Raw genomic sequence first — 57671 nt, 5'->3', positions numbered from 1 at the left:
TTCATCGCGCGTCCCGCGGAAACGGCGGCGGCCTCCTTCCGTCGCATCGCCCGCCGATTCCCGCCTTTCCGCGACGTAACCGGCGCTGTAGGAATGTGTCCGCGCACCGCAAAACCGTTGCGCGCGACTGCGCAAGATGCAATATTCGCGTGGCCCGCCCCTTTGACAACCCTCGAACGACAATCCCCACGCAATGAACAGGAAGGAAGCCAAAACAAGAATCGCGGTTCTGCTATCCGCGGGAACGAGGAAGGCCGACGCGCTGGCCGAACTGTCCGGACAGGGGCTCAAGGATCGCGTGCTCGCGCACCTGATCGCGTCGCGCCCGGATCCCGAACGCTGCCGCAAGAACAAGGTGCACATCCGGATCCTGATCGGCCTCGGCGTCGCCCAGTTGGTCATCAGCCTGATGCTTGCGTACTACTTCTTCGCGTCCGGCGCCGGCGGCGTGCTCGTCACCGTCTTCCTTGCGTTGACCGTGCCGCTGTCGTTGCTGTTCATCTGGGGATTTGCGACCCATCGTGTCGGCGCGTATCACGCGTTCATCCTGCTGTCGCTGCTGCAGATGCCGAAGACCGTTGCCGATCTCGGGCGCGATCCGGCGTCCGCGCTGCCGAGCCTCGCGATCACGGTCGTGCTCGTCGGTTACGTGTGGTTCGTCCGCAACCGGCTGTTCCCCGACTACGGCTGGTTCACGCCGCGCAAGGTCGAAGGCCGCTACGCGTTCGTGGAACGCGCCTGACGCCACCGACGTCGCGTCGGGCGCAAAAAAGGCGCCGGGCCTTCCCGCCATCGCGGAAAGGCCCGGCGCCTTCTGCATTCCGGAACCGATCGGCTTACTTCGCCTTTTCAGCCGAATCGCTGATCGCCTGGCCACCCTTCGAAATGTCCTGGCCCATGCCTGCGACCGTGTTGCAACCGGCGAGCGCGGCGGTCACCACCAGCAGCATTGCAGCAATCGTACGCGTCATTCTCATTCTCCTTCGAATCAACAAGCCCGACCGGGCGAATCGTTTGTGGCATGGCGCCCGGCACGCTGCCGGCACGGGGCCTGACCTGATTATACGGAGACGCGCGCCGGTGCGGCCTCGCCGAGTGTCCTGCGCGCCACACCCCGCGCGCTCGCAGATTTTTCTTGACTTCATCGCGGCACCAACTAATATACGCATCGCGTATATTTTCCGCCAGGAGCCGCCGATGACCGTTCCCCAGCAAGCCTTCCTCCGCGACGCGATGCGCCGCCTCAACATGACCCGCGAGGCATTCGCGAATCGCATCGGCGTCAGCCGGCGCGCACTGGATACCTGGCTGCTTCCGGACGATTCGCAGGAATCGCGCGGCATGCCGGAGATCGTCGAGCGTTTCGTGTCGGAAATCGTCGAACGCTCGGCGCCCGACGGCGAGAACTATACGCAAAGCGTAGACAAACAAGGGCTCGCGAAGCAATTCCTGTTCGAAGGCAAGCCGCAATTGATCTCGGTCGACCAGTTCTCGCGGGATTCGGTCGAGGCGCTGTTCCGCGTGGCCGATGTCATGCAGCCCATCGCGCGACGCCACAAGATTTCGCGCGTGCTCGAAGGCGCCGTGCTCGGCAACCTGTTCTTCGAAGCCAGCACGCGCACGCGCGTGTCGTTCGGCGCGGCCTTCTGCCGGCTCGGCGGCTCGGTGTGCGATACGACGGGCTTCACGTTCTCGTCGATGGCCAAGGGCGAATCGATCTACGACACGAGCCGCGTGATGGCCGGCTACGTCGACGCGCTCGTGATCCGCCATCCGGAAAAAGGCTCGGTGGCCGAATTCGCGCGTGCGACCAACCTGCCGGTGATCAACGGCGGCGACGGCCCCGGCGAGCACCCGAGCCAGGCGCTGCTCGACCTCTATACGATCCAGCGCGAGTTTTCGCGGCTCGGCAAGATCGTCGACGGCGCGCACATCGCGCTGGTCGGCGACCTGAAGTACGGCCGCACCGTGCACTCGCTCGTCAAGTTGCTCGCGCTGTACCGCGGGCTGAAGTTCACGCTCGTGTCGCCGCCGACACTCGAAATGCCGGCGTACATCGTCGACCAGATCTCGACGAATGGCCATGTGGTCGAGCAGACGACCGACCTCGCGGCCGGCCTGCGCGGCGCGGATGTCGTCTATGCGACGCGGATCCAGAAGGAGCGCTTCACCGACGAGTCGTTCGAAGGCTACACGCCGGATTTCCAGATCAACCAGGCGCTCGTCGACTCGGTGTGCAAGCCCGACACGCTGATCATGCACCCGCTGCCGCGCGACAGCCGGCCGGGCGCGAACGACCTGTCGGTCGACCTGAACCGCGACCCGCGTCTCGCGATCTTCCGGCAGACCGACAACGGCATTCCGGTGCGAATGGCGATCTTCGCGGTATTGCTCGGCGTCGAGAATCTCGTCCAGCATTCGATGCGCGACGCGACGTGGCGCCCGCCGGCATACCTCGGGCCGGAGGATGCGGTGTTTCACGGAATCGACTGACGCCGCACCGGAGTGTCGTGCCCGCCTGCCATTGCCTGGGGCAGCGGGCACGCTTGCCCGATTCGACACGCGCCGCATTGCACGGCGCGTTTTTCATTTCGGCGCGATTTATGGAGGCTGCAACCGGACGCTGCCGCACCCACGGATCGATCGCTCGAAGCCCCGCCGCGGCGAACGGCGCGACGTCTCGCGTGGCGACGATCGGGCCGTTCGCGTGGGCTGATCGGTCGTTTCCCGCCGGCCAACCGCCGCCATCCCTCCGCAACATTCGTCAACCATTCCCTTACAAACGCTAACAAGAACGCTTCTCATTCAAACAAAAATTACATAGAATGCCGCCTGAAAACAAATCGTAATAATTCCCGGCGGCATGCACATTTCCGCAGTGCCGGGGCCATACCGCGAGGTCGAAGCGCACCATGAAGTCCCGTCCCGACGAGCTGAAGCTCGGTAAATTCACCACCCTGTGCAGCGTGCTCGCCGCGAGCCCCGCGTTTGCCGACGGCACGCCGCCCGCGGCGCCCGCCAGCACCGAAAGCCACCTCGCGCCGATCGAGATCCAGGGCAAGACCGAGCACAGCTACAAGGCCGACTTTTCCGCTTCCGCGAAATTCACCGCGCCGCTCGTCGACACGCCGAAATCCGTCACCGTGATCCCGCAGGAACTGATCCAGAGCAGCGGCGCGGCAACGCTGACCGAAGCGCTGCGCACGGTGCCGGGCATCACGTTCGGCGCCGGCGAAGGCGGCAACCCGCTCGGCGACCGTCCGTTCATCCGCGGCTACGACACGCAGGGCAGCATGTTCGTCGACGGCATGCGCGACACGGGCGCCACCACGCGCGAGATCTTCAACACCGAGCGCGTCGAGATCACCAAGGGTTCCGATGGCGCATACGGCGGCCGCGGCGGCGCCGGCGGCAGCATCAACCTGATCACGAAGGCCCCGCATCTCGGCACGACGGCCGCCGCGAGCGCGGGCCTCGGCACCGACCGCTATCGCCGCTTCACCGCCGACGGCAACTGGCAGTTCGCCGATCACGCCGCGTTCCGCCTGAATCTGATGAGCCACAACAACGACGTCGCCGGCCGCGACGCCGTCAACAACGAGCGCTGGGGTGTCGCGCCGTCGATCGCGTTCGGCCTCGGCACGCCGACGCGCGTGACCGCGAGCTACTACCACCTGCAGACGGACGACATGCCCGACGGCGGGATCCCGTACTTCTACACGACGTCGAACAAGCCCGCGAACGTCGGCACGATCTATCCGGCGCCGGTCGATCGCCACAACTTCTACGGCCTGGTCGACCGCGACTTCCGCAAGACCACGTCGGACATCAGCACGATCAAGATCGAGCACGACATCACGCCGAACCTCACGGTGCGCAACACCACGCGCTACACGGAATCGACGCAGGACTACATCTGGACGCAGCCGGACGACAGCCAGGGCAACGTGGTGAACGGCAAGGTCTGGCGCCGCAACAACAACCGCAACAGCTCGATCAACAGCCTCGCGAACCTGACCGAACTGTTCGGCGAATTCCGTACCGGCCCGTTCAAGCACAGCTTCACGACGGGTATCGAGCTGTCGCGCGAATGGGGCAAGCGCGATTCGTACACGGTCGCGACCGACAAGGGCACGATCTGCCAGAAAGGCATCGGCGCGCCGTCGGGCTACAACTGCACGAGCCTCTGGTCGCCGAATCCGAACGACCCGTGGGCCGGTTCGATCACGCGCAACAACGACTACGCGCATGCGCGCACGACGACGAAGTCGATCTACGGCTTCGACACGATCGAGCTCACGCCGCGCTGGCAGGTGAACGCCGGCGTACGCGTCGACGACTACTCGACCCGCTTCACCGATACCAAGGCCAACGGCGGCAAGACCTATACGCGCGACGACACGCTGTTCAACTGGCAGGCCGGCCTCGTATTCAAGCCGGCGCGGAACGGCAGTATCTACGCGTCGTATGCGACGTCGTCGACGCCCGCCGGCATGCTGCTCGGCGAAGGCAGCGAAACGCAGTCGCTCACGCCGGGCCGCGGCGGCGTCGGGCCGAACGCCGACCAGATGGCGCCCGAGAAGAACCGCAGTATCGAGTTCGGCACGAAGTGGAACGTGCTGAACGACAAGCTGTCGCTGACGGCCGCGCTGTTCCAGATCGATACGACGAACGCACGCGTGACGCTGCCGAACAATCAGTACGCGATGGTCGGCAACAAGCGCGTGCAGGGCCTCGAGCTCGGCCTCGCCGGCCAGATCACGAAGCAGTGGCAGGTGTTCGGCGGCTATACGTACATGAAGAGCGCGCTGCGCGACAACGGCAAGGACGCCGCGAACAACGGCAACCGCTTCCCGAACACGCCGAAGCACAGCCTCACGATGTGGTCGAACTACGACGTCACGCCGAAGTTCACGGTCGGCGGCGGCGCGTTCTACATGTCGGAAGTGTTCGGCGATCCCGCGAACCTGCGCGCCGTGCCGTCGTACTGGCGCTTCGACGCGATGGCGCAGTACCGGATCAACAAGAAGCTCGACCTGCAACTGAACGTGAACAACCTGTTCAACCGCACCTACTTCGATCAGGCGTATCCGGCGCACTATGCGTCGATCGCCCCGGGCCGCTCGGCGTTCGTCACGCTGAACGCGCGCTACTGATCGATGCAAGCCGTATCGATGAAGGCGCTCGCGTCGGTATCGCCGCGCGCGTTCGCCGACATCCTGGCCGGTCCGCCCGAGCGCGCCGCCGCGTGGGTCGCGGCAGCGGCCGACCACGGCATCGTCGACGCGCAGGCCGTCTACGGGCAATACCTGCTCGACGGGCACGGCGTCGCACGCGATCCGGCCGCCGCATTCAGCTGGTTCCGGCACGCGGCGCGAGCCGGCCACCCGATGGCGATGAACATGCTCGGGCGCTGCTACGAGTTCGGCTGGGGCACGGCCGCGTGCGCGCCGGTCGCCGTGTACTGGTACCGGCTCGCCGCGCACGCGGGCCTCGACTGGGGCATGTACAACTACGCGACTGCCCTTGCGCTCGGCAACGGCGTCGACGAGAACCGCGCCGACGCGCTCGACTGGTTCCGCCGCGCGGCCGCGCTCGGCCATGCGAAATCGATCAACCTGATCGGCGGCTTCTACGAGGACGGCTGGGTCGTACCCGTCGACACCGACGCCGCGTTCGACCACTATCGCCGCGCCGCCGTTGCCGGCGACTTCCGCGGCCAGTTCAACTATGCGCGGCTGCTCGCCGAGCGCGGGCGCGTCGACGAAGCGCTCGTCTGGCTCGCGCGCGTGCCGGCCACCGCGACACCCGCGTTCATCGCGAAGATGCGTGCGTATCTCGTTTCGTCGCCGGTCGACGCTTTTCGTGCGGCGGCCATGCAACTGGCGCCGCACGAAATGGAATCCACATCATGATGCTTCATATCCCCGGCGTACTGACTCGAGCGCAAGTCGCGCAATGCCGCGACCTGCTCGATGCCGCCGAATGGGTCGACGGCAACGCGACGTCCGGCGCGCAGTCGGCGCTCGCGAAACGCAACCGGCAATTGCCGGAAGGCTCGCCGGCCGCGCGCGCGGTGGGCGACGCGATCCAGGACGCGCTCGCGCGCCATCCGCTGTTCTTTTCGGCGGCGCTGCCGCTCAAGGTGTTTCCGCCGCTGTTCAATCGCTATGAAGGCGGCGAAGCGTTCGGCACGCACGTGGACAACGCGATCCGGCTGCTGCGCGGCACGGATTTCCGCGTGCGCAGCGACCTGTCGGCGACGCTGTTTCTCGAGGAGCCCGAAGCGTACGACGGCGGCGAGCTGTGCGTGGAAGACACGTACGGCGTGCATCGCGCGAAGCTGCCGGCGGGCGATCTCGTGCTGTATCCGGCGTCGAGCCTGCATCACGTGACGCCGGTGACGCGAGGTGAACGCGTCGCGTCGTTCTTCTGGATCCAGAGCATGGTGCGCGACGATGGCGACCGCACGCTGCTGTTTCAGCTCGATACGCAGATTCAGGCGCTTTCCGCCGAAAAAGGGGCGAAGGATCCGGTGGTCATTTCATTGACCGGGATTTATCACAACCTGTTGAGGAAGTGGGCGGACGCGTAGCGCGAGCCGGTCACGCCCCGGCGCTTGCGCCGCGTCGAAAAGCAGGTCTAAAATGACCATCGTCAAATGACCATGCTCATATCATGATGCCGCACGCTCCCGTATCGAAATCCGAATTCAAGGCTCGCGCACTCGAATACTTCCGGCTCGTCGAGGCGTCGGGCGAGAGCCTGATCGTCACCGACCACGGCAAACCGACGCTCGAGATCCGGCCGTATCGCTCGCGCGAAACTCAACCGTTGGACATATTGCGCGGTTCGGTCATGCGCTACGACAATCCTCTCGATCCGATTGCGGAAGATGATTGGGAGGCGTCGCGGTGATCGTGCTGGATACACATGCATTGGTGTGGTGGGTAGCGGGCGACCCGGCGCTCAGCAGGAAGGCGCGAAGCGCGATCGATCGTGCACGGAGCGAAGGCGCGCTCGCCGCATCCGCCATCTCCGCGTGGGAAATTGCGATGCTGGTGCGCAACGACCGCCTCGCACTGACGATGGATGTCGACGCATGGCTCGCCACCGTCGCGCAGATCGACGGCATGCGCTTCGTGCCGGTCGATGCCGACATCGCCGCGAAATCCACCGATCTACCCGGCACGTTCCACAAGGATCCGGCCGATCGCATGATCGTCGCGACCGCGCGGCGGCTCGGCGCGCCGCTCGTCACCCGCGACGAAAAAATCCGCGCGTACGCGCACGTCAAGACGCTCTGGTGAGCGTTGCCCGCCCGCGGGTCGAACCGCGGCGCACCTTCCGCCAGACTCCAGCATATTGGCGATTCGTCTGACCAAACGACCGCGGCCGCCCCTCTCGATATCGGTGCGTGGCCCGCAACCGTCCTCGTGCCATTGGCCCGCTACCGTGATACCGCTCTCCGATGCCGCCGTCCGGTCGATCGCCCTGCGGGAGTCGCACGAACGGTTCGTCGATCTCTCGTTCGGCGATCGTCATTGGGCCGTCATGCAGAACGAATCGCACGCAATTTACGGTCCTGTCGACGAACGCATGCTCGACGTATCGTCGCGATGACGGTTTTCCCGATCCGACACGCGTGACCCGGTAACATCCTCACTTGCCGATCCGCGTGTGCTCCCGCACAATCGCAGCACCTGCCTCACTCCCCTCGCGCCGATGTCCTATGCGTCACTCGCCACCGGCGTCCTGCTCGCCGGCGGCCTTGGTCAACGCTTCGACCCGAGCGGCCTGCACAGCAAGCTGCTCGCTCGGCTTCCCGACGGCACGCCGGTGGCGGTCGCCGCCGCCCGCCGTCTCGCGGCCGCCACCGCCGACGTGATCGCCGTCGTGCGTCCCGGCGCCGAAAAGCTTGCGATTTTGCTGAACGAAGCCGGCTGCCAGGTCGTTTATGCACCCGACGCGTTGCGCGGCATGGGCGCGAGCCTCGCGGCCGGCGTCCGCACCACGCCCGACGCGAGCGGCTGGCTCGTCGCGCTCGGCGACATGCCATGGATCGCGGCGTCCACTTACGAAACGGTCGCACGCGCGCTCGAAGCCGACCACGCGTCGATCGTCGCGCCCGCGCATCGCGGCGTGCGCGGCCATCCGGTCGGTTTCGCCGCGCACCATTTCGATGCGCTCGCCGCCCTCGACGGCGACACGGGCGCCCGCGCGCTGCTCGCCAGTGCACCGGTGACACTGCTCGACGTCGACGACCCCGGCATCCTGCGCGACGTCGATACACCCGCGGATTTGCGCTGACGTCGATTGCGCAGGCCCGCACGTTCCCGCACGAACCCCGCCGATCGGCGGATTTCCGCGACGATCGACCACCCGCCGCAAGAATCCCGCTGCAAACCCGCGCCCGATTGGCTATAACGGAGACGAGGCGCGTCCGCCGCGCCACCGCCGTCACGCACCGCGCGAGTTCTCCATGAGCGATCACACGACCCCGACGCCCGAGCCACCGGCCGACCCGAACCGCGATCCGGAAAACGATCCGTTCTCGTCGCCGCCCGGTCATCACGACAACCCGCAGCAGCCGGACGAACCGCCGAGCAAGGATCCGGTCTAGCGCGCCGGCCGCTTTGCGAACGCGACCCGCTCCTCGCGCGACTGCGGTCTAGCGTGCCGTATAGCCGCCGTCGATCGGCAGCGACACGCCGCTGATCATCGACGCCGCATCGCTCAGCAAAAACAGGATCGGTTCGACGACTTCGTCCGGCTCCGCGAATCGGCCGAGCGGAATCGCGGCCAGCATCGGCGCGCGCTTCTCCGGGTCGCTCCATGCGAACTGCGCCATCGGCGTGAGCGTGACGGTGGGGTTCACGCTGTTCACACGAATGCCGTGCGGCCCGAGCTCGATGCACAGCACGCGCGTGATCGCGTCCATCGCCGCCTTCGACGCGCAATAGCTCAGATGCGCGGGCAGGCCGACGAGCGCGGCCTGACTCGACACGTTGACGATGCTGCCCCGGGCGTGCGCCGCGCCGCGTGCGTCGCGCTCGATCATCTTTCGGGCCACGGCCCGCGCGACGAGCGCCGCGCCGCGCGCATTGACGGCCATCACGCGATCGAAATGCGCGGCGCCGACATCGAGCGCCGGTTCGAGCGACGCGATCCCCGCGCAATTGACCAGGCCGTCGAACGCGTCGTATGCAGCGAGTGCGGCATCGATCGCGCGTTCGTCCTCGCCGACATCCATGCGCAACGTCTCGCACGCAATCTCGCCGGCGAGCATATCGAGCGCGGCCATGTCGCGCCCCGCCGCGACGACGCGCGCGCCGGCGTGCGCCAGCGCGACTGCGCACGCGCGGCCGATTCCGCTCGATGCGCCCGTGACGAGCACCGTTGACCCGCCGAAATCGAATCGTGTGTTCATGATGGTGTGCCCAGCCCGTGCATGATCGGCTTGAGTGCCGGATACAGCGCCGTGTACAGCGAAAAACGCGCGTCGTACGTTTTCGCGCGGTCGGCATCGGGCCGTGCGCGCTCGACGAGCGTGACCCAGCCGCCCTGCGCGTCGTCGCGCGACACGAGCCCTGCTCCGACACCCGCAAGCAGCGCAGCCCCCATCGCGGCTTCGACGTCCTGCTCGATCGTCCATACCGGGAAACCCGTCACGTCCGCGATGATCTGCATCCACAGCGCCGAATGCGCGGCGCCGCCGACGACGATCAATCGATCGTCCAGCGTCACCGCGCCACGGCGGCCGGCCTCGATGTTGTGGCGCAACGCGAACGCGACCCCTTCGAGCACCGCACGATAAAGATGCGCACGCGTATGCGCGAGACTCAGCCCGACGAACGCGCCGCTCGCCTTCGCATCCCACACCGGGCTGCGCTCGCCCATCAGATACGGCAGGAACAGCACGCCGTCGGCGCCGGCCGGCACACATTCGGCCGCTTCCTCGAGCAGCGCATGCGGATCGCCGTGCGGCAGCAGGCGCGCCGCATCGACTTCCGCATGGCAGAACTGATCGCGAAACCACGCCACCGACGCGCCGGCCGCGATCGCACCGCCGAACACGTACAGGTCGCGCTGCCCGTCGAACACGTGCGGCATGCTGACGAGGCCATGCCGCGCATCGACGTGCCGGTTCACGTAGCCCCAGCACATGCTGGTGCCGATCATCGCGACGTGCTGCCCGGCACGCGTCGCGCCGGCCGCGAAGGTCGCCACCGCCGCATCGACGCCGCCCGCGACGACGGGCGTGCCGGCCGGCAGCCCGAGTTGCGCGGTCCATTGCGACAGCAGACCGCCGACGATGTCCGTCGAATCGACCAGCCGTTCCGGCATCATCGTCGCCGGAATGCCGAGCATGTCGAGCGCGTCGTCGGACCATTCGCGGCGTGCGACGTCGTACACGCCGCCGATATTGCCGGCCGAACTGTGATCGACCGCCACTTCGCCGGTCAGCAGGTAGATCACGTACGCGTTCGGCGGCAGGAAGTAGCGCACGTTCGCCCATACGTCCGGCCGCCGGTCGCGCAACCACAGCATCTTGGTGAACCCGTAGTAGCTGTCGACGCCGTTGCCGGTGATCACGCGCAGCCGCTCGACATTCACGTGCTCGTTGACCCAGTCGACTTCCGCGGTCGCGCGCCGGTCCATCCAGATCAGGCACGGATGCAACGGCCGCATGTCGATGTCGACCGGGATGCCCGAGCCGCCGTACAGGCTGCTCACGCACACCGCACGGATCGCATCGGCCGGCACGCCCTGCGCACGCGCATCGCTCACGCAGCCGGCGATGCAGTCGAGCACCGCGTCGAACCACACCTGCGGCCACTGCTCGGCCCACAGCGGGCGCGGCGTATCGGGCTGGTAGCCGGCCGAGCGCCGCGCGACGATCGTGCCGTGCCGGTCGACCAGCAGCGCCTTGGTGCTCTGCGTGCCGATGTCGACGCCTATGACGTATTCCATGATGTCTCCGGTGAGGCGCGCGCCGGCCGTCAGCGGGCCGGCTTCAGCAGCACCTTGATCGATTCGGGCGATTTCGCGACGCGGATCGCATCGTCCCAGTCCTCGAGCGCGAAGCCGTGCGTGACGATGCCCTTCGACGTGACGAGCCCGCGCGCGAGCAGATCGATCGCGACCGGATAGCAGTATGGCCCGAGATGCGCGCCGCGCACGTCGAGCTCCTTGCGGTCGCCGATGATCGACCAGTCGACGGTCGCATCCTCGCCGAACACGCTGAATTCGACGAAGCGGCCGAGCTTGCGGATCAGGTCGAGCCCCTGGTTCACGCCGACCGGCGCGCCGGTCGTCTCGATGTAGACGTCGCAACCGTAGCCGTCGGTAAGGGCACGGACGATCTCGCGCGCATCGTCGCGCCGCGGGTTGATCGTCACGTCGGCGCCGTACTGCCGCGCGAGTTCGAGCCGTTCGTCGATCAGGTCGATCACGACGAGCTTCTTCGGCGTCTTCAGGTGCGCGACCTGCGTCATCATCAGCCCGAGCGGGCCCGCGCCCGCGATCACGACGACGTCGTCGAGCTGGACGTCGCCGCGGTTCACGGTATGGATCGCGCACGACAGCGGCTCGATGATCGCCGCATCCTCGAGCGATACGCCAAGCGGGATCTTGTGGACGATCGCGGTCGGCGGAATGCGCATGTACTCGGCCATTCCGCCGTCGGCGACTTCACGCTGGAAGCCGAAGATGTTGTGCACCTCGCACATCCAGTACTGGCCCGACTTGCAATAGCGACACTTGCCGCACGGCACGATCTGCTCGGCGATCACGCGATCGCCCATCGCCACGCCGAAATGCTCGGCCGCGCCGTCGCCGAGCGCTTCGACATGGCCGAAGAATTCGTGGCCGGGGATCACCGGCGCCTTCACCCACGGGCTCGGTCCGCCCCAGAACATCTTGGCGCCGGTATAGCACTTGCAGTCGCTCGCGCAGATGCCGCACGCGGCGATGCGGATCACGAGCTCGTTCGTCCCGGGGTGCGGCTTCGCGACCTGTTCGACGCGATAGTCCTCGGGGCCGTGGCAGACGACCGCGGTCATGCGCGGCTGGGCTTCGGGTGTCGTCATGAGTTGTCTCTTTTTCAATTGATTTGGATAACCGATGGATCGATCGTTACCGCGATCGCTCGCGGCTGATGTAGATCGCGAGCAGGATGATTCCGCCCTTGATCACGTTCTGCACGTACGGGTTCACGCCGATCATGTTGAGCCCGTTGTTGAGCACGCCGAGCAGCAGCGCCCCGACGAGCGTGCCGAGGATCGCGCCGCGCCCGCCGGAGATCGACGTGCCGCCCATCACGACGGCCGCGATCGCGTCGAGCTCGAAGCCCACGCCGGCGTTCGGCTGCCCGCTCATCAGACGCCCGGTCAGCACGATCGCGGCGAGCGCCGACGTGACGCCGGCCAGCGTGTAGACGATCAGCTTCACGCGCGCGACCCGCACGCCGGTGAGCCGCGTCGCCTGCTCGTTGCCGCCGATCGCGTACACGTAGCGGCCGAACGGCATCCGGTCGAGCAACAGCCACGCGATCGCATAGATCGCCAGCATGATCAGCACCGGCGTCTGGATGCCGAGCACCTTGCCGCTGCCGAAGAACGCGACCCAGTCGGGCAGCCCGTCGATCGGATAGCCGCCCGTGTAGATCAGCGCGAGGCCGCGCGCGATGCCCATCGTCGCGAGCGTGACGATGATCGGCGGCATCCCCGCGAACGCGACGAACACGCCGTTCAGGAAGCCGAAGCCCAGGCCGACCGCGATGCCGATCGCCAGCGCGGCGGCCGCGTTGACGCCCGCGACCATCAGCCCGGCCGCGAGCGTGCCGGACAGCGCCATCACCGAGCCGACCGACAAGTCGATGCCGCCCGTCAGGATCACGCAGGTCATGCCGACCGCGATGATCGCGTTGATCGAGACCTGGCGCAGCACGTTTTCGAGGTTCGCGGCGGACAGGAAGCTCGGGCTCGCGACCATCATCGCGATGCACACGACGACGAGGCCCACGAGCGGATAGAACAGCGTCGAGCGGCGCAACCGGGCCCACATCGCGCGGGGCGGCGGCGCATCGGCGGCCGTGGCCGCGAGCGTCGTGGAAGGCGTGGAAGAGGAATCAGGCAGGTTCATGGGTCGCTCCTCGCGTGCCGGCCGTGGCATAGGTCATGACCGTGTCGGGATCGATCTCGTCGCCGGCGAGCGTCGCCTCGATGCGGCCCTGCCGGAACACGGCGACGCGATCGCACATGCCGACGATTTCCGGCAATTCGGACGAGATCATGATGATGGCGTAGCCGCGCGCGGTGAGTTCGCGCATCAGCCCGTAGATTTCGGCTTTCGCGCCGACGTCGATGCCGCGCGTCGGCTCGTCGAAGATCAGCACCGACGTGTGATGGTTCAGCCAGCGCGCGATCACGACCTTCTGCTGATTGCCGCCGGACAGCGTCGCGACCTCGGTGTGGATCGACGGCGCCTTCACGCCGACGCGCCGCATCACGTCGTGCGTCGTACGCGCCTCGCCGCGCCGGTCGATCAGCCAGCGCATCGACCGGTACTTGCCGAGATTGTTCAGCGAGATGTTGTCGCGAATCGAGAACGACGTGACGAGCCCTTCCGTCTTGCGGCTTTCCGGCAGGAGGCCGATGCCCGCGCGCAGTGCGTCGGCCGGATCGGCGAGCTTCGCCGCCGCGCCGCGTACGCGCAGTTCCTTGCGATGCGCGCGCGTCGCGCCGATCACCGCGAGCGCGGTTTCCGTGCGGCCCGAGCCAACCAGCCCCGCGAAGCCGAGGATCTCGCCGGCGCGAAGCGCGAAGCTGTTCACCGGGCCGTCGCGCTCGATCTGCAGCGCATGGACGTCGAGCACGACCGGCGCGTCGGCCGGCAGCGCCGGCTTCGGCGGAAAGCTGCTTTCGATCCGGCGGCCGACCATCATCCGCACCAGTTGCTCGACATCGGTGCGCGCGACGTCGGTCGTCGCGACGTACTGGCCGTCGCGCAGCACCGTGATGCGGTCGCACACCGCGAAAATTTCGTCGAGATGATGCGAGATGAAGATCATCGCGACGCCCTGCCGCTTCAGCTCGCGCATGATCGCGAACAGGTGCTCGGCCTCGGCCGGCGTGAGCGTCGCGGTCGGTTCGTCGAGGATCAGGATGCGCGCGTCGAGCGACAGCGCCTTGCCGATCTCGACGAACTGCTGCTGCGCGACCGACAGCGCACGGATCGGCGCATCGAGATCGATCGCCACGCCGAGCCGCGCGAAGATGGCCGCCGCCGCCGCGCGCATCCGCTTGCGATCGCGCGCCCCCCAGCGCGTGCGCAACTCGCGGCCGAGGAACAGGTTGTCGACGGCATCGAGGTGCGGAATCAGGCTGAATTCCTGAAACACGATGCCGACGCCGGCCGCGACCGCGTCGTGATAGTCCGCGAAATGGCGCGCGGCGCCGTCGATCTCGATCGTGCCGGCATCCGGCTGGTGGATGCCGCACAGGATCTTCATCAGCGTCGATTTTCCGGCGCCGTTCTCGCCGAGCAGCGCATGGATCTCGCCGCGCGCGATCTCCAGATCGATGTCGGACAGCGCCTTCACACCGGGAAAGCTTTTCGTGATGTGGCCGAGCCTGAGTATCGTATCCATCGGCTTCTCCGTGCGAAGGGCGTCGGCCACGCCGCCGCCCTTCGCGTCGCGCGTCGTTCACCAGCTGAAACCCTTCGCGTTGCCGCGATCGACGACCTTCACGTCGACAGGAATCGCCTTCGGCACCGTCGCGCCCCACTTGCGCGCGATCGCGATGCCGAGCGCGATGCGCACCTGGTCGGCCGGGAACTGCGCGGTCGTCTCGACGAACTTCGAGTTCGGCTTCTGGATCGCGGCGATCGCCTCGGGCGCGCCATCGACGCTCGTCAGCTTGATGTCCTTGCCGGACCCCTCGATCGCGGCGAGCGCGCCCATCGAGCCGCCGTCGTTCACGCTGAAGATGCCCTTCAGGTTCGGATGCGCGGAAATCATGTTTTCGGTGACCGACAGCGCGGTCGCGCGCTCCTGCTTGCCGTTCTGCGTGTCGACGAGTTTCACGTTCGGGAATTTCGCGAGCCCGGCCTTGCAGCCGCGCACGCGCTCGAGAATCGGCACGACCGGAATGCCGTCGAGGATCGCGACCTCGCCGCTGCCGCCGATCGCCTTCGCAAGGTATTCGCACGACATCACGCCCGCGTCGTAATTCTTCGAACCGACGAACGAATCGACCGGGCCGTTCGCGTTCGCATCGACGGCCACGACCACCGCGCCCGCCTTCTTCGCTTGCGCGATCGCCGACTGGATGCCGGTCGAATCGGTCGGGTTCACGAGCAGGATGTCGATCTTCTTCTGCAGCATGTCCTCGACGTCGCTCACCTGCTTGCTGACGTCGTGATGCGCGTCGGTGACGACGACCTGCGCGCCGATCGACGCGGCCGCGTCGTTCAGCGCCTTCTGCATCGTCACGAAATACGGGTTGTTCAGCTCCTGGAACGTCATGCCGATCCGCAGCGGCGCGGCGTGGGCGGCGGCGGGCAGCAGGGCCGCGACGGCGAGCGCGGCAACGGCCGCCAGGCGGGCGGCGCGACGGGAGGATGAAGCGGGCGATGCGTGCGTCATGACGGTGTCTCCTGAATTGTGTGCGGCTTTTTCGTGGATGAATGCGCCCCTCGCGACGTGAGCGACGCGATCGGCTGGGTAAAACGACGGAGCAAACTCGGGCGGGCGGCGGCCCGGCGATCATCCGGGCTGCGGCGCGAGCTCGGGTGCGCCGGGCGTCAGCACGCGCGGCGGCAGCGGGTTACCGGTGGGCGCCGCATGCAGCGCCAGCTCGCGGCTGCGCGCGTTCAGGCGCTGCAGCGCACGGAATTCGGACGGCGCCATCCCCTTCACCGCGCGGAACTGGCGGTTGAAGTTCGACACGTTGTTGAAGCCGGCCTGGAAACAGACGTCGGTGATGCTCGCGTCGTCGGCGAGCAGCATCTGGCATGCGGATTCGATCCGCAGGCGATTCACGTACTGGACGAACGGCATGCCCGTGTGGCGATGGAACGCGCGCGAGAACGCGCTGACGCTCTGCCCGGTCAGTTGCGCGAGATCGGATTCGCGCAGCTCGGATGCGAGGTTCTTGCCGATATACGACAGCGCGTGACTGAGCCGCGTCGGCGTGACGTCGGTCTGGTCGTATGCGGGGCTCGCGAGCAGCGTGCGCTCGGCCGCGCCGCACAGCCGCTCGAGGATCGTCATGAACAGCGCGATGCGGTGCATGCCGCGCGCGGTCAGCAACGCGTCGAACAGCGGGGCGATCGCGGCGCTCGTCGCCGCGTCGAAGCCGACCCCGCGCCGCGCATCGTCGAGCAGCGTCTGCGCGTCGCGGCATTCGGGAAACGCGTCCATGCAGCGGCGCACGAAAGACGGATCGAACTGGATCACGAGATTGCGCCGCTCGACGGTTTCGCCTTCGGCCATGTCGCTGACCCAGTTGTGCGGCAGGTTCGGGCCGAGCAGCACGAGATGGCCGGGGCCGAACGAGCCGATGTGATCGCCGACGAAATACTTGCCGTGCGTCGCGACGATCAGGTGCAGCTCGAATTCGGGATGGAAATGCCAGCGGATCGTGCGATACGGATAGCCGTGCGACCAGACCTTGAACGACTCGTCGCGTCGCACTTCGACCACTTCGAGATCGGGGTGCATCATGTTGGCGTCTCCATTCCCATGTATCGCTGGCCGGCCTGTTCGGCTCGTTCGCGTGTCCGCCGGCGGTTTCGCGCGGCGATGCGGACCGGTCGCATGGGAAGCAATGTAGGTCGATCGAGCGCGCGGCTCCACCAACTTTACGCCTGATTTCCGATACTTTTTTGCACGATCCGGCCGCAAACGGCGCCGGACGGCAAATTTGTTGCGGCGCGGAATCGCGCGGACGGCCGCCCGCGCTGGCCGCCCGCGCCGGCTTACGCCGCCGCGTGCTCGCGCGCCGTGCGCGCCTCGTACGTCTTCAGGTGGTTGTACGCGATCCGCAGCAGCGACAACGCATCGGCCGCCTGCGGGTCGCGCCGCGCGAGCAGGTCGCCGATCACGTGATCGGCTTCGACGCGCGCATGATTCTCGACATCGCGCAGCATCGACGCGGTCAGCGGCGACGGCGTCAGCACCATCCGCTGCATCCGCTCGCTGGCCGACGAGTCGGGCCGGTGGCCGTTGTGTTCGGCGATCGCGCTGCATTCGGCGAGCATCGTTTCGAGCAGGCGGCGGCCGTCCGGCGCCGCGAGAATGTCGCCGATCGAACCGCGAAACAGCGACGTGCTCGCGGCGAGCGTCGCGAGGAACACCCACTTCTCCCACATCCGCGCGGCGATATCGTCGCTGAGCGTCGCGTCGAAGCCCGCGCCGCCGAGCACGTCGGCCACCGCGCGCACGCGCGGCGATTCGCCGCCGGCAAGCTCGCCGAACGTCACGCCGTGCGTGTCGTTCAGGTGTACGATGCGCTGCTCGCGATCGAGCGTCGCCGCGATCACGCACAGCCCGCCGAGCACCTGCGCGGCGCCGAAGCGCTCGCGCAGCACGTCGAGGTGGCGCATCCCGTTGAGCATCGGCAGGATCAGCGTCTGCGGGCCGACAAACGGCGCGAACGACGCAATCGCGTCGTCGAGGCTGTACGCCTTGCAGCTCAACAGCACGAGGTCGAACGGCGCGACGCCGGCGCCCGCATCGCCCGCGCGCACCGTCTGCACGTTCGCGAGCGTCAGGTCGCCGCGCGGGCTCCGGATCAGCAGCCCGTCGCGTGCAAGCGCAGCCGCGCGGCCGTCGCGCACCAGGAACGTCACGTCGCGCCCCGCCGCGGCCAGCCGGCCGCCGAAGTATCCGCCGACCGCGCCGGCCCCTACTACCAGAATCCGCATCGTTGCCTCCTTTCGGTTTGGTTCGGTGTCGCACCGCGGCCCGTGCGGGCGTGGCGCATACACCATCGCCCGACAGTATAGCGGCCACTTTTATGCATATGCATAGATGCCCGCGCCCGCGTCGCGGGCATCGGGAAACGAGCCGCTTCTAAGGGATTTCCCGCCTACAGCGCCGCACATCGCGCGCCGTCAAGACACTTACCCCGTCACGCCGTCCCGGCGAGCTTCCTCGACTGACCGACCTCATACCATGCGCAATCTTTCCCTGAATCAGAAACTCGCCTCGATGATCGTCATCCTGTGGCTCGGCCTGCTCGTGATCGCCGGGCTGGGCGCATGGCAGACCCGCGCGTCGATGATCGCCGACCGCCGCGACCAGCTTGCATCGCTGGTCGCACAGGCCGCGAGCGTGACCGACCATTACTACAAGCTGTCGCAGCAGAACGCGATGCCGGAAACCGATGCGAAGCAGAAGGCGCTCGAGGCGATTGCCGCGATGCGCTACGGCGCCGACGGCTATATCTCGGTCAACGATTCGAAGCCGGTGATCGTGATGCATCCGATCAAGGCCGAGCTCAACGGCAAGGACGTGTCGAATTTCACCGATCCGAACGGCAAGCACCTGTTCGTCGAGATCGTGAAGGCCGGCAACGCGGAAGGCGGCAAGGGCTTCGTCGAATATCTGTGGCCGAAACCGGGTGCGGACAAGCCGCAGGAGAAGACCAGCGCCGTGCAGCGCTTCGCGCCGTGGGACTGGTATCTGGTGACCGGCATGTACATGAACGACGTGCGCTCGGCGGTGCTTGCGAGCATCGGCCGCTGGCTCGCGATGACGGCCGTGCTCGGCGCGATCGCGACGGCCGTGATGGTACTGGTGCTGAAAAGCGTGCGCGCGAGCCTCGGCGGGGAGCTGGAAGCGGCGCTCGACGCCGCTCGGCGCATCGCGCAGGGCGACCTGACTGCCCGCGTGAGCGTGAAGCACGACGATCGCGGCAGCCTGCTGCATGCGTTGCACACGATGCAGGGCGGGCTGATCGACATGGTGTCGCGCGTCCGGGCCGGCACCGAGAACATCAACGTCGGCGCGAGCGAGATCGCATCCGGCAACACGGACCTGTCGCAGCGCACCGAGCAACAGGCGGCCGCGCTCGTGCAGACCGCGTCGAGCATGGACGAGATGACCGCGAACGTGAAGCAGAACGCGGACAGCGCCGAGCAGGCCGCGTCGCTCGCCGGCCAGGCCGCGCAGGTCGCGACGCGCGGCAGTGCGGTGGTCGACGACGTCGTGCGCACGATGAACGAGATCACCGACCGCTCGCACAAGATCGGCGACATCATCGGCGTGATCGACGGGATCGCGTTCCAGACCAACATCCTCGCGCTGAACGCGGCAGTGGAAGCGGCGCGCGCAGGCGAACAGGGTCGCGGCTTCGCGGTGGTCGCGGCCGAAGTGCGCTCGCTCGCGCAACGCTCGGCGACGGCGGCCAAGGAGATCAAGTCGCTGATCGTGTCGTCGAACGAGACGGTCCAGCACGGCGCGACGCTCGTCACGCATGCGGGCGAGACGATGGCCGAGATCGTGCAGTCGGTACGGCGCGTGAACGAGATCCTCGACGAAATCAGCCACGCATCGCGCGAGCAGAGCGCCGGGATCGAGCAGGTCAACCGCGCGGTGGGCGAGATGGATCAGGTCACGCAGCAGAACGCGGCACTCGTCGAACAGGCCGCGGCAGCCGCGCATTCGCTGCGCGATCAGGCCGAGGCGCTGCGCGACGCGGTGACGCGGTTCGCGCTGCCGGCTTGACGGCGCGCCGCCCCACCCTCACGCCGCGCTGCCCGCCCGCAGCGCGGCCTCGCCGCTACCGAGCCCCAGCCCCGCCGCGCGCTGGATCAGCTCGACGTCGTTGCTCGCGCCGAGCTTCTTCATCGCGCTGATCTTCTGCGCGCTGACCGTCTGCTTGCCCTTGCTCAGGCGCTGCGCGATCGTCTTGATCGGCACGCCCGACAGATACAGGCGAATCACCTCGATTTCGCGCGCCGACAGCTTCACGGGCGTGTCGCCGCGCGTGCCGAGCGCATCGACCGCGCGACGCACGGACGGCGACAGGTAGGTCGCGCCGCTGTAGCTCGAATGAATCGCCGTGACGATATGGCCGACCTCGTCGAGCTTGCTGACGACGCTCACGCCGCCGATCGCGAAGATCGACCGGAAGATCAGCGGGTTCTCGTTCGCGACCAGCACGACGATCCCGACGTTCGGCCGCGTGCGGCGCAGCCAGTCGAACAGCGCGAGGCCATCCATCTGCTCGTCGCCGCGTATCGCATAGTCGACCAGCACGACGTCGCAATCGATGCCGCCGAGCGATGCGACCAGTTCTGCCGCGCTCCGGTAGACCGCGGCGAGCTCGATCGCGCAGGCGCCGCCCGCGATCTGCTCGATACCGGCCAGCGTCAATGGCCAGTCGTACGCGAAGACGATGCGAACATTGAATTTCCTCATGCGGAGTTCCTGGTGGTTCACCGGCCGCGCCACGCGGAACGCGCGCGCCCGGTTGGGCGTTGAAAGGACATTCAGGCGATTTTTAGCCTGGACGTCGATTCTATGAACGTATGCACGCGCGCGATATCGGACGGCGTACGAATTGGCTGCCGAAGACGTAATACGGGTTTGATATTTGCGCCGGTTCAACGCCCGGCGGCCGGCGGACGACCGTCGCGGCATCGGCCCGATGGCCGGCGTGGCGCGCCGCGCGGCCGGCCAGCGGGTAAAATTGCGCGTTTGCATGCCACCCCGGCCCGCCGGTGGCGAGCGACGCGCCGATGCCGGCCGCGCGCCGCCGGCCCTTCGCCGGCTTGCCCGACCTCCCGCTTTCCTCATGACCGATTCCGACCTGCAATCCGACGACACCTCCATCCACGAAGACGGCCTCTGGCGCGACAACGGTTGGACGGCCCGCATCATCAAGAACGAAGACGACGACGGCTGGGCCGTCGAGATGGTCAAGGACGGCGAGTCCGAGCCCGCGCTCGTCGGGCCGTGGACCATGGGCCGTGACAAGAAGAACCCGAAGCCGATGGATGCGAACGCGTTCCGCACGCTCGTGAAGACCGCGACCGAAGTGCTGATGCGTCACGAACAGCAGCGGCGCGCGATGCTGCACAAGGAAGTGACGGTGCAGGACGAAGCCGGACAGGACGTATCGGTGACGCTCGACATCGTGCCCGACGAGTTCGAGCCGTATGCGCAGCTCAAGGCGTTCGATCCGTATGGCGAGCTGCTGGCCGAAGCGAAGGTGTCGGCCGGGTTCAAGCTCAACAAGGCCAGCGCCGAGCGCTGGGCCGCATCGGGCTTCGACCGGCCGGCCTGAGGGCGCGATCAGGCGCCGGCGCCCCGCTCCGCGCGCGCGAGCCGGCGGGCGGCCAGCTTGCGCCGCACGAGCGCCTCGAACTGCGGCGTCGCGGCCTCGGGATCGCGCGCGGCCAGGCCCAGCAAATTGCGCGCGAGCTGGATCGGCGTCAGCACGATGCCCCACGGCAGCCCCCACCAGCCGAGCGCGGCCGACGCGAGCAGCGCGATCGCCTGCTTCCGGCGGCCGCAGCGGCGGCAGCACACGTGGCGCCGCGTGGCCCAGCGCGTGACGAATACGAGCGACACGACGCGATGCGACGCGTGGACGTCGACCGGTTGCCCTTCGCGCAGACAGATCGGACATGGCCCGTAGCGCCAGTCGTCGACGTACTGCCGGACCTTCGCGTCGGGCACCCGTTCGGCCTCGACGACGACCGGATGCGCCTGTGCGCACACCGGGCCGCAATAGCGGCGGCCGTCGATCGACCGCCCGCCGACCAGGAACGTCCTGCCGCACTGACTGCACTCTGCCACGATGACCTCGGATAAGCGTGATGCGCCGCGTGCCGGTTGCGCGCACGTCGATGCACGCGTTCCGGCCGGGCCGTTTCATGTTTTAACGGCCGCCGCCGCGAGGTCTTGAGCGCACGCGCGCAGCGGCGCGTCAGCCATGCAGCCCGTGCGCGGTCATCAGGCGGTACAGCGTCGCACGCGAGATGCCCAGCTCCGCCGCGACGTCCGCATGCTGGTGGCGGTGACGCAGCAGCGTTGCCTCGATCGCGTGCCGCTCGGCCTGCCGGCGCGCCTGCGCGAGCGTCGGCGGCCGCAGCGACGTGTACGGACGCAGCTCGAGATCGGCGGCCGAGATCAGCGGGCCGTTCGTCATCACGACCGCGAAGCGGATCCGGTTGATCAGCTCGCGCACGTTGCCGGGCCACGAATAGTTGTGGATCGCCTCGATCGCGCACGGCGTGAAGCCGCGAATCCGGTACGCGCCGTCGCCGCGATAGCGCCGCAGCACGTCATCGGCGAGCAGCATGATGTCGCGGCCGCGCATGCGCAGCGGCGGCTCGTCGATACGCAGCACGCACAGGCGGTAGTAGAGGTCGGCGCGGAATCGCCCGGCCTGCATCGCGGCTTCGAGATCGACGTGGGTCGCCGACACGATCCGCACGTCGACCGGAATCGACGCATGCCCGCCGAGCCGCTCGATCCTGCCCTCCTGCAGGAACCGCAGCAGGCTCGCCTGGCTCTCGAACGGCATGTCGCCGATTTCGTCGAGAAACAGCGTGCCGCCGTGCGCAGCCTCGATGCGGCCGATCTTGCGCTGGTGCGCGCCGGTGAATGCGCCGCGCTCGTGCCCGAACAGTTCGGCCTGCACCAGCATCGTCGGGATGGCCGCGCAGTTCACGGCAACGAACGGCGCGTCGGCACGCGACGACTGCCGGTGGATCGCCGCCGCCGTCAGCTCCTTGCCGGTGCCGGATTCGCCGGCGATGAACACGGTCGCCTCGGTGTTCGCGACCTTGCGGATCGTCGCGAACAGCCGGCGCATCGCGTCGCACGCGCCGATCATCGCGCCGCCCGGCGGCGGCGCTTCCGCGGCCGGGTCGCCGTCCGCGAGCGCCAGCATCCCGTATGCATGGCCGACGAGATAGCCGATCGTCGTGTAGGCCGTCGCATGGCGCACGTAGTCGAAGCAGCAGCGGCGGATCAGGCGCGCGATCGTGATGTTGCGCAGCCGCTCGCCGTCGGCGAGCGCGACCCAGCCGACGCGCGGGTCACGCAGCAGCGCCTCGAACGACGCGACGTCCGGCGACGCGAAGCTGCCGAAATCGACGATGCCCGCATGCGGACGGTTCGCCTTGGCGAGATTCTGCGCGTCCGCCACGGTTTTGGCGCACCACACCTCCCAGCCGCGCGACGCGAGCGAATCGACGAGCGCGGCATCGTGTTGCCGCGACAAGTAGACGAGTGGCCGCGACGGCGCGACGGGACTGCGCCGGACCGCGACGAACGGCAGCGTGCTCGCCTGCCGTTCGACATCGTGCGGGCCCGGCATGCCGAGCTGACAGCAATGGTTCACGATTGCCTCGCCGCATAAGGTTGTATATCGAAGCGGCCGTTGCCGATCGCGTGGCGGGCCCGTGGTCCCGCGGCGCGGCGCCGCTCCGTCCTCGAACTACGCCGCGCTATCGGCAGAACACGACGCGCTGCGTGTAGATCTGCGGCTCGACGACAGGCTTCGCCGCGCCGTTGAGATCGTCGCGATAGGCGCGGTAGGTCTTGCCGTTCACCGTCACGTCCGACGCGCGGGCCGTCTCGATCCTGTCGAGCCCGGTGTACCGCCATTCGTTCACCCGGTCCGCGGCCGCGACGCTCGACTCGCCCGCGATCTTCTGCGTGATCGCGCTGCCGTCGCCCCACGGTTGCGTCTGCATCGCCTCGGTGTGCTGCGTCGCGCCGACCGTCTTGCCGGCCGACTTCGGCCCGTCGTGCGCGTCGAACGGCGCACCGCGGCCGAATACCGGCGCTTGCCACGACGGCGCATGGCCCGCCTCCGGCATCATGTAGACCATCTGCGGGTCGCCGATCATCACCATCGGCGCGCATGCGGTGTTGTCGGGACGGCCGAGCGTCGACAGCGCCTGCTGGACGCTCGCGGCGTTCGCGAGGGTCTGCTCGTTCAGGATGACGAAGACCGCGGGATTCTGGAAAAGCGACTGCGCAGCGGCTTGTACGCTGGCCAGCAGCAAAGCGACCAAAAAGATCCTCATGATTGAGGCCTCCTCGCATCGTCGTCACGCAAAAAGAGGTGTTGACCTCGGGGAGAGGAACAACACCCGTCAAACCGGAAAAGACCGTCGGGCATTGGGGCGAACGCATGCCGTGCGACACGTGCTCCGGTCGCACGGCAAACCGGCCCGCGTGCCTACGACGAGGTACTCGTCGAGATGACGGTCGGCGCCGGCGCGATCGGTGCAGCCGGTGCGGCCTGCCGATCGACCGTGGCCGGCGACAACGCTTGCGCGGGATCGGTCAGCGCCGGCACGTCGGCGGGCGGCGCAGCCGCTGCGGCTGCGGCTGCGGATTCGACCGCGTCCGGCACTTTCGCGTCGGCTGCCCGCATGTCGGCGGGCGCCGCCGCGACGGCAGGCGGCGTGGCCTCCGGGGCCGGCGCTTCGGCGGCTGCCTGCGGCGCCGGCTCGGCGACCTTCGCATCGGCGGCCGGCGCCACGGCGACGGTTGCCGCCGGCATCGGTTCGGCAACCGGCTCGCCTGCGGCCTGCACCGGGTCGGTCGCGGCCGGCATCGGCTCCGGTGCGTTGGCGGCGACGGGCTGTGCAGGCTCGGGCGTCTTGTCCGCGACGGCCGGCACTGGCTCGGACGCCTTGTCGGCAACTGCCGGGGCGGGTGCGGACACCTTGTCGACAACTGCCGTGGCGGGCTCGGACGCTTTGTCGGCGACCGGCCGCGCGGGCTCCGGCGCCTTCGTATCGGCGACCAGCGCGGCAGACGCTGGCGATGCCTTGTCCGCCGCGGCCGGTGCGGCGATGACGGCCGCTGCCGGCACGGTGGCCATGACGGCACCCGGTACGACCGACGCTGCGGGCGCGGTGGCGGCGACGGCAGGCGCGGCAGCCGCCGCGGGCGCCGGGACTGCGGCGGCAACGGCCGGCGCTGCAACTGCCGAAGCGGCGGCGGCAACGGCCGGCGTCGCAACTGCCGGAGCGGCGGCGGCAACGGCCGGCGTCGCAACTGCCGGAGCGGCGGCGACAGGCGCCATCGCCGGCACCGGGACCGGCACCGAAACCGGCGCGGCGCGCATCGACGTCGTCTCGATCGGGCGCGTCGGCGCGGCCACTGGCGCGGCCGAGCCGAGCGGCGGCAGGCCCATCCGGTCGCGCACGATCGGATCGCGATACTTGATGTCGTCCGCGACGGTCGCTTCGACGCTGGGCGCCACGTTCGAACGCGCGAGCGGCGCGGTCGTGCCCGGGCACAGATGCCCGGTCGCCTCCACCGCGCGCCGGTTCGCATCGCTCTGGCACAGCAGCGCGAGCGCCACGTCGGTCAGACCCATCGCACGGAATTCGCGCGCATCGAGACGCCGCACGCAGGCCTGGTCGACCAGCGTCGTGCCGCCCGTCGCACCGAACCCCGGAAACGACACGCCGACGCTCACCGAGCCCATGCAGGTATCGGACAGCGTGGTCGTGAGACCGGGCGCCTGGATCGACGGATTCGTCTTGATCGTCTGCGTGCCCGAGTAATTGACGTTTTCCGAGATCTGGGTGTTGTACGGGTTGGTGCCGGGCGCGCCGGACGACTGCAGCGAGTTCACGCTCTGCGGCGTGACGTTGCCGCCGACCGTGCTGGACGGCAGCGTCACGTTGACGTTCACGCTCGAATTGCCGCTGCCGCGCACCCCGCTGGAGCTGGTGGCATTCCCCCCGCGCGAACTCGTCGTATTCGTGTTCATGCTCGAGCCGCCGCCCTGGCTGATCGCCGTCGACGAGGTCGACGATTGCGCGCTCGACGTCGAATCGGCGGTTTGCGCGTGGGCGCCGATCGTGGTCATCGCGAACATCGCCGCACATGCCACCTTGATCCTGTTGCTGTTCATTTCACTCTCCGGACGAGGTTTGACCTCCCACCCAGTCAACCGTACTAATTCCCCTGAATGCCTTCAGTTTTCGCTGCTTCCCCGAACTGCTTCCAGCCGCTGCCCAGCTGGGACCACGAGCCGGCCGACATGCCCTGCCATTGCCGGGTGTCCGGTCCGCCGATGGCACTGCCCGACGAAAGCGTTTGTTGTTCTGACGGTTTGGTTGTCTGAGAAGGGTTGTTTGACGTCTGCATATTCGATTGCCCACCATCGGCAGCACGGTCAGCGCCATACGCCGTCAGAGACGCGAGCATCAGAGCGGCGGCAATCAGGTTCTGCTTCATGCCAACTCCTTACGTGACAACGATGCGGAAAAGAGACCAGCGTCGCTGGGAAACTGGTCCCCCCACACCTGACTAATGACTGCTCCCGGTCGCGCTCGAGTTGCCCTGGCTTCCGCCCGACGCGGACGGCGAACCGGCCGGCCCGGTACTCCACACGCTCGACGAGTTGTAGTGATTCGAGCCCGCGATGGCGCCCGACCCGCCACCGCCCGTCCACCCCGCGGCACCCGCGTTGGCAATGCCGTGGTCGTTCGCGCCCGTGGCCGTGTAGTGGTTCGCACCGAGTACGATCGTGGCGGTCACCCCTCCCGACAGCGCATTCGCGTTCTCGTTCGTGCTGCCGTTTCCGGCGAACGAGCCCGCGGCGCCGATACCGCCACCTGCCGCGAACGCGCCCCCGTTCGTGCCCGAACCGCTGGCCGTCGAAGTCGAGTTGTGAAAAGCGGACGCCGTGCCGGCGGAGCCGGCGGGTGTCACGGTGCTGCCTGCATTCGCGCCGGCCGTCGAGGTCGAATTGCTGGTATAGCTGCCGGAGCCGACCAGCACCGAACCGGAAACACCCGCCGCAACGGACTGCGTCTGGTTGGTCGTGGACGATCCGGCCGCCAACGCAGCGGACGAAATGACGGTGAGCGCTGTCGCTAACATGACTTTGGCTTTCATAGCAATTCCTTGCTGTGAGGAAGTTCGACGGTGGCGGAGCCGGGCCTGCCCTTGCGGGACGAAACCCGGCATCCGTGCCGCCAGCCAATGACGAACGCTACGCGTCGCGGCTTAGTGGTGATACGTCCAGCCGGTCGAGCCCGCGTTTGCGCCGCTGCTGCCGCCTGCTTGTGCGCCGCCGAAGCCGAAGCCGCCGACCGTCGACGTTTGCGTGTGGTTCGTGTACGAGACCGAACCGCTGCTGCCGCCACCGGCCATTGCGCCGGCTGCGCCGAGTGCCGAGCCGGAATCGGTTGCGGTGAAGTGGCCGAACCCGGCGACCCCGGCCATCGTCTGGCCACCGCTCGACGAGTTGCTGCTCGAGATCGTGCCGCTCGCTGCAAACGCTGCACCCGAAACCGCCAGAACTGCTGCTGCAATCAGAAGCTTCTTCATGGTCGACTCCATAACGGCGTGGAGAGAATGAGCATGGAAGATCGCACGCCATCGACCTTCCCGCCTCGAGCAATCCTTAAAAATAAGGATTGCTATCGAATAGAGAAATTATTTCAGGCTCGTAAAATTTTCTTTTTATTTTTGGCCAGCCGAAGTCTAGTTTTATGTTTTTAAGTTGTCCAAAATCTATGAGTAGGTGTTTTCAATTATTTTTATGAACATTGAGATTAACTCAAAACACCATTGATTAAATTTACCTAAATGACGCGCACATCTTTCCGGATTGCGATTTTCAATACCTTGTGTAAAACAGATACCGGCACCGGCACCCATTTCCGGAATTGAAAATTAGCGAACGTATCGACTACCGAAAAATTGCAGCGCCCGCTCGGCACGCGCCCTTCAGCCAGGCGACGACGGGCCTGCATTGCAACCAGACGGCATGTCCGCTCCCTGAGCTGACGGAGAAAGGCCTTCCGGATAACCCGGCCGACGCGCATTCGATCTAGTCCGGCCCGCGCCGGCACTGGCCCGGCGCGATCGAAACGGCTCTGCACGGTTGAAGAGGAATCGGCGCCACGCTGTCCGGCACGAACAGCGCACCCCATCCGGAAACACCGAATGAAGTCGAGTATCGCTGTCGCCGGGTTGTCGCGCGAAACGGCAACCGCTCCAGCACGCGACGCGCGCGGAGGGCGGGAAATCGGCAAGGCGCAACCACCGACGCTGGCACTGCGTCGCAAGCGCTACCCCCATCGATCCGACTACCCCTATGGTGCGCGAGAAACGCGCGGATCAAGCCACTGCTTATAGTGTTCATCGCCGCTTCCCCGACTGGCTCGTGACGAACTGGCCGCCCCCACATCATTGTTGCATCGTGTCGACCGCTCGCCGGTGCGTCCAATCTCGCAAGCCGCATGCCATGCGATATTCCACTGCGCATTGCGCGCGGCATGTGGCCGCCAGCCCCGCCCATTTCGCCAGGAACGGCATTTTTCGTTTCACGAATGTATCGCGATAACGGCACCCGCGCGGCGGCGATCATTGAACACCGCGACGCAATGCCTTGATTTGACGGACGAATCCGGCGCACCGAGGCTCGCCGGACGTCCCTGCGGACGGTTGTTGCAAATTTGAGAGCCCGCTCTCGATGCATGGCCCGCGTTTCGCGCGTTTCTGCTGACGAACCGTGTGTTGCGGCAGGCCGGCAACCGTCCATTACCCCCGGCGAATGGCGGGCCGGCCGCTCGATGCCCCGCGCCGCGCGGCCGGCGACACGGCCGGAACACGGGTTCCGTCCGAAATACGAAACGGATTTGATTCATCCGTGAAAATACCCACACGATCATGCGGTGAAAAAACCTTCGCCATCCGGCACGCTGCGGGCGTAATAATTAAAACAAATGTAAACGCTCGATCCCGATAAAAACGGGCCATCATTTTTCATTTCCAGTCGACCAGCCATTGGCGAGCGACTCATTGAAGAAACGTTTTCGAGCATTTATCCGCAGGATTCTCATCACTGAAACAAAGGCGATGAAGACCACTATCGATAGATCGATGCTTGCGTCGTTCAAGCATCAACGGGGTTGTCGGCGAAACCGGAGCGCCTGTCGCGACGCTTCGTCGACATCGCCGGCGCGGTCGCATGAAGGTGCTCGCGACAGGGGGAACGGGCTATATCGGCAGCCATCCGTGCAAGACGCTCGCGAAAGCGGAACACGAGCCGTGTCGCATACGATGATCTCTCGCCCGACCATTGCGACGCGATCCGCGGCGGGCCGCGCGTCGCGGCCGATATCCTCGAGCGCAACGCGCCGTCATCGCGACATGCCGATCGGCGACCGGCCGGCCGCCCGTCAGCCGAGCAGTTCCTTCTTGCGCAGATGCACGACGTCGCGCATCGGCGGCGCGCCGAACAGCCGGCTGTATTCGCGGCTGAACTGCGACGCGCTTTCGTAGCCGACGACGGCCGCCACCGACCCGACGTCGCCGCCCTGCCGCAACAACAGCCGTCGCGCCTCGTGCAGTCGCAACTGCTTCTGGTACTGCAGCGGGCTCAGCGTCGTCACGTGCTTGAAATGATGGTGCAGCGACGACACGCTCATGTTGACCGCCTGCGCGAGCGACTCGACGCGCATCGGCTCCGCGAAGTGATCGCGGATCCATTCGATCGCACGCGCGATCCGGTGCGTCTGGCTGCCGGCGATCGCCATGTGCCGCAGCCGCGTGCCCTGTCCGCTCGTCATCAGCCGGTACAGCACTTCCTTCTCGATCAGCGGCGCGACGACCGCGATGTCGGCCGGTGTATCGAGCAGCCGCAGCAGCCGCAACGCCGCATCGAGCAGCGGCGGCGTCAGCTCCGCGAGCGCGATCCCTTCGCCTTCCGGGCCCGCGTCGGGCTCGGGCAGCCGCATCTCGGCCGCCAGTTCGACGATGCGCTGCGGATCGAGCGTCAGCGACAGGCACAAGTACGGCTCTTCCGCCGACGCACGCGTCACGCGCGAGAGGATCGGCAAGTCGATCGACGTAATCAGGCAATTGTGCGCGTCGTATTCGTAGGCGTGGCCGGCCACGATCACGCGTTTCGCGCCCTGCGCGGCGATCACCAGCGCGGCGCGCGACACGCCGCAGCCGAGATCGACCGGCCGCGTGTGCCGATGCAGCATCAGGCCCGGCACGGCCGTCGAGTGCGAGCCGTCCGCCGGCGCGAAACGGCCGATCAGCGACGCCAGCTCGCGCCGCCCGGATTCGCGCGACGCCACGATATCGGTCATGTCCATGACGCATCCTCGAATGATTTCCCGTGTCGCGCGAGCATAGCGAAACGGCTCGCGGCGTGCAGGGGATTTGCAGGATTGTTCAATAAATTTGCAGGATTGGGTAGACGCAAAAACCGGCTGCTCGCGCACACTCGCGCTAATCCGGCCCACGCCGGGTTTTCCCCACGGAGACAATCAAAAATGCCTACCTCGTTTGTCCTGAACGGCAAGAACGTCACGCTCGACGCCGATCCGTCGATGCCCGTCCTCTGGGCGATTCGCGAACACGCGGGACTGACCGGCACGAAATTCGGCTGCGGCATGGCGCAGTGCGGCGCGTGCACCGTGCATCTCGAAGGCCAGGCCGTCCGCTCGTGCGTGCTGCCGCTCGCCGGCATCGCGGGCAAGCACGTCACGACGATCGAAGGCCTGCAGAGCAAGCCCGCGCAGGCCGTGCAGGCCGCGTGGGTCAAGCTGCAGGTGCCGCAATGCGGCTATTGCCAGTCCGGCCAGATCATGTCGGCCACCGCCTTGCTCGAACAGAATCCGAAGCCGACCGACGCGGACATCGACGCCGCGATGAACGGCAACCTCTGCCGCTGTGCGACCTACGCCCGCATCCGGGCCGCGATCCATGACGCAGCCGCGACGCTGGGAGCCTGACCATGACGATCGAACTCGACCACACCGATTCGGTGCGCCCGTCGCGCCGCACGTTCCTGAAGGCCGCGGGAGCAGCCGCCGCCGTCAGCCTGACCATCGGCTTCGACTGGGCCGGCCTCGGCCGCCGCGCGCTCGCCGCGACCGCGCCGGCCGGCGATTTCGCGCCGAACGCATTCCTGCGCATCACGCCCGACGGCGCCGTCACGGTGATCGCGAAGCACGTCGAAATGGGCCAGGGCGCGTATACGGGCATCGCGACGATCGTCGCCGAGGAGCTCGACGCCGACTGGTCGAGCGTGCGCGTCGAAAGCGCGCCGGCCGATGCGAAGCGCTACGCGAACCTCGCGTTCGGCACGATGCAGGGCACGGGCGGCAGTTCGGCCATGTCGAACTCGTGGCAGCAACTGCGCGAAGCGGGCGGCAAGGCGCGCGCGATGCTCGTGTCGGCCGCGGCAGCCCGCTGGAAGGTGCCGGCCGCCGAGCTGACCACCGCCGACGGCGTCGTCACGCACGCGAAGAGCGGCAAGACGGCCGCGTACGGCACGCTCGTCGCCGATGCGTCGAAGCTGCCCGTGCCCGACAAGGTCACGCTGAAGCAGCCGGCCGATTTCAAGCTGATCGGGCACCGGATTCCACGCGTCGACGCGTCGTCGAAATCGAACGGCACCGCGCATTTCACGCTCGACACGACGTTCCCCGGCATGCGCGTCGCGCTGCTGCAGCGGCCGCCGCGCTTCGGCGCGACGGTGAAATCGTTCGACGCGACGGCCGCGAAGGCCGTGCCGGGCGTCGTGTCGGTCGTGCAGGTGCCGGGCGGCGTCGCGGTCGTCGCGACCGGCTTCTGGGCCGCGAAACAGGGCCGCGACGCGCTGAAGGTCGAATGGGACGAAACGAAGGCGGAGAAGCGCGGCTCGGACGAGCTCATGCGCGAATACCGGCAACTCGCCGAGAAGCCGGGCACGTCGGCGCGCAAGGACGGCGATGCCGATGCGGCGATCGCCGGCGCGGCGCGCAAGATCGCCGCGACGTACGAATTCCCGTATCTCGCGCATGCGCCGATGGAGCCGCTCGACGCGGTCGTCAAGCTGACGGCGGACAGCTGCGAGATCTGGGCCGGCGATCAGTTCCAGACGGTCGACCAGGGCAACGCAGCCAGGACGGCCGGGCTGAAACCCGAACAGGTGCGGATTCACACGCTGTATGCGGGCGGCAGCTTCGGCCGGCGCGCGAATGCGTGGTCGGACTACGTGGTCGAGGCCGTGTCGATCGCGAAGGCGCTCGGCGCGGACGGCAAGCCCGTCAAGCTGCAATGGACGCGCGAGGACGACATCCAGGGCGGGTTCTACCGGCCGATGTACTTCCACAAGCTCGACGCGGGCCTGACCGCGGACGGCCGGCTGGTGGGCTGGCGCCACCGGATCGTCGGCCAGTCGATCCTCGCCGGCACGCCATTCGAAGCGTTCATGGTCAAGAACGGCATCGACGCGACGTCGGTCGAGGGCGCGGCGAACCTGCCGTACGCGGTGCCGAACGTGTCGGTCGAACTCACCACGACCCAGGTCGGCCTGCCGGTGCTGTGGTGGCGCGTGGTCGGCAGCTCGCACACGGCCTACGCGGTCGAGGCGTTCATCGACGAAGCCGCGCACGCGGCCGGCAAGGACCCGTATGCGTTCCGCCGCGACCTGCTCGCGAAGGAGCCGCGCATGCGCGCGGTGCTGGATCTGGCCGCGCAGAAGGCAGGCTGGGATCCGGCCAAGCCGCTGCCCAAGGGGCGCGGGCGCGGGATCGCGGTGGCCGAGGCGTTCAAGAGCTATGTCGCGCAGGTGGCCGAGGTATCGGTCGACGCGGACGGCAAGGTGAAGGTCGAGCGCGTGGTGTGCGCGGTCGACTGCGGGATCGCGATCAATCCCGACATCGTCGCCGCGCAGATGGAGGGCGGCATCGGTTTCGGGCTCGGCGCGGCGATGCACAGCGCGATCACGCTGAAGGACGGCCAGGTCGAGCAGCGCAACTTCGACGGCTACCACGTGCTGCGGATGGCGGAGATGCCGAAGGTCGAAGTGCATATCGTGCCGTCGGCGGAAGCGCCGACCGGGGTCGGCGAGCCGGGCGTCGCGCCGGTCGGGCCGGCCGTGGCGAACGCGATCTTCGCGGCGACCGGCAAGCGGCATTACGTGCTGCCGTTCGATTCGGCGGATAGCGCGAAGGCCTGATATGCGGGGACGCCGGCTGCCGGGCGACGCATGCCCCGGGGCCGGCGTTTTTCAATGCATCGCGAGAACACCCCGCTTATCCGGGCCAAAGTCCGCATGACATGGGGCGGCTCGGCGTCGCTCACGCTTGGTCGACTTCAGGCCAAAGCCTCGGAAACAGAATTCATCGCACGCAATTGCGGCACGAGCGCGGTGGCCAGCGGGGTATCGCTGACGGCAAGCCACCGCCGCGAAGCATCGACCCGCTCGGCGGCGTGCCCGAGCAGCGGATCGAGTACGCTATCTTCGGGAAACGACGGTTCGAAGGTAGCGACGGCCGTCATGCTTCCTCGTACGGTTCCATGTAGGGTTCGATGTCGGCGATTGAATCGCGTATGTCACTGATTCATATTGAGTTTTCATTGACACATGTCGGGTCCGATGTAGGGTTCCAGGCAGGGTTTCCGAAGCCTGCCGCCAACCTCGGTCGAGCGCGTGTTACCGGCCTCCCCACGTTACGTCGGACGTAACGCCCCGTAACGTAGCGACGCGATGCTACGTAACAATCCTTCAGCGCCAGTCCGACCCTTTCATCGGTCGCCCGGCGGCTTCCCGTTAAAAATTCTTGTAAATTCAAGGCTGCCGCGCCGTCCGCGCCGCGATCGCCCGTTATTACCATCTGACGATCCACCCCTGGCCCGGAAGTTGCAGCACAAGGCTCGCAAACACTCCTTTACGGACATGCGAGGGCCACCATGGATTGCAAATACCTGTACATCGACAATATAAAAATCAACTTCGTGCGCCGCACGATCGAAATCGACAACAAGGTCGTCGACGTGACGCCGCGCGAATTCGACGTCGTCGAATTCCTGCTCGACAACATGAACAAGATCGTGCCGCGGCAGGCAATCCAGGAGGCCGTGTGGGGCCGCGAGCTCGGCGTGTCGTCGCGCACGCTCGACACCCATATCTCGCGGATCCGTTCGAAGCTGCAGCTCGAACACGACAAGAATCTGCGGATCATCCCGATCTACGCGGTCGGCTATCGCCTGGTGCTGTTCGGTGCGGCGATGACGCACGTCGAGCGTCATGACGCGGCGCCGATGCAGCGCACGGCGCCGCAACCGTCGATGGCCGCCGACTACGCGTAACGCGTCACTCGCGCGCCGCCCGATCGCGGCGCGCCGGCAATGCTTCCCCACCGCGCTGCGCGGATTCGCAGCACCTCGCAACCGGCCGGCCGGACGCGGCCTGCACGCCGCCCGGCCCGCCAGCCAGCCGCACCCCAACCGCCGCCTCCGGGCGGCGGTTGCTTTTGACCGCCCGCCGTGGCAGCGCCCCGCTTCATCGCGCGCCACCGCCCTTCGCCGTCGTTCATCGCGCTTCGTAGCGCTCCGCTCCCGCCGTCTGCGCGCGATGGTCGCGACTACGGATTCCGGCGCGGCACGCGGCCAGCGCCGTCCCTACAATCGACGCAGCAGCCGCGCGCCCCTCGGCGCCGCCGGCCCCAGAACAATCCGTCGAACCAACGCCGAATCCGCCCCGATCCCGCCGTGCCTGCGCTGTTCCTGACGAATGCCGACGCCGGCGACGCCGCGAACCGGGCCATGCCCGCCGCTTCCCCGCCGCCCGCCGCCGCGCCGGCCGCGGTCGCGCTCGACGCGTCGCCCTACCTGCCGCGCCTGTCCGCCGCCGCCGCGCGCGGGCTGTCGCATGCGTACTGTGCGACCGGCGCCGTCCCGGTCACGCTCGGCGAGCACGCGTACGAGGTGCGCTGGCGCGTCGACGCCGAGCCGGCCGCCGATGCGCACGCGTACCGCTTCGTCGTCGGCCCGGCGGCCGGCACGCTGTGGATCGACCCGATCGCGGAAACCGAATGGCTCGGCGATGCAGCCGACCCGGCGGTCCCGGCCGTGATCCGCGCGGCATTGCTCGCCGACCTGTGCGCGCCGCTCGCGGCGGTGCTGCAGGCCGCGACGCGGCAGCGCGTGGAACTGCTGCCGCCGCCGGCCGGCGCGCCGGCCTCGCACGCATCGCCGGCCGCGCTGCGGTTCGAGCTGCGGCGCGCCGACGCCGCGTGGCGCTGCCACGGCGCGCTGCTGTTCGACGCGCCGGATGCGCTGGCCGTGTTCTTCGCGGCCGCCCCGGCCGCGCTCGCCGACGCGCGCGCGGCCTACGCGAGCCTGCCCGTGCCGCTCGTGTTCGAGATCGGCCGTACCGAGCTGACGACGGCCGAGCTGGCCGATGTCGTCGGCGGCGACATCATCGCGATCGAGCGCTGGCAGGCGCACGAGCAGAACCTGCTGTGCGTCGCGCGTCTGCCGGCCGCGCCGGCGTGGGAGATCACCGGACGGCCGTCGGGCAACCGGCTGACCGTCGAACGAATCAGGGAGATGCCTTTGGAACCGACCCGCACCGACTCGCCGCCGACGACGCACGACGCGCCGCCCGCCGACGCGCCGCGCTCGCTCGACGGCCTCGCCGTCGACCTGCGCTTCGAGCTGCCGCCCACGTCGATGCCGCTGGGCGAGCTGAGCGCGCTGCAGCCGGGCGCCGTGATCGAGCTGCAGCAAGGGATCAACCAGAGCGTGATCCATCTCGTCGCGAACGGGATGCTGATCGGCACCGGCCATCTGATCGCGGTCGGCCAGAAGCTCGGCGTGCGCGTCGTCACGCTGACGCAACCCGCGCCGCGCGAGCGCTGAACGATGGGCAATCTGCCGAATCCGGTCGCGCTGATCGCGGTGATCGCCGCGCTCGGCATCGCGCCGTTCGCGGCGTTGATGGTGACGAGCTACACGAAGCTGGTGGTCGTGCTCGGCCTGTTGCGCTCCGCGCTCGGGATCCAGCAGGTGCCGCCGAACCTCGTGCTGAACGGCATCGCGCTGATCCTGTCGCTGTTCATCATGGCGCCCGTCGGGATGTCGATCCGCGACGCGCTGCAGGCGCGCCACTTCGATGCGTCGGGGCAATTGTCGACCTCGGACATCGGCGTGCTCGCCGATGCGGCGCTACCGCCGATCAAGGATTTCCTGGTATCGCATACGCGGCAGCGCGACCGCGAATTCTTCGTGCGGACCGCGACGTCGGTCTGGCCGAAGAATCGCGCGGACGGCATCAAGGACGACGATCTGCTCGTGCTGGTGCCGAGCTTCACGCTCGCCGAGCTGACGAAGGCGTTCCAGATCGGCTTCGTGATCTACATCGTGTTCATCGTCGTCGATCTGCTGGTCGCGAACATCCTGCTGGCGCTCGGGATGCAGATGATCTCGCCGACGACGATCTCGGTGCCGTTCAAGCTGCTGCTGTTCGTCGCGCTCGACGGCTGGTCGCTGCTCGTGCACGGGCTCGTGCTGTCGTATCGCGTGGCGGGGGCGGGATGAACTCGCGCCGCCTGCGAACCGCCGCCTGCCTGTGCGCGCTGGCCATGCTCGCGCTCGCGTGCCTGCCGTCGCGCGTCGTGCAGGCGGCCGGCGGCGGCGCCGGTTTCGCGCAACTGGCGCGCGCCTGCGCGCCGAACGTCGATCCCGCGACGCTCGCCGCACTCGTGCGCACCGAGTCGGGTTTCAATCCGTATGCGATCGGCGTGGTCGGCGGGCACCTGACGCGCCAGCCCACGTCGCTCGACGAGGCGCGCGCGACCGCGCGCGAACTGTCGTCGCGCGGCTTCAGCTACAGCGTGGGCCTCGCGCAGGTGAACGAACGCAATTTCGCGAAATACGGGCTCGACGAAGCGACGATGTTCGAGCCGTGCCGCAACCTGCAGGCCGGCGGCGCGATCCTGACCGAATGCTTCGCGCGCTCGTCGGGCACCGGCCGCGCCACGCAGGCCGCGTTGCGCGCGGCGCTGTCGTGCTACTACAGCGGCAACTTCACGACCGGCTTCTCGAGCGGCTACGTGAGCCGCGTCGTCGCGAGCGCGCAGCGCAATGCGCGCGAAGGCGGCGTCGAACCGATTCCCGTCGTGACCGACACGCCGCCGCCCGCGCGCCAGCGGCGCATGGCCGCGGCCGCCGCGACGCCGCCCGAACGCGCGCGCCGCCTGCCGTCGGCCGCCGCGTCCGCGGATGCGCCGTCGTGCCATGCGCGCCCGGTGCTGATGATGTGCCGCGGGCTGCCGGCGAACCAGGCGAAGCGGCTCTGCGTGCGGTGTCTCGATCAGTAAGTCGGCCCGCCCCCACCGCGCCCGCTCCACTTCACCGCCGTTCGTAGCGCCGCCCCGGCGGCGCGCGCGCATCGGCGTCGCGCTACGAAACGCGCTGCGTCATCGCGGTGCATGCCTTTCTACACTCCAAGCTTGACCGTAATGGCATCGTAATGCGCGGCCCGTCGAGAGCGCGGCGCGACCGGGAGAAGTTTGATGCTGGATATCGACGGCGTCGGCATGGGCGCCAACTGGATGGCGTTTCTCGAGCGCACGCTCGAAGCCGAACGCGCGCAAGCGGCGGCCGAAGCCGCGCGGCAATCGGGCGATCCGTCGAAACAGCAGACCGCCACGCCCCCGCCGCCGCCGATCACGGTGCAGGTCACGCCCGATACGGACCCGTCGAAGCCGACCAATGCCGAAATCGCGTCCGCGACCTCGCTGATCCGGAGCCTCGCCGAACAATACCGGCCCAAGCCGCCCGACATCACGGTCGACGATCCGCTGACCAAAGCCGCGCAGACCGCGATCCAGGGCGCGCAGACGCAATACGACAACGCGCTGCAGGACGAGCAGGACAAGCAGACCGCGCTGACGAACGCGAAGAACGATCCGTCCACGACGAAAGACGCGCTGGCCCGCGCGCAAACCGCCTACGACAACGCGCACAAGGCCACCGCAAAGGCGGAAAAGGAGCTCGACGTCACGACCGACGCCGGCTACATGATCGCGTATGCGCAGCAGGCCAATCACGACAACGAAGCGCTCGATCCGACACGCGCCGGCTCCGCGCAATCCGACGCGAATGCGGCGCTCGACCGGCTGAAAGCGGCGGTTCCCGGCATCGGCGACGATCCGACCCAGGCGTCGCAGGACAACTGGACGCCGCAGCAGAAGCAGGCCTACGACGCGTGGCAGCGGGCGGACGCGAAGCTGTCCGAAGCGAAGGCGCTGCACAACGCCGACATCGCGAACTCGAATCTCGCGCTCGCCCAGTTGCAGTCGTATGCGTCGAACGGCGATTACGCGGATGCGATGGACGCCGGCATCGCGCGTATCAACAAGCAGCTCGCGCCGCTCGAGCGCGTGATCGACGTGCCGCCGGCGCTGAAGCCCGACGAGGCGCGGACGCAACTGACGCAGAGCGCCGACGACGCGAACTATGCGAACGCGTGCCTGAATGCGGCCACCGACGCGGCGAAGGTCGCCGACATCCAGGGCACGTACAACGCGGTGTCCGGCAAGTACGGGCCGACCGTGATGAGCACGACGGTCGCCGCGCAGAAAGACCTGCTGAATCACGCGCAGGCGAGCGCGCGCGTGAGCGGCGGCTATTTGCAGATGCTGTATGCGAATCGCCAGGTCGACGAACAGCAGAAGCACTACGACGCCACGCAAAAGAGCGCGACGCAATGGCGCCGCGACCATCCCGGCGTCAAGCTGATGGATCCGCGCGCCGATCTCGGCGTCGAAGACGCCGCCACGCAACTGTCGAAGGCGAAGGATGCCGCGAGCCTCGCGCACGACGGCTATGTCGCCGCTTACGGCAACGCGCTCGCGATCCACTACGACGATCTCGCCGCCGGCGTGCAGGATCGGTACGACCACCGGACGATGTGCATCGCGAACGATCCGACGCCGCTCGAGATCAAGGGCCTGAAAACGATCGCGTCCGCGCTGCATCAGGCCGACGACCGGATGACCGTGTCCGTCAACGAGCGGGCGACGAAGCAGACGCTCGCCGATGCGCAGGCGAAGCAGCAGGAGCTGAAGATCAAGGTCGACGGGTTGCAGGCCCAGTACGACCAGTGGAACCGCGATCACGGCATCGGCCCGACGCCGAGCGTGTTCTCCATCGCGAAGCCGCAGGGCACCCCGAAGAACATTCCGTTGACGGCGCCGGTGCCGTTCGTCGTCAATCAATACGCGAAGCCGCTTGCCGATGCGCTCGCGGAACTCGATCGGGCGAACCAGGATGTCCAGCGCGCGCAACTGCTCGGCGAAACGCTGCATCAGCAGGTGCTGTTCAACGAATTCGACGCGCATCTGGACGAGCGGTTGCGCAATCCGAAGACCGAATCCGATCAGAAGGATTACGCGAAGGCGCTGTCCGACTTCTTCGGCGCGCACCGCAGCGAGCTGTCGCAGTCGCTGCTCGACAAGGCCGGCGAAGCCACCCGGCACGGCGCGACGATCGACTTCGGCAAGCTCGACGACACGCAGCAGCGCAATCTCGTCGGCGTCGCGCTCGGGCTGTCGCCGGACCACGCGACCGACGACCCGCACGCCGCGCAATTCAGCGACGGCAAGAAGCTCGAATCGATCGACAAGGTGCGCGACGAACTGCTGAAGGTGGGCGGCGGCGCCGGCACGCGCGTCAACGTGATGCCGATCGTCTATGCGTCGAAGGACGCCGGCCTCGTCACGAGCGCGATCTTCAAGGTCACGAACGAGAACGGCGACACGCATTACGTCGACGATCAGGGCGCGAAATATTCGAGCATCGACAACTTCATCGACGACAACTCGCTGTCGTCGGACGGCACGCTCGACATCGCGACCGGCTACGACGCGAACGGCGCCGCACGGATCGACCGGCACGACACCGCGCACGACGACAGCTGGTGGGAAAGCGTGATGCACACGTTCGGCGCCGGCGACGTGAACCTCGGGATGCTGCTCGGCGGGATCGCGCTCGAAGTCGGCGGCGGCCTGCTCGATGCGACCGTGTTCGGCGCGCCGCTCGGCGTCGCGCTCAATGCGGCCGGCACCGGGCTGATCTACACGTCGGCGGCGGCGGCCGTCGCGAACTCCGGCTACGACCTCGCCAATCGCATCCAGCACGATCGCACCATCAGCCCGCTCGACGCGCAAGCGCGCGCCGATTATCTGAACCTCGTGCCGGCCGGCGTCGGCGGCGTCGGCAAGATCGCCACGCTGCTGAACGACTCGAAGGGGCTCGCCACGTTCGTGCGGCGCGCGACGACGGTCACCGGTCTCGGCGGCGCGGCGGAAGCCGGCGTGCAGTTCGTGCACGATGCGCTGACGGGCCATACGGACCGGCTCGCCGGCGATGCGTCGTCGTTCATCCTGAATCTCGGCCTCGCGCAAGGCCACCAGAAGCTCAAGGCCGTGACGACCGGCATCGTGCGGCGCACCGGCGGCTTCGGCGGCCGCGACCTGAACAATCAGGCCGTGCAGATCGGCGACCAGACCGTGCGCATCGGCCAGAGCCGCTACACGGCGACCAACACGCTGCGGCTCGGCCGCACGCGCGCGACCATCGACGGCCGCAGCGTGACCGTGGCCGGCGACGGCACGCTGATGGTCGGCAAGCGCGTGCTGACCTACGAAGGCGTGCCGATCCGCGTCTTGAGCCGCGCGAATGCGGTGAATACCGGCGCACGCGGCAAGACCGGCACCACCGCGTTCGTCGACCACGAAGGCCGCATCACGATCGCGGAGCGCGTCGACGGCTCGTGGCGCACCCTCGAGCGCACGCGCTTCAACCGCTACGACACCGATGGCCGCATCACGGCCGGCCGGGACGGCAGCCTGACGCTGTCCGACGGCATCGAGCTGCGCGCACCGAGCCAGGTCGGCGCCCCGCAGGGCGCGACCCCGGCGCCCGCCGCGCCAGCGCCGGCCGCGCCGCCGCACGACGACGGCGCGCGCACGAATGCGGCCCGCGCGACCCCGTCCGCACTGCGCGCGGCAACGGACCCGACGGCGGCCGTCGCCGAGCCGGCCGCCGCGACGTCGCGCGCGACCGCGCAGGCGGGCCGCGCGTCCGCGCAGGTACGCGAACGCGCCGCCGAGAACGACCAGGATGCGCGCACCGCATCGCGCGCGGATCGCCGCAGCGGCGACGCACGGACGATCCAGTACCGGCGGATCGCCGATCCGGCCGAAGCCGGCGCGGGCGGCCCGCTCGAACCGCTGACGTTTCGCCAGCGTGTCGCCTGGACCGTCCTCCATGCGATCGAATCGTCCCCGCTCGCGCCGGGCTTCGCCGCCCGCGATGCGGACGTCGCGGTCGCGACCGTCGGCCCGCGCGTCGAGCAGCACAGCTACGGCGGGCGCACGTTGTTCGTCGTGCGCAACGGCCGCGCGGATGCGCCCCTGACGCGCCCGGACGGCACGCCGTTGTCCGGCCACGAACTCGCGCTCGACACGCGCCACGGCCTGCCGGCGCCGTCCCGGCTCGACGAGCCGATCGTGCTCGTCGCGGAAGGTGCGGAGGCCGGGCTCGCGCCCGAACTCGCGAACGTCTGGAACCGCCCGGTTTTCGTCGCACCGCGCGGCGCGCTCGCGGCGGACGGCACGATCCGCGCGACCAGCGGCTTCCTGCGCTTCGATCCCGCGCCGCATCCGGACGTCGCGCTCGGGCCACTGCGGGCGGACGGCCTGCAGGTATTCCACGCGGACAGCGGCAAGCCCGTGGACCTGAACGAGCATCTCGGCGCGCTGCTCGGCTTCGGTGCGCACAAGGGCGGCTTCGCGCTCGGCCGGGACGCGGTCGTCGCCCTCTACGAGGATTTCAGCACGCGCGCCGAACAGCGGGCCAGTGCCGACGCCGAGCGCGCGGCGCTCGCGTTGCTGCGGCGTCGCTACGATCTCCCGACCGTCGCGATGGACGGCCCGTTTTCGCACGCCGGTCGCGTCGCGGTGCTGTACCAGCCGCGCGGCGGGGTGCATACCGGCGATGCCGGGCGCGGGCTGCTGCCGACGACGCTCGACCCCGAATCGCTGCAGACCTTGCGCACGCTGCGCGACGCGATTCAGCAGGACCGGCTCTATTTCGATCCGCAAGGCGTGTATCGCGACGGCCGGCTGCTGCTCGCGGATCCCGGCCCGATCGAGACCAACAGCGACGCGTATCGTCAGACCCTGGCGGACGTCGACGATCAGATCACGCTGCTCGAACGCGGGATCGAGCGCGGCGACGTGAAGCTCGAGCGCCCGGACGTGCAGATGCGTGCCGGCGGCACGCCGCTGCCGAACCAGGTCAGCGCGCTCGCCGAACAGTCGGGCACGCTCGCCCAGCAGATGCGCCTGCTCGGCGGCGACCGTTCGCGCGCGAACGCCGCCGGCAAGCGTCCCGGCGGCCGCTATACGCGCAAGGCGCTCGAAGCCGAGGCGAGCCGGCAGCTCAATTCGTTCGAGGCCCGCTACGATGTCGACCTCGGCAATCGCGGCGATGCGCCGCCGCGCGATGCGGGCGATCCGCCGCACGACCGCGGGGGCCGCGACAAGCCGCGCGACGATGCACCGCGCTCGATGCGCGAGATCCAGGCCCAGCGCGTCGCGTGGTCGCGTGCGCATGTCGAGCGCAACGCGTCGCCGTTCGGCGCCGCGACGCCGGCGCTCGATGCGCTGGGGCTCAGGCGGCGCGGCCTCGTGTCGATGGATGAAGCCGACCGTCTCGCGATCGTCCACGCCGACACGCAGCCCGATGGCACGCTGCTCGGCCCCGACGGCCGGCCGATCGATCCGCACGGCTTCTCGCTGCTGTCGGACGCGCCGTACGCGGGCCAGCGCGTGGTGATCCTGGCCGCACGGCACGCGAACGAAGGCGCGGCCGCGCAACTGGCGAACCTGTGGCAACGCCCCGTCTACGCGGTGCATCCGGACGCCGTCGGCGCAGGCGGCAGCCTGACCGATCTGTCGGGCATGAATCGCTACGTGCCGGCCGCTTACACGCAGCCGGCGCTCGGCGAGCTGTCGGTCACCGGCGGCCGGCTGCACGTCGCCGGCGACCCGGCGCGCCCCGTCGACCCCGCCGACCATCTCGGCCCGCTCGTCGGCTCCGGGCTCTACAAGACGGTATTCGACGGCGGCACGGGCCAGGCCATCGGCTTCTTCCGCGACACGTCGCCGGACGGCGTGGAAGTCGCGCATGAGGAGATCGGCGCCGAACAGGGCGGCCTGCGCGAACTGAAACGGCTCGGCCTGCCCGTCAGCACGGTCGACGGCCCGTTCTCGCACCTGGGCCGGGTCGGTGTCGTGTACAAGCCGGCCGCCCTTCTGAGCAGCGCCGCGATGGAGAAAGGGCTCGGCCTGCCCGGCGTGGTCCGGCGCAGCGGTCTCGGCGATCTGGTGAACATTCGCAACGTCACGCAACAGCACGGGTTGCTGTACGACTTCCAGGTGCTGTTCGGCCGTCATGGCGAAGTGCTGCTGCACGATCCCGGCCAGGTCATGCACAAGGCGGACCCGGAAGGCGACGTCGTCGAGCGGATCGACGGAGTCATCGACACGGTCCAGCGTGGCATCGCGACGGGCCGCATTCGCCTCGCCCATCCCGCGTATGCCGAAAGCGGTGCGTACGCACAACGCCCGGGCATGCTCGGGCGCGTCGTGCAGCGGTTCCGCGGCCGCGTGCTGCTGATGCGCGCGCATGCGATCGCGCGGCAGTCGCCGACCTTCCGCGCGCAGATGCGGCTGGCCCGCAGCGACGGCTGGACGATCCGCGTCGGCACGCCGGGCGGCGGCCATTACGCCGATGCGCAGACACGCACGATCGTGCTCGACGGCAATACGCGCCGCGCCGGCACGCTCGTGTTCGTGTGGGGCCACGAACTGCAGCACAGCGTCGATCTCGCGACCGGCGCGCTGGCCGCCGAACACGCCAGCCCCGAAGCCGCGGTGGCCGCGCTGCTGAAGTCGGATGCGCGCGCGGAGGTCAACGCGTACACGATACGCAACGAAATCCTCGCCGCCGGCGGGCCCGACATCGCGGCCCACGCGAAGCTGCCCGACGCGCTCGCCCGGGCGACCGAGCATGCGCTGACGAGCCGCGACCCGGCCGCGCTCGACGCCCTCGCGGATACGTTCGGCGACATGCACACGTCGACGCCCGGCAATCCGACCTATCGCGACTACTACGGCGCACAGGTTCGCTCGGCCGCCGGCCGCCCCGTCGCGGCACGGCTCGCCGCGCCGGCGCGCGGCCGCCATGCGGTCGACGGCGACGCGATGAAGCACGCGCGCGCGTGGCTCGACGAGCGCGACATGCGCACGCTGACGCGCGCCGAAGGCCAGCACGCGCCCACGCTCGGGCACCTGGTGCAGCAGACCGGCACCGACACGGCCCTGCTGATCTCGCGCGCCGGCAAGCCGACGCCCGACGCGCCACCGACGTTCGTCGCGACCGCGCACGTCGATGCGAACGGCGCGATCCTCCGCCTGCGCTTTCTCGGCAACGCGCTGAGCGCCGAGGAACGGCAGGCGCTGAAGCAGGCGCTGTCGAGCGCGATGGAACGCAGCGATCCGACCGGCACCGCCGCCGCGCGCCGCGCGTTCGATTTCCATGCGTCGCCCGTCACGCACCGCGAACTGGCCGCGCTCGGCGGCCCGGCGAAGATCAAACCCGCGCGCGAAGGCGAGACGGTCGAATTCACGCGCAACGGCCGCGTGCGCGATGCGTACGTCGATGCGATCGACGCGCTGTCGAATGCTCGGCATTTCGCACGCGCGAAGCAGGCCGTCGCGACGGCCGGCCACGCCGATACGATCTACGTCGTCGACAAGGCGACCGGCAAGATCGCCGGTCATGCGCGCTACGACTCGGCCACCGGCGTCTGGCAATACCAGGAAAACGCACCGCACGCGCAGACCCATGTGAAGGAGCGTCCGCTCGCCGCCGCATACCCGCAACGCGGACGCATCCGGTTGCGGCCGAACGGCAAGCTGCACAGCGTGCCGCTCACGCGCGCACGCACGCGTGGGATGACGTTCTTCGTCAGCAGCGTCGAGCCGGCCATGCTGGCGCGGGTCGGCGACCGCTTCGACGCGCCGCGGCCACCGAAGAAGGACAAGACCGAAGTCCTGCCGCGCCGCGGCCTTCAATACGGCGGCCATGTCGCGATCAGCGGCGTGCACGGCCTGCGGCGCCGCTTCGCGTCGCTGACCGGGGCGGGCGCCGCGATCGCGCTGCGCCGCGCCCGCGCGATCGCGACGCTCGGCCGCGCGTCGCCCGCGACGCGCCCGCTGCCGGCCGGCGGCACGCGCCCGCCCGCGACCACCGCGCTGGCGCCGGCGCCCCGCACGTTCGAAGCCGGCCTGCTGCCCTCGGCGTCCGGTCATGCGCTGGATTTCAGCGGCCACAACATCGTGCACCTGCTCGGTCTCGCGAAAGCGCGCGGCCTCGTGCCCGGCAAGCATTTCATCTACGTGTATGGCGGCGGCGACCGCATCGCGTACCGGCTCGGCAAGCCGCGCGCGGTGATCACGGCCAACGCGGAAGGCGAACTGACGTGGCACGACAACTGGCGCAAACCGGACAGCCCGGGCGTACCGCTCGAAGCGTCGCCGATCGGCGGCGGCCCGTACGGCGGCGACACCCATCTGCTGCTGACCGAACTCGCGCCGGATGCGCTGGCGGAACACGCGCGCGGCACGCGGCTCAAGACGCTCGAGACCCGCCTCGCGGACGTCGACGCACTCGCCAAGGACCCGTCGCCGGAAACGTCCGACGCGCGGCGCAACTGGGGCGCGGCCGAGGCGCGGCGGCTGCGGTCGCAACGCAACGCGGCGCTGCAGGCGATCCGCCGCGCGAACGCCGCGGCCGCGCGCAACGGGCAGGCGGCATCGGCCCATCCGGTGCTCGACGTGCGGACCTATCAACCGTCGCTCGTCAGCACGACGCAGGTCGAATCGCTGCAGCGCTATGGCGACGGCAACGCGTCGGCCCTGCTCGCGCACTACGACCGGATCGATGCGCTCGTGCAGCACGCGCGCGATCCGCGCGCCGCGCCGCTCGAAATGGACGATGCGGTCGACGGCGTACCGCCGGCGATCATGGCCGACGCACAGGCGTTGCGCGACACCGGCATGCCGCTGTACGTCGCGCGAGACTGGTCGGGCGGCGGCTCGCGCTATGCGCCGATTCCGCTCAGAAAAAAGGGGCTGAGCCGTTTCAGCACCGCGCTCGCGACCGATCGCGCGCTGCGCTGCCGGCTCCTCGCCGCCGATCCCGCGTACCAGCAGCGCGTCGTGCCGATGAGCCGCGCGTTCCGGCTTTCCGACGATCCCGCGACGTTCGTCGCGCAGATCGAAAGGCACGGCGGCGTGATGGCGGCCGTGACGGTCGTGATCGATCCGCACACGCTCGCGGCCACGCGCGGCGCGAAGCACGACCCCGCCGTCGTGCACGACGCGAAGTCGATCGGCGACCACCGGGACGCGACGATCGACTACTGGACCGGCACGATCGCCGGCGCGAACGGCAAGTCGATGCGTATCGACGATCTGGCCGAGCAATACGTGCACGACTGGCTCGACGCGTCGTCGAAGGCCGGTTTCCTGCTGCGCTTCGAAATGGCGCCGGCGCGGGCGCTGGTGTCGTCCGTCGACCACCGGCACCAGCCCGGCCCCAACACCGGCTATCACGACCACGCGCGGCTCGGCGCGCTGCTCGAATCGTGGAACCGGAAGCACCTCGGCCAGCCGGCGCCGCACGTGATGGTGACGTTCCACGGCTGGGACACCGTGCCGGAGCCCGCATCCGGCGCGAGCCATCTGGAGCTCGCGAAATCGCTGCTCGACCATCCGGCGCTGCCGTGGGTTCATGTCGGGCTGTCGTACGCGACGCATGGCTCGGACTTCGTCGCGAACCAGGAACTGACGACCGCGCTCGCGACGCTGCTCGTCGAGCGCGCCCGGGCGAACGACCCGACGCTCGCACGGCTGCACGGTGCCGACGCGCTGACACGCGTGTACGACCGCGTCGACCGCACGACGCTGATGAACCAGCACAGCCTGCTGCTCGCGGAAGTCGACCGCATCGGCCGGGCGCGCGGCATGTCGCCTGCGCGGATCGCGGCGTTGCGCCAGCAACTGTACGAAGGCAACACCTCGCAACTGCTGCATCGCGCCCGCTATGCGACGTCGCGCTTCGCGGTCGACCAATGGGCCGCCGACCCGCGCCGTGCGCCCGCGGCCAGCGATGCCGCCCGGATGTTCACCGAACGGTGGCTCGCCGACGTCGGCGCGCGGCTCGCGGCGCCCGAACAGCTCGTCACGACGGACGGCGGCGGCACCGGCGTCGAGCCGCTGCAGGCCTGGCGCGAAGCCGTCCTCGCGCCGGCCCTCGTCGCCGCCGATACGCAACCGATCAGCGAAAGCCGGCTCGTCAGCGCGCAGACGAACGAACCGATGCGTCCCGACGATCCGCTCGCCGCGGCCGCGGAACTGCATGCGCTGCGCCTGCATCAGCCGGACAGCTGGATCGCCGCGCTGCTGAACGGCAAGAACCTGATGTCGATCGCCATCGGCGCGGCGGCCGGCTTCGCGGTCCATCACTTCGGCCTGACGCCGGACAAATTCAAGCAGGCCGCGAACGCGGCGTTCGTCGGCGTGCGGACCGGCCGGCTCGTGCAGGCCGTGCACCAGGACACCGTGCGCGCGCTGCAAAGCGGCGACCCGCGGCTGTTCGACCGCGTGATCGACCGCTTCGTCGACGGCCTGAACAATCAGCTCGATGCGCACCAGATGCATGCCGAGCAGCGCAACGCGTCGCTGATCCTGCTCGCGGAAAGCGCGCGCGCGAAGATCCATCTCCAGCTGGCATTGCACAAGGCCGCATCGCTGCCGGCGGACAAGACGCTCGAGTACACGAAGATGATCGCCAACGACATGCTCCAGCAGATGCAGGGCGTGCTCGCGGGCACCTCGATCCAGCAGCTGCATTACGGGAATCCGCGCCGCTTCATGGGCAAGGCCGGACGGGCCGCCGCGATCGCCGGCTATGCGAGCCTCGGCGAGCTGTCGCTGCATGCGCTGCTGCAGAATCCGTCGGTGGTGCCCGCGCTGGGCGCGGCCGGTGCGCTGCTCGGCATCACGTACACCGGCCTCGTGCAGGGCAGTGCTTTCGCACACCTGAACATCGAGCGGCGCAGCCGCGTCGTGCGCGGCATCGACCTGATGTCGGATCTCGCGAGCATCGCCGGCGGCGCGATCGCGCCGTTCGTCGGCCCGCATCCCGCGATCCACTCGGACTTGCCGATCGCGATTTCGTCGCTGTCGTCCGCGACGCTGCTCGCACTCGCGCGTATCGATACGCACTTCCCGAACCTGCCGAAGCGGCTCACCGGCTCGATCCCGACTTCGCTCATGGTCGCGCCGATTCTGATCTACGTCGGCAAGTGGATCTACACCGCGTTCGAGGACGACGACGGCAAGCCGCCGCCATCCGGCACGCAGCAGCCGGGCGGCGGCTCGACCCAGCACGCCGTCGCGCCGTCGCCGTCCGCCACGCCGGGGCAGCCAGCGCCCGTCACGCATGCGCCGCAGCCGAGTGCCCCGCCATCGCCGTCGGCGAGCGCCACGCCGTCCCAACCGCAACCGTCGCCGCCGGGCACGCCGTCGAACCCGCCTTCGCCGTCGAACGCCGCGCAGCCCTATATCGTCGTCGACGGCGATTCGCTGTGGGTGATCGCGGACCAGCATCGCCAGTCGCTGCTCGATGCCGCGCACGTGTCGCGCGCCGACCAGCAGGCGATGACGCGCGGCGAGCAGGATGCGCGTGCGCTCAACGAGATCCTGCAGCTCAATCCGTCGGCCGCGCGCGATCCCGCGCACCTGCCCATCGGCACGCCGCTGGTGGTCGGATGAGGGCCGGCCCGCCGCGCGCCACGTGCGGCGGGCGCGACCCTGCCGTCACCCCGCGCGCTGCGCCTCCAGCCACGCCTGGAACATCAGCACCGTCCACAACGGGTGCTGCCAGTTCATCCGGCCCGTCTGGTGCTGGCGCCACAGCCGCTCGATCGCCGCCGCATCGAAGAAGCCTTCGTCGCGCAAGCGCGACGGCCGCAGCAGCGCCTCGGCCCAGTCGCGCAGCGCGCCGCGCAGCCAATGGTCGACGGGCGCGCAGAAGCCCTGCTTCGGCCGGTCGATCAGCGCGGACGGCACGTACCGGTCGAGCAGCCGGCGCAGCAGCGCCTTCGACTGCCCTTCCGGCAAGCGCACCGATGCCGGCACGCGCCACGCGAATTCGACGACGTGATGGTCGAGGAACGGCATGCGCGTCTCGAGGCTCACGGCCATCGCCGCGCGATCGACCTTCGCGAGAATGTCGGTCGGCAGGTACGTGAGCGTGTCGATCGCCATCGCCTGCTCGGCGAAGCTCAGGTGCGCCGGCCACGCGGACACCGTGTCGAGCGGCGTCGGCGGCTCCTGCCCCGCCAACGCGATACGCTCGGGATGATGCACCGACGACATCAGCAGCCGGTACAGCCCGATGCGGCTCTCCGCCGTCATCACATGGCCGAGCTTGTGCAGGCGATCGCCGATGCGCGACGACGATTCGCGCGCCTCCACGCCGCCGCCCCACGCGCCCTGCGCGACGGCCGCGAGCTGGTCCGCGTGATCGGGCCGCAGCGCATGCAACGCGGCGGCGATCCGTGCCCGCACGACGGCCGGCACGCGATGCAGCTTGCGCCACAGGCGCGGCGTGAGGAAGTAGCGCGTATAGCCGCCGAACAGCTCGTCGCCGCCGTCGCCGGACAGGCTCACCGTCACGTGCCGGCGCGTCAGTTCGGAGACGAGAAAGGTCGGGATCTGCGACGCATCGGAGAACGGCTCGTCGTAGATCGACGGCAGCTTCGGCACGACGCCGAGCGCATGGTCGGCCGTCACGTAAAGCTCGGTATGGCGCGTGCCGAGATGGCGCGCGACGGCCTTCGCGTAACCGGCTTCGTCGTAGCCGGCCTCGTGAAAGCCGATCGTGAACGTGTCGACCGGCGTCGCCGATTGCGCCTGCATCAGCGCGACGATCGTCGACGAATCGATGCCGCCCGACAGGAACGCGCCCAGCGGCACGTCGGCTTCCATCTGCCGCGCGACGGCCTGGCGCAGGACCGTGTCGAGCTCGCCGACGGCTTCGTCGGGGCTGCCCTCGAACGGCTGCGCGCGGCCCGCCTCGATCGCCTGTTCGAGCGTCCAGTACGCCCGCACGCGCGGCGTGTCGCGCGCATGTTCGAACTGGATGTACGTGCCGGGCGGCAGCTTGCGGATGCCGCGATAGATCGTGTAAGGCGCGGGCACGCTCGACTGGCGCAGGTACAGGCACAGCGCGTCGCGGTCGACCGCGCCGTCGAAGCCCGGATAGCCGCGCAGCGCCTTCAGCTCGGACGCGAACACGAGCGCGTCGCCGACCCGGCCGTAGTAGAGTGGCTTCTCGCCGATCCGGTCGCGTGCGAGCGTCAGCACCCGCGACGCGCGATTCCACAGCGCGAACGCGAACATGCCGGTCGCGCGGCGCAACGTGGCCTCGACGCCCCACGCGACGATCGCCGCGATCAGCACCTCGCTGTCGGAGTGGCCGCGCCACGCCGGTGCGCGCCCCGCGCGCTCGAGCTCCGCGCGCAGTTCACGATGGTTGTAGATTTCGCCGTTGAAGACGAGGACATAGCGGCCGCACGCGGAAGCCATCGGCTGCCGGCCATGCACCGACAGATCGACGATCGCGAGCCGCCGGTGGCCGAGCGCGATGCCGGCTTCCGGGTCGACCCAGATGCCCTGCCCGTCCGGCCCGCGATGCGCGAGGCTCGCCGTCATTCGCGCGAGCGTGCCGCGCGCTGTCTCCTCATCGAAGGCGACGCTATTCAGAAAGCCGTCGATTCCGCACATTGATTTGTCTGCCCCTGTTGACCTGTTCCGTCACGCGCGGCGCAACCTCGCGGCCCGCCGTCGGGCATGACGGTCGAGCCATATTACGAAGAAATAAATCAGCAATAATTCACCAGTGAATGTTGGCGGAATTCGGAAAAAAATAGACGTCAAGCGCCGTGTGCACATGGCGGCGCGACGGGGCCATATCGAATCGGCCGGTCGCCCGGCGGATACTGGCGAATCGAAAAAAGGGCCGCATGTCGACAGGGATGCCGCCCTGCATCAACCCGCGCCGGTCGCCCATTTCAGCAACTGCGCGACCTCGCGGAAATGCTGCGGCTGGATCGTGCCGTTCTCGGGCGTCGTCTCGTACAGCGCCTGCGCGAGCCCGACGTTCGCGAGCGTCGGGCGCAGCGCGTCGCGGGCCAGCCGCACGATCCGCTCGGCCGCGTCGCCCTCGCCGCGCGCGAGCACCCACGGCAGCGAACCGATCCCGCCGTAGTAGAGCGCGACCGCGACACGCGGCGAATAGACGACCACCGATGCATAGCCGATCCGGTCGGGCAGCGACGCGAACTGCACTTCGCGCGCGAGCTGGCGGCGCTTCGCCTGGATGTGCGGATCGCCTTCGTCCTCCTTGTGCTCGCGCCGCACTTCGTCGATCGACATCTTCATCTTCTGGTTGAACTCGTGCCGCTGGTGCACGATGTCGATCAGCGCCATCACGATGTAGATCAGCGCCGCCCAGCCGAACAGCAGCATCAGCAGCTTCACGATCAGCGCGAGGATCGAGACCGGCCGCGTGAAGCCCGACTGCACGGACGGGTCGAGCGACTCGACGATCAGCCAGCCGAGCGTCGCGACGAGCAGCGCCGTCTTCAGCAGCATCTTCGCGAGGTTGACGAGATTGCGCAGCGACCACAGGTTCTTCATCCCCTCGGCCGGATTGAGCCGCGACAATTGCGGCACGAGGCGGCTCCACGCCATCACGCCGCCCACCTGCACGAAGCCCGCGAGCAATCCGGCCAGCAGGCCGGCGGCGGCGATCTGCGCGGACAGCGTCGCCCAGTCGCGCGCGGCGCCATCGATCAGCACCGCGAGCCGCGCGGACGGGTCGGCCGCGCCGACCGCGTCGAACACGAGCCGGAACAGCGCCTGCAATCGCGCGAACAGCGAGCCGATGCCCACCGCGAGCGCCACGCACACGCCGACGAAGAACGCGGACGAAACCGTTTCCGCGCTCTTCGGCACGTCGCCTTTCTCGCGCGCCTCGCGCAAGCGTTTCGCGGTCGGTTTCTGGTCCTTTTCGGCCATGTCGGCTCCGGCGCGCTCAGCCGCCGCCGTGCGCGGCGAACAGCGCGCGCAGCAACGCCATCAATCCGCTGTCGGGGCTCAGCAGCGAATGCAGCGACGCGTACACCACCGGCAGGAACAGGATCATCATCAGCACCGCGAGCGCGCTCTTCAGCGGCTGAGAGAACACGAAGATGTTGAGCTGCGGCACCGCGCGGCCGACCAGGCCGATGCCGAGCTCGACGAGCACCAGCACGATCGTGACCGGCGCGGCGAGCTTCACCATCCATTCGAAGATCGTGTCGGTCTGCCGCACGATGAAGGTCTGCAGCATCGACGAGAAATCGGGGCCGAGCGAGCCGATCGGCCACCATGCGTACGACTGCGCGAACAGTTGCACGAGCACCTGCAACCCGCCCGCCGTGACGAACAGCGCGATCGCGACGAAATTCAGGAATCCCGAGGTCGGGCCGCCCTCGTGCCCGCCCATCGGATCGAAGAAGGCGGCGCTGCCGCTGCCGGTCTGGAAGTCGATCAGGTAGCCGACGCCCTGGATCGCGAACAGCACCGCGCTGAACGCGCCCGCGAGCAGCATGCCGACCATCGCCTCCTTCGCGACGAGCACGCACCACATCAGGAACGGCAGCGCGGCCACCTGCGCGGCATCGATCGTCGGCGCGACGAACGCCGCGATCACGACCGCGATCCCGTTGCGCACGAGGCCCGTGACGATCTGTTCGTTGAACACCGGCACGACGAACATGATCGGCAGCAGGCGCGGCATCACGTAGAGCAGCGGCCGCAGCATGCCGGCGACGTCGTTGAAGCCCGCGGCCTGGTCTAGCATCGGCGCTCCGCGGCGGCGGGCGGGGCGGGATCGTCGGGCGCGGCGCCCGCTTCGGCGTCGGCTTCTGCGGCGCTATCGGCGCCCGTTTCCGTTTCGGTCATTGCCGCATCGAACGCGGCGGCAGCCCCCGGCGGCGTGGACGCATGGCCCGACGCATCGCCCGCGCCGGCCAACCAAGTGCCGCCCGTCGCGAAGCGCCGCACCGCGTAGCCGTCCGCGACTTCGTCGGCATCTCGCTCGACCCGCGCGGCGCGCGCGTGCAGCGCCTTCTCACCGGCCTTCTCCAGTTTGTCCTCGGCGGCCTTCGCCTTGCGCGCGGCGCGCTGCAGGTCGGCTAGCGTCGCCTCGTGACCGCGATGCACGTGCGCGGCCTCGCTCACCGACGCGTTCGCGGTGCCGATATGGCGGTCGAACGTGCGCGTATCGGCCGCCGCGTTCTGCAACGCACGCGCTTCGCGCACGTCGTCGGCCAGGCGCGTCTGGATCGCCGCCTTCGCCGCGACCTGCTGCGCGAGCTGCGCCTGCGCGGCCGCCAGCGCGCGCCGGCTCTGCGCGGCAATGCCCTGCTGGCGCGCGGCCGCGACGCGCGCGATCTGGCTGCGCATCTCGCGCACGCGCTTGAGGCGGGCGAGCGTCGCGAGCACGAGGCGGTCGTCGGCTTCAGACATGATCGTTCGCCAGCTTCGTCAGCTTCGCGAGCAGCGTGTCGAAGCGCACGTCCTCGTCCGACGCCTGCGCGCAGAACGCGCCGATCGCATCGCGTGCGCGCAGCGCGAGATCGCCAAGCCGGTCGCTGCCTTCGCGATACTCGCCGATCTGCACGAGCAGCTCGATTTCCTGGTACTTCGCGATCAGCTCGCGCACGCGCGCGGCCGCATGCTGATGCGCGCGGCTCGCGACGAGCGGCATCACGCGCGACAGGCTCGCGAGCACGTCGATCGCCGGATAGCGGTTCGCGAGCGCGATCTTGCGCGACAGCACGATATGGCCGTCGAGGATCGAGCGCACTTCCTCGGCGATCGGGTCCGACTCCTCGTCGCCTTCGACGAGCACCGTATAGAGCGCGGTGATCGACCCGTGCGCGCCCTGCCCCGCGCGTTCGAGCAGGCGCGGCAGCACCGCGAAGGTCGACGGCGGAAAGCTGCGCCGCGTCGGCGGCTCGCCGCTCGCGAGACCGACCTCGCGCTGCGCGCGTGCGAATCGCGTCAGCGAATCGACCAGCAGCAGCACGCGCTTGCCCGCATCGCGGAAGTGCTCGGCGATCGCGGTCGCGACCAGCGCGGATTTCACGCGCTCCATCGCCGGGCGATCCGACGTCGACACGACGACGATCGATCGCGCGCGCACCTCGGGCGACAGGCTGTGCTCGATGAATTCGCGCACCTCGCGGCCGCGTTCCCCAACCAGCGCGATCACGTTCACGTCGGCCTGCGCGCCGCGCGCGATCATCCCGAGCAGCGTGCTCTTGCCCACGCCCGACGGCGCGAAGATGCCGACGCGCTGCCCGATGCCGAGCGTCATCAGGCCGTCGATCACGCGCACGCCGGTCGGAAACGGCGTGTCGATCATCTTGCGCGCGAGCGGGTTCGGCGGATCCTGCTGCGTCGACACCCACGCGGCGCCCGTCACCGGCCCGCGATCGTCGAGCGGCCGGCCGAGCCCGTCGAGCACGCGGCCGAACAGCCCTTCGCCCACCGGAAATACATGCTCGCGCCCGGACGGCACGACGGTCGTCTCCGGCGACAGTCCCGCCACGTCGCCGAGCGGCGTCAGCAGCGTCGTCTGCCGCGAGAAGCCGACCACCTCCGCGAGCAGCGTCGGCTGGTTCGGCGTGCGCAACTCGCAGATTTCGCCGAGCCGCGCTCGAATGCCCGTCGCATTCAATATCTGCCCGACCGCGTGATTGACGCGGCCCTGCACCGACACCGGCGAGAAAAACGCGAGCCCCGCGTCGAGCTCGCCGACGAGGCGGCCGCGATCGAACGGCACGCCGTCGTCGTCGCCGCTGCCGAACGGCTGCGTATCGTCGAGCGGCGCGTTCATCGCGCGGCGCCCTTCAGCGCGTCGCGGCGGATCGCCTGACGCAACGCGTCGATCTGCAGGTCGAGGCTCGCGTCGATGCGCCCGGACGGCGTCTCGACCGTGCATGCGTGGCGTTCGAGCTGCGCGTCCTCGACGATGCGGATCTTCTGCCGGTTCGACTGCCCCGCGAACGCGCCGTCGAGCGCGTCGCGCATCTCCTCCGTGCGGCCGGGCGCGATGCGCACGATCAGGAACGCCTCGTCGCGCACGAGCGGCGCGATCCGCGCGAGCGCGGCCTCGTACAGCTTCTGCGTGCTCATCTCGCCGACGATCGCGCGCACGGCTTTCACGACGATATCGGCCATCGCGTCCTTCATCGTCTCCATCGTGCGCGTGGCGGCGAGCGCCTGCGTGTACGCCTGCGCGGCCTGCTCGCGCTGCGCGCGGCGCATGCCTTCGTCGTAGCCGGCTGCCTGGCGCTTGTCGAATTCGCGCTGCGCGTCGGCGACGATGCGCGCCGCCTCTTCATGCGCGGTCGCGATCACCGCCGACGCGTCGAGCAGCGCCGCGTATTCGCGCTCCTTGAGCACCTTGCGCTCCGACAGCAGTTGCAGGTTGTCGCTCGTGATCAGAAAAGCCAGTCCCATGACGCGAGCCTCTCGGGAATCAGAAACAGGAACATCAGTTCGCCGAACTGGTCGCGCTGCGCGCGGTTCAGCCAGTACGGCGCTTCGTCGTCGATCGCGCGGTTGAATTTCAGGCGCACGCGCCGCGCCACCGCGTCGCCGGCCACGCCGATGAAATCCGCGAGCAGCCGGCCGCCGCGCGCGCGGATCACGGCCGGCAGCGCGGCGGGATCGGCACGCCACGGTTCGAGCGTTTCGGCGAGCGCGCCGAATTCCGGCGCGCGTTCGAGCGCGAGTTCGAGCGCATCGCCGCCGAGCCGCGCCGCGACTTCCGCGCGGATGCGCCGCCCGGCCAGCGCGTCGCGCAGCCATGCGCGGTGCAGCAGCAGCCCCGCATACGCGGCCAGTTGCTCGAGCGCCGCGCCCGGCAGCAGCGCGAGCCGCGCGCACGGATTCGCCACGGCGAAGTCGTGGCGGTCGGCCACGCCGTTGACGTCGAGCAGATGGCGCGCCAGCAGCTTGCGGCCGGCCGCGCCGAACGCGTCCGGCGAACGGTAGCGCGCGGGCCACTCGGCCGGCACGCGCGTCACGTGCAGATAGCGGTCGGGCCGCAGGTTAAAGTCGCAGACCAGCGCATGAAACGCGGCAGCGCGCGCGGCGGGCGGCGGCGCAAGCGGCTGCAGCCACGGCAGCAGCGCCGCCTCGGCCGCATCGCCTGACGCCGGCGCATGCGGATCGCTCATGCGCCGTCGCGCGCGCCGTCCGGCGTACGCAGCCCGCCGCCTGCCTGCTGCGCGGCCGCGCCGCCGCCCCCGTTCGCGCCGCGCGGCGCGCCGAGCAGGCCCGCGAGCCGCGCACCGAACATCCCGCGCCGGGCGGCCGACAGCGCGATCACCGCGCAGGTCAGCAGGATCAGCGCGAACACGAGCCAGCCGAGCGGCGAGCGCAATCGCAGGATGTCCGACACCGCGCTGCCGATTCCGTCCACGCGCGTCGCACGTGCGGCGGCCGGCTGCAGGAACAGCGACACGTTGTCGTACTGCAGCCCCTCGATGCTGTGCGCGACGAGATCCTTGACCATCGGCGCCATCGCGCGCAGGTCGACGCCCTGCCGGTAACGGATGTACACCGCGGCCGACGACGGCTTGATCTTGTCCGCGAGCGGATCGTTCTCCGGAATCACGACCTGCACGCGCGCGACCACCACGCCCTCGATGTCCTGCAGCGTGCGCGACAGATCCTGCGACACACCGTACAGGTAGCGCACGCGCTCCTCGGCCGGCGTCGATACGAGGCCCTGCTTCTGGAACAGCTCACCGAGGCTCGCGTAGCTCGGCTTCGGCAGCCCGTTCGCCTGCAATACCGTGAGCGCCGCCTGCATGTCGCCGTCCGCGACGCTCACGAGCCACGCGTTGCGGTCCGACGTGTCGCGCGCGTCGTTGTCCTTCGACGCGCTGATGCCCGCGTCGCCGAGCACCGCGACCATCTGGTTCGCGTCGCGCTCCGACAGGCCCGAGTACAGCTCCTTCTGGCACCCGGCCAACAGCACGAGCAGCCCCGCGAGCAGCGCGCGCGCCGCCCGGCTGCGCCACGCATGCGTGCGCGGCGTCGAATCGATCGTCGTCATCGTTTGTCCGCTTCAGGGCGCGTGAAGGCGCATGGCCGCCACGCGCGCTTTCACTCCTGCGTCTTCAGCACCGTATGCGTGAAGCCGTTCGCCGCCTGCGCAACCGACAGGCTCAACTGGTATTCCGAAATCGTGGTGGTTGCCGTCCACTGGAAATCCATCGCCTTCACCATCGTCATCAGCGGATCGCTGCGGCTGTCCGCCATCGACGTCAGCATTTCGCTGCGGTGCTTGTCGATGTTCGCGTACCGCGCGTCGAGATCGTTGCCGTACGTGCGCAACCGCTCGACGAGCGACGACTGGTTCGCCTGCGCGGGCGTCATCTGCACGGCCGGCGCCGCATCCACCGGCGCGCGCGACATCGCGACGCCCGACGAAGACGGTGCGGTGGCCGGCGACGCGCCCGGCTGCATCAGCGCATCGAACTGGCGCACCTGCGCCGGATCGGACGTCGCACCCGTTTGCTGCGCGGCACTCGCGAGCGCGGCTGCGCCCGGCGGCGCCGCGCCTACGCCTGTTACCGACATGATCGTGTCCTCCTTGA

The 57671-nt window shown here is 68.8% G+C and carries 47 protein-coding genes and 1 pseudogene; 18 read left to right on the top strand and 30 right to left on the bottom strand.

What is annotated here, in order from left to right:
• The first annotated feature begins 193 nt into the window (after window positions 1-193).
• Window positions 194-742 carry a hypothetical protein gene (locus tag WT97_RS01315; protein ID WP_059502670.1) on the top strand — a complete coding sequence of 183 codons (549 nt, stop codon included), beginning with the start codon at window positions 194-196 and terminating at the stop codon, window positions 740-742.
• Between the two features lie 94 nt (window positions 743-836).
• Here the strand turns inward: WT97_RS01315 and WT97_RS01310 are convergent, their stop codons facing one another.
• Window positions 837-971 (bottom strand): entericidin A/B family lipoprotein, encoded by a 135-nt coding sequence (locus WT97_RS01310; RefSeq protein WP_034204471.1) that lies wholly within the window; start codon window positions 969-971, stop codon window positions 837-839.
• Between the two features lie 226 nt (window positions 972-1197).
• On the opposite strand from WT97_RS01310, the gene WT97_RS01305 reads away from it, so the two are divergent.
• Window positions 1198-2493, top strand: coding sequence for an aspartate carbamoyltransferase (locus WT97_RS01305; protein WP_059502668.1), 1296 nt, complete (start codon window positions 1198-1200; stop codon window positions 2491-2493).
• 133 nt (window positions 2494-2626) lie between these two features.
• Here the strand turns inward: WT97_RS01305 and WT97_RS35085 are convergent.
• A pseudogene (locus WT97_RS35085) lies at window positions 2627-2716 on the bottom strand (VapC toxin family PIN domain ribonuclease); the annotation flags it as partial.
• 196 nt (window positions 2717-2912) lie between these two features.
• Between WT97_RS35085 and WT97_RS01300 the strand changes: the two are divergent.
• The 7 genes from WT97_RS01300 to WT97_RS34465 all read left to right on the top strand — a co-directional run bounded on the left by WT97_RS01300 (window position 2913) and on the right by WT97_RS34465 (window position 8623).
• Window positions 2913-5156, top strand: a complete 2244-nt coding sequence (locus WT97_RS01300; RefSeq protein WP_060352665.1) for a TonB-dependent siderophore receptor — start codon at window positions 2913-2915, stop codon at window positions 5154-5156.
• A 3-nt stretch (window positions 5157-5159) separates the two neighbouring features.
• A complete protein-coding gene (locus WT97_RS01295; RefSeq protein WP_060352664.1) occupies window positions 5160-5915 on the top strand; it encodes a tetratricopeptide repeat protein in 756 nt (251 codons plus the stop codon).
• On the top strand, window positions 5912-6595 hold the full coding sequence (locus WT97_RS01290) for a Fe2+-dependent dioxygenase (protein WP_059789135.1): 684 nt from the start codon (window positions 5912-5914) through the stop codon (window positions 6593-6595). The genes WT97_RS01295 and WT97_RS01290 overlap by 4 nt, the downstream gene beginning before the upstream one ends.
• An 83-nt stretch (window positions 6596-6678) precedes the next feature.
• Window positions 6679-6918: a type II toxin-antitoxin system Phd/YefM family antitoxin gene (locus WT97_RS01285; protein WP_034204466.1), complete on the top strand. Its 240-nt coding sequence runs from the start codon at window positions 6679-6681 to the stop codon at window positions 6916-6918.
• Complete coding sequence (locus WT97_RS01280; RefSeq protein ID WP_034206140.1) at window positions 6915-7310, top strand: type II toxin-antitoxin system VapC family toxin; 396 nt, start codon at window positions 6915-6917, stop codon at window positions 7308-7310. The genes WT97_RS01285 and WT97_RS01280 overlap by 4 nt, the downstream gene beginning before the upstream one ends.
• A gap of 415 nt (window positions 7311-7725) precedes the next feature.
• A complete protein-coding gene (locus tag WT97_RS01270; RefSeq protein ID WP_059793321.1) occupies window positions 7726-8310 on the top strand; it encodes an NTP transferase domain-containing protein in 585 nt (194 codons plus the stop codon).
• Window positions 8311-8482: 172 nt separating this feature from the next.
• Window positions 8483-8623, top strand: coding sequence for a hypothetical protein (locus tag WT97_RS34465; protein ID WP_175888605.1), 141 nt, complete (start codon window positions 8483-8485; stop codon window positions 8621-8623).
• Window positions 8624-8671: 48 nt separating this feature from the next.
• Here the strand turns inward: WT97_RS34465 and WT97_RS01265 are convergent, their stop codons facing one another.
• From WT97_RS01265 to panE, 8 genes are all read right to left on the bottom strand, one after another.
• Window positions 8672-9430: an SDR family oxidoreductase gene (locus WT97_RS01265; protein WP_059502659.1), complete on the bottom strand. Its 759-nt coding sequence runs from the start codon at window positions 9428-9430 to the stop codon at window positions 8672-8674.
• The gene (locus tag WT97_RS01260; protein WP_060352663.1) at window positions 9427-10974 is read right to left on the bottom strand and encodes an FGGY-family carbohydrate kinase; all 1548 of its coding nucleotides are present in this window, start codon (window positions 10972-10974) and stop codon (window positions 9427-9429) included. The genes WT97_RS01265 and WT97_RS01260 overlap by 4 nt, the downstream gene beginning before the upstream one ends.
• Before the next feature lie 29 nt (window positions 10975-11003).
• Window positions 11004-12092 carry an alcohol dehydrogenase catalytic domain-containing protein gene (locus tag WT97_RS01255; protein WP_059502655.1) on the bottom strand — a complete coding sequence of 363 codons (1089 nt, stop codon included), beginning with the start codon at window positions 12090-12092 and terminating at the stop codon, window positions 11004-11006.
• Window positions 12093-12138: 46 nt separating this feature from the next.
• Complete coding sequence (locus tag WT97_RS01250; protein ID WP_059793329.1) at window positions 12139-13146, bottom strand: ABC transporter permease; 1008 nt, start codon at window positions 13144-13146, stop codon at window positions 12139-12141.
• On the bottom strand, window positions 13133-14653 hold the full coding sequence (locus WT97_RS01245) for a sugar ABC transporter ATP-binding protein (RefSeq protein WP_060352662.1): 1521 nt from the start codon (window positions 14651-14653) through the stop codon (window positions 13133-13135). The genes WT97_RS01250 and WT97_RS01245 overlap by 14 nt, the downstream gene beginning before the upstream one ends.
• 57 nt (window positions 14654-14710) lie before the next feature.
• Window positions 14711-15652, bottom strand: coding sequence for a substrate-binding domain-containing protein (locus tag WT97_RS01240; RefSeq protein WP_060352661.1), 942 nt, complete (start codon window positions 15650-15652; stop codon window positions 14711-14713).
• Window positions 15653-15772: 120 nt separating this feature from the next.
• Window positions 15773-16732, bottom strand: coding sequence for an AraC family transcriptional regulator (locus WT97_RS01235; protein ID WP_059793330.1), 960 nt, complete (start codon window positions 16730-16732; stop codon window positions 15773-15775).
• Window positions 16733-16986: 254 nt separating this feature from the next.
• The gene (gene panE / locus WT97_RS01230) at window positions 16987-17934 is read right to left on the bottom strand and encodes a 2-dehydropantoate 2-reductase (RefSeq protein ID WP_059502647.1); all 948 of its coding nucleotides are present in this window, start codon (window positions 17932-17934) and stop codon (window positions 16987-16989) included.
• A gap of 250 nt (window positions 17935-18184) precedes the next feature.
• Between panE and WT97_RS01225 the strand changes: the two genes are divergently transcribed.
• Window positions 18185-19738, top strand: coding sequence for a methyl-accepting chemotaxis protein (locus WT97_RS01225; RefSeq protein WP_060034709.1), 1554 nt, complete (start codon window positions 18185-18187; stop codon window positions 19736-19738).
• 18 nt (window positions 19739-19756) lie between these two features.
• On the opposite strand, the gene WT97_RS01220 is transcribed toward WT97_RS01225, so the two are convergent.
• Window positions 19757-20434 carry a response regulator transcription factor gene (locus WT97_RS01220; RefSeq protein WP_059502805.1) on the bottom strand — a complete coding sequence of 226 codons (678 nt, stop codon included), beginning with the start codon at window positions 20432-20434 and terminating at the stop codon, window positions 19757-19759.
• Window positions 20435-20810: 376 nt separating this feature from the next.
• On the opposite strand from WT97_RS01220, the gene WT97_RS01215 reads away from it, so the two are divergent.
• Window positions 20811-21302 carry a hypothetical protein gene (locus WT97_RS01215; RefSeq protein WP_027781097.1) on the top strand — a complete coding sequence of 164 codons (492 nt, stop codon included), beginning with the start codon at window positions 20811-20813 and terminating at the stop codon, window positions 21300-21302.
• 8 nt (window positions 21303-21310) lie between these two features.
• On the opposite strand, the gene WT97_RS01210 is transcribed toward WT97_RS01215, so the two are convergent.
• From WT97_RS01210 to WT97_RS01180, 9 genes are all read right to left on the bottom strand, one after another.
• On the bottom strand, window positions 21311-21817 hold the full coding sequence (locus WT97_RS01210; RefSeq protein ID WP_059793336.1) for a hypothetical protein: 507 nt from the start codon (window positions 21815-21817) through the stop codon (window positions 21311-21313).
• 130 nt (window positions 21818-21947) lie between these two features.
• The gene (locus WT97_RS01205) at window positions 21948-23345 is read right to left on the bottom strand and encodes a sigma-54 dependent transcriptional regulator (protein WP_060352660.1); all 1398 of its coding nucleotides are present in this window, start codon (window positions 23343-23345) and stop codon (window positions 21948-21950) included.
• Between the two features lie 130 nt (window positions 23346-23475).
• Window positions 23476-24060: a hypothetical protein gene (locus WT97_RS01200; protein ID WP_060352659.1), complete on the bottom strand. Its 585-nt coding sequence runs from the start codon at window positions 24058-24060 to the stop codon at window positions 23476-23478.
• A gap of 155 nt (window positions 24061-24215) precedes the next feature.
• Window positions 24216-25910, bottom strand: coding sequence for a hypothetical protein (locus WT97_RS01195; protein ID WP_060352658.1), 1695 nt, complete (start codon window positions 25908-25910; stop codon window positions 24216-24218).
• Window positions 25911-25954: 44 nt separating this feature from the next.
• A complete protein-coding gene (locus WT97_RS31955) occupies window positions 25955-26236 on the bottom strand; it encodes a hypothetical protein (RefSeq protein ID WP_060034697.1) in 282 nt (93 codons plus the stop codon).
• Between the two features lie 72 nt (window positions 26237-26308).
• The gene (locus tag WT97_RS01190) at window positions 26309-26899 is read right to left on the bottom strand and encodes a hypothetical protein (protein ID WP_060352657.1); all 591 of its coding nucleotides are present in this window, start codon (window positions 26897-26899) and stop codon (window positions 26309-26311) included.
• A gap of 111 nt (window positions 26900-27010) precedes the next feature.
• Window positions 27011-27334 (bottom strand): hypothetical protein, encoded by a 324-nt coding sequence (locus tag WT97_RS01185; RefSeq protein ID WP_059793470.1) that lies wholly within the window; start codon window positions 27332-27334, stop codon window positions 27011-27013.
• Window positions 27335-28679: 1345 nt separating this feature from the next.
• Complete coding sequence (locus tag WT97_RS34460; RefSeq protein WP_179949739.1) at window positions 28680-28835, bottom strand: hypothetical protein; 156 nt, start codon at window positions 28833-28835, stop codon at window positions 28680-28682.
• 358 nt (window positions 28836-29193) lie between these two features.
• Window positions 29194-30117, bottom strand: coding sequence for an AraC family transcriptional regulator (locus tag WT97_RS01180; RefSeq protein ID WP_034204444.1), 924 nt, complete (start codon window positions 30115-30117; stop codon window positions 29194-29196).
• A 180-nt stretch (window positions 30118-30297) separates the two neighbouring features.
• Between WT97_RS01180 and WT97_RS01175 the strand changes: the two genes are divergently transcribed.
• The gene (locus WT97_RS01175; RefSeq protein WP_006480868.1) at window positions 30298-30759 is read left to right on the top strand and encodes a (2Fe-2S)-binding protein; all 462 of its coding nucleotides are present in this window, start codon (window positions 30298-30300) and stop codon (window positions 30757-30759) included.
• A 2-nt stretch (window positions 30760-30761) separates the two neighbouring features.
• Window positions 30762-32972, top strand: coding sequence for a xanthine dehydrogenase family protein molybdopterin-binding subunit (locus WT97_RS01170; RefSeq protein WP_060352656.1), 2211 nt, complete (start codon window positions 30762-30764; stop codon window positions 32970-32972).
• Window positions 32973-33109: 137 nt separating this feature from the next.
• On the opposite strand, the gene WT97_RS01165 is transcribed toward WT97_RS01170, so the two are convergent.
• Window positions 33110-33295 (bottom strand): hypothetical protein, encoded by a 186-nt coding sequence (locus WT97_RS01165; protein WP_060352655.1) that lies wholly within the window; start codon window positions 33293-33295, stop codon window positions 33110-33112.
• Between the two features lie 411 nt (window positions 33296-33706).
• Here WT97_RS01165 and WT97_RS01160 point away from each other — a divergent pair, with 411 nt between their 5' ends.
• The 5 genes from WT97_RS01160 to WT97_RS34455 all read left to right on the top strand — a co-directional run bounded on the left by WT97_RS01160 (window position 33707) and on the right by WT97_RS34455 (window position 48714).
• Window positions 33707-34105 carry a winged helix-turn-helix domain-containing protein gene (locus tag WT97_RS01160; RefSeq protein ID WP_059502623.1) on the top strand — a complete coding sequence of 133 codons (399 nt, stop codon included), beginning with the start codon at window positions 33707-33709 and terminating at the stop codon, window positions 34103-34105.
• Window positions 34106-34507: 402 nt separating this feature from the next.
• Entirely contained in the window at window positions 34508-35659 is a 1152-nt protein-coding gene (gene sctQ, locus WT97_RS01155; RefSeq protein ID WP_059793354.1) for a type III secretion system cytoplasmic ring protein SctQ, read from the top strand.
• Between the two features lie 3 nt (window positions 35660-35662).
• Window positions 35663-36337: a type III secretion system export apparatus subunit SctR gene (gene sctR, locus WT97_RS01150; RefSeq protein ID WP_059502619.1), complete on the top strand. Its 675-nt coding sequence runs from the start codon at window positions 35663-35665 to the stop codon at window positions 36335-36337.
• On the top strand, window positions 36334-37119 hold the full coding sequence (locus WT97_RS01145; protein WP_060352654.1) for a lytic transglycosylase domain-containing protein: 786 nt from the start codon (window positions 36334-36336) through the stop codon (window positions 37117-37119). Before sctR ends, WT97_RS01145 begins: the two co-directional genes overlap by 4 nt.
• A 195-nt stretch (window positions 37120-37314) precedes the next feature.
• Window positions 37315-48714 (top strand): LWXIA domain-containing protein, encoded by an 11400-nt coding sequence (locus WT97_RS34455; protein WP_060352653.1) that lies wholly within the window; start codon window positions 37315-37317, stop codon window positions 48712-48714.
• 45 nt (window positions 48715-48759) lie between these two features.
• On the opposite strand, the gene asnB is transcribed toward WT97_RS34455, so the two are convergent.
• The 9 genes from asnB to WT97_RS01095 all read right to left on the bottom strand — a co-directional run bounded on the left by asnB (window position 48760) and on the right by WT97_RS01095 (window position 57654).
• Window positions 48760-50730, bottom strand: coding sequence for an asparagine synthase (glutamine-hydrolyzing) (gene asnB / locus WT97_RS01135; protein ID WP_060352652.1), 1971 nt, complete (start codon window positions 50728-50730; stop codon window positions 48760-48762).
• A 264-nt stretch (window positions 50731-50994) separates the two neighbouring features.
• Complete coding sequence (locus WT97_RS01130; RefSeq protein ID WP_059502611.1) at window positions 50995-52026, bottom strand: EscU/YscU/HrcU family type III secretion system export apparatus switch protein; 1032 nt, start codon at window positions 52024-52026, stop codon at window positions 50995-50997.
• Window positions 52027-52042: 16 nt separating this feature from the next.
• Window positions 52043-52852, bottom strand: a complete 810-nt coding sequence (gene sctT / locus WT97_RS01125) for a type III secretion system export apparatus subunit SctT (protein WP_059502609.1) — start codon at window positions 52850-52852, stop codon at window positions 52043-52045.
• The gene (locus tag WT97_RS01120; RefSeq protein WP_060352651.1) at window positions 52846-53520 is read right to left on the bottom strand and encodes a hypothetical protein; all 675 of its coding nucleotides are present in this window, start codon (window positions 53518-53520) and stop codon (window positions 52846-52848) included. Before WT97_RS01120 ends, sctT begins: the two co-directional genes overlap by 7 nt.
• Window positions 53513-54895 carry a type III secretion system ATPase SctN gene (sctN, locus tag WT97_RS01115; protein WP_060034669.1) on the bottom strand — a complete coding sequence of 461 codons (1383 nt, stop codon included), beginning with the start codon at window positions 54893-54895 and terminating at the stop codon, window positions 53513-53515. Before sctN ends, WT97_RS01120 begins: the two co-directional genes overlap by 8 nt.
• A complete protein-coding gene (sctL, locus tag WT97_RS01110) occupies window positions 54892-55521 on the bottom strand; it encodes a type III secretion system stator protein SctL (protein WP_060352650.1) in 630 nt (209 codons plus the stop codon). The genes sctN and sctL overlap by 4 nt, the downstream gene beginning before the upstream one ends.
• Complete coding sequence (locus WT97_RS01105; protein WP_059502601.1) at window positions 55503-56243, bottom strand: SctK family type III secretion system sorting platform protein; 741 nt, start codon at window positions 56241-56243, stop codon at window positions 55503-55505. Before WT97_RS01105 ends, sctL begins: the two co-directional genes overlap by 19 nt.
• Complete coding sequence (sctJ, locus tag WT97_RS01100) at window positions 56240-57127, bottom strand: type III secretion system inner membrane ring lipoprotein SctJ (protein ID WP_034204428.1); 888 nt, start codon at window positions 57125-57127, stop codon at window positions 56240-56242. Before sctJ ends, WT97_RS01105 begins: the two co-directional genes overlap by 4 nt.
• Before the next feature lie 50 nt (window positions 57128-57177).
• Entirely contained in the window at window positions 57178-57654 is a 477-nt protein-coding gene (locus tag WT97_RS01095) for a hypothetical protein (protein ID WP_059793368.1), read from the bottom strand.
• Between the last annotated feature and the right edge of the window lie 17 nt (window positions 57655-57671).

Source organism: Burkholderia sp. MSMB1459WGS (assembly GCF_001534535.1).
Lineage (GTDB): Bacteria > Pseudomonadota > Gammaproteobacteria > Burkholderiales > Burkholderiaceae > Burkholderia.
Note: the sequence above shows the minus strand (reverse complement) of the source record. Positions and strands in the feature narration are given on the sequence as shown.

Bases quoted from the DNA above. Each gene is read 5' to 3' on its own strand.
- WT97_RS01315 (WP_059502670.1), top strand. From the start codon at position 194: ATGAACAGGAAGGAAGCCAAAACAAGAATCGCGGTTCTGCTATCCGCG.
- WT97_RS01310 (WP_034204471.1), bottom strand. From the start codon at position 971: ATGACGCGTACGATTGCTGCAATGCTGCTGGTGGTGACCGCCGCGCTC.
- WT97_RS01305 (WP_059502668.1), top strand. From the start codon at position 1,198: ATGACCGTTCCCCAGCAAGCCTTCCTCCGCGACGCGATGCGCCGCCTC.
- WT97_RS01300 (WP_060352665.1), top strand. From the start codon at position 2,913: ATGAAGTCCCGTCCCGACGAGCTGAAGCTCGGTAAATTCACCACCCTG.
- WT97_RS01295 (WP_060352664.1), top strand. From the start codon at position 5,160: ATGCAAGCCGTATCGATGAAGGCGCTCGCGTCGGTATCGCCGCGCGCG.
- WT97_RS01290 (WP_059789135.1), top strand. From the start codon at position 5,912: ATGATGCTTCATATCCCCGGCGTACTGACTCGAGCGCAAGTCGCGCAA.
- WT97_RS01285 (WP_034204466.1), top strand. From the start codon at position 6,679: ATGATGCCGCACGCTCCCGTATCGAAATCCGAATTCAAGGCTCGCGCA.
- WT97_RS01270 (WP_059793321.1), top strand. From the start codon at position 7,726: ATGTCCTATGCGTCACTCGCCACCGGCGTCCTGCTCGCCGGCGGCCTT.
- WT97_RS34465 (WP_175888605.1), top strand. From the start codon at position 8,483: ATGAGCGATCACACGACCCCGACGCCCGAGCCACCGGCCGACCCGAAC.
- WT97_RS01265 (WP_059502659.1), bottom strand. From the start codon at position 9,430: ATGAACACACGATTCGATTTCGGCGGGTCAACGGTGCTCGTCACGGGC.
- WT97_RS01260 (WP_060352663.1), bottom strand. From the start codon at position 10,974: ATGGAATACGTCATAGGCGTCGACATCGGCACGCAGAGCACCAAGGCG.
- WT97_RS01255 (WP_059502655.1), bottom strand. From the start codon at position 12,092: ATGACGACACCCGAAGCCCAGCCGCGCATGACCGCGGTCGTCTGCCAC.
- WT97_RS01250 (WP_059793329.1), bottom strand. From the start codon at position 13,146: ATGAACCTGCCTGATTCCTCTTCCACGCCTTCCACGACGCTCGCGGCC.
- WT97_RS01245 (WP_060352662.1), bottom strand. From the start codon at position 14,653: ATGGATACGATACTCAGGCTCGGCCACATCACGAAAAGCTTTCCCGGT.
- WT97_RS01240 (WP_060352661.1), bottom strand. From the start codon at position 15,652: ATGACGCACGCATCGCCCGCTTCATCCTCCCGTCGCGCCGCCCGCCTG.
- WT97_RS01235 (WP_059793330.1), bottom strand. From the start codon at position 16,732: ATGATGCACCCCGATCTCGAAGTGGTCGAAGTGCGACGCGACGAGTCG.
- panE (WP_059502647.1), bottom strand. From the start codon at position 17,934: ATGCGGATTCTGGTAGTAGGGGCCGGCGCGGTCGGCGGATACTTCGGC.
- WT97_RS01225 (WP_060034709.1), top strand. From the start codon at position 18,185: ATGCGCAATCTTTCCCTGAATCAGAAACTCGCCTCGATGATCGTCATC.
- WT97_RS01220 (WP_059502805.1), bottom strand. From the start codon at position 20,434: ATGAGGAAATTCAATGTTCGCATCGTCTTCGCGTACGACTGGCCATTG.
- WT97_RS01215 (WP_027781097.1), top strand. From the start codon at position 20,811: ATGACCGATTCCGACCTGCAATCCGACGACACCTCCATCCACGAAGAC.
- WT97_RS01205 (WP_060352660.1), bottom strand. From the start codon at position 23,345: ATGCCGGGCCCGCACGATGTCGAACGGCAGGCGAGCACGCTGCCGTTC.
- WT97_RS01200 (WP_060352659.1), bottom strand. From the start codon at position 24,060: ATGAGGATCTTTTTGGTCGCTTTGCTGCTGGCCAGCGTACAAGCCGCT.
- WT97_RS01195 (WP_060352658.1), bottom strand. From the start codon at position 25,910: ATGAACAGCAACAGGATCAAGGTGGCATGTGCGGCGATGTTCGCGATG.
- WT97_RS31955 (WP_060034697.1), bottom strand. From the start codon at position 26,236: ATGAAGCAGAACCTGATTGCCGCCGCTCTGATGCTCGCGTCTCTGACG.
- WT97_RS01190 (WP_060352657.1), bottom strand. From the start codon at position 26,899: ATGAAAGCCAAAGTCATGTTAGCGACAGCGCTCACCGTCATTTCGTCC.
- WT97_RS01185 (WP_059793470.1), bottom strand. From the start codon at position 27,334: ATGAAGAAGCTTCTGATTGCAGCAGCAGTTCTGGCGGTTTCGGGTGCA.
- WT97_RS34460 (WP_179949739.1), bottom strand. From the start codon at position 28,835: ATGCTCGAAAACGTTTCTTCAATGAGTCGCTCGCCAATGGCTGGTCGA.
- WT97_RS01180 (WP_034204444.1), bottom strand. From the start codon at position 30,117: ATGGACATGACCGATATCGTGGCGTCGCGCGAATCCGGGCGGCGCGAG.
- WT97_RS01175 (WP_006480868.1), top strand. From the start codon at position 30,298: ATGCCTACCTCGTTTGTCCTGAACGGCAAGAACGTCACGCTCGACGCC.
- WT97_RS01170 (WP_060352656.1), top strand. From the start codon at position 30,762: ATGACGATCGAACTCGACCACACCGATTCGGTGCGCCCGTCGCGCCGC.
- WT97_RS01165 (WP_060352655.1), bottom strand. From the start codon at position 33,295: ATGACGGCCGTCGCTACCTTCGAACCGTCGTTTCCCGAAGATAGCGTA.
- WT97_RS01160 (WP_059502623.1), top strand. From the start codon at position 33,707: ATGGATTGCAAATACCTGTACATCGACAATATAAAAATCAACTTCGTG.
- sctR (WP_059502619.1), top strand. From the start codon at position 35,663: ATGGGCAATCTGCCGAATCCGGTCGCGCTGATCGCGGTGATCGCCGCG.
- WT97_RS01145 (WP_060352654.1), top strand. From the start codon at position 36,334: ATGAACTCGCGCCGCCTGCGAACCGCCGCCTGCCTGTGCGCGCTGGCC.
- WT97_RS34455 (WP_060352653.1), top strand. From the start codon at position 37,315: ATGCTGGATATCGACGGCGTCGGCATGGGCGCCAACTGGATGGCGTTT.
- asnB (WP_060352652.1), bottom strand. From the start codon at position 50,730: ATGTGCGGAATCGACGGCTTTCTGAATAGCGTCGCCTTCGATGAGGAG.
- WT97_RS01130 (WP_059502611.1), bottom strand. From the start codon at position 52,026: ATGGCCGAAAAGGACCAGAAACCGACCGCGAAACGCTTGCGCGAGGCG.
- sctT (WP_059502609.1), bottom strand. From the start codon at position 52,852: ATGCTAGACCAGGCCGCGGGCTTCAACGACGTCGCCGGCATGCTGCGG.
- WT97_RS01120 (WP_060352651.1), bottom strand. From the start codon at position 53,520: ATGTCTGAAGCCGACGACCGCCTCGTGCTCGCGACGCTCGCCCGCCTC.
- sctN (WP_060034669.1), bottom strand. From the start codon at position 54,895: ATGAACGCGCCGCTCGACGATACGCAGCCGTTCGGCAGCGGCGACGAC.
- sctL (WP_060352650.1), bottom strand. From the start codon at position 55,521: ATGGGACTGGCTTTTCTGATCACGAGCGACAACCTGCAACTGCTGTCG.
- WT97_RS01105 (WP_059502601.1), bottom strand. From the start codon at position 56,243: ATGAGCGATCCGCATGCGCCGGCGTCAGGCGATGCGGCCGAGGCGGCG.
- sctJ (WP_034204428.1), bottom strand. From the start codon at position 57,127: ATGACGACGATCGATTCGACGCCGCGCACGCATGCGTGGCGCAGCCGG.
- WT97_RS01095 (WP_059793368.1), bottom strand. From the start codon at position 57,654: ATGTCGGTAACAGGCGTAGGCGCGGCGCCGCCGGGCGCAGCCGCGCTC.